Source organism: Pandoraea morbifera (assembly GCF_902459575.1).
GTDB lineage: Bacteria > Pseudomonadota > Gammaproteobacteria > Burkholderiales > Burkholderiaceae > Pandoraea > Pandoraea morbifera.
The window spans coordinates 56,614-113,228 of record NZ_CABPSD010000006.1 but is presented as its reverse complement, the minus strand read 5'-3'; the positions used below and the strand labels follow the sequence as shown (position 1 = coordinate 113,228).

Annotated in this window: 53 protein-coding genes, 1 tRNA gene and 1 other RNA gene (2 of these 55 only partly in view); 33 read left to right on the top strand and 22 right to left on the bottom strand. The window is 65.1% G+C overall.

Features of this window, described 5'->3' with window-relative positions:
- Together PMO31116_RS12010 and PMO31116_RS12005 are read left to right on the top strand one after the other, a co-directional pair.
- Positions 1-417: the end of a Rossmann-like and DUF2520 domain-containing protein gene (locus PMO31116_RS12010; RefSeq protein ID WP_150566918.1), read on the top strand. It extends 537 nt beyond the left edge of the window; 417 of the gene's 954 nt are visible here — the last part of the coding sequence; the start codon falls outside the window, past its left edge; the stop codon is at positions 415-417.
- A 238-nt stretch (positions 418-655) separates the two neighbouring features.
- Entirely contained in the window at positions 656-1,774 is a 1,119-nt protein-coding gene (locus PMO31116_RS12005) for a PA0069 family radical SAM protein (RefSeq protein WP_150566917.1), read from the top strand.
- A 10-nt stretch (positions 1,775-1,784) separates the two neighbouring features.
- Here the strand turns inward: PMO31116_RS12005 and PMO31116_RS12000 are convergent, their stop codons facing one another.
- Complete coding sequence (locus PMO31116_RS12000) at positions 1,785-2,273, bottom strand: Lrp/AsnC ligand binding domain-containing protein (protein WP_023596783.1); 489 nt, start codon at positions 2,271-2,273, stop codon at positions 1,785-1,787.
- Between the two features lie 104 nt (positions 2,274-2,377).
- Between PMO31116_RS12000 and PMO31116_RS11995 the strand changes: the two genes are divergently transcribed.
- From PMO31116_RS11995 to PMO31116_RS11965, 7 genes are all read left to right on the top strand, one after another.
- Positions 2,378-3,664 (top strand): D-amino acid dehydrogenase, encoded by a 1,287-nt coding sequence (locus PMO31116_RS11995; protein WP_150566916.1) that lies wholly within the window; start codon positions 2,378-2,380, stop codon positions 3,662-3,664.
- 98 nt (positions 3,665-3,762) lie between these two features.
- Positions 3,763-4,896, top strand: a complete 1,134-nt coding sequence (ald, locus tag PMO31116_RS11990) for an alanine dehydrogenase (protein ID WP_150566915.1) — start codon at positions 3,763-3,765, stop codon at positions 4,894-4,896.
- 322 nt (positions 4,897-5,218) lie between these two features.
- Positions 5,219-5,914 carry a bifunctional 2-polyprenyl-6-hydroxyphenol methylase/3-demethylubiquinol 3-O-methyltransferase UbiG gene (gene ubiG / locus PMO31116_RS11985; RefSeq protein WP_150566914.1) on the top strand — a complete coding sequence of 232 codons (696 nt, stop codon included), beginning with the start codon at positions 5,219-5,221 and terminating at the stop codon, positions 5,912-5,914.
- A 1-nt stretch (position 5,915) separates the two neighbouring features.
- Entirely contained in the window at positions 5,916-6,641 is a 726-nt protein-coding gene (locus tag PMO31116_RS11980) for an HAD-IA family hydrolase (protein ID WP_150566913.1), read from the top strand.
- 112 nt (positions 6,642-6,753) lie between these two features.
- A complete protein-coding gene (locus PMO31116_RS11975) occupies positions 6,754-10,740 on the top strand; it encodes a DUF748 domain-containing protein (RefSeq protein WP_174971232.1) in 3,987 nt (1,328 codons plus the stop codon).
- Between the two features lie 29 nt (positions 10,741-10,769).
- Positions 10,770-11,141: a transfer-messenger RNA gene (ssrA, locus tag PMO31116_RS11970) on the top strand.
- A gap of 194 nt (positions 11,142-11,335) precedes the next feature.
- On the top strand, positions 11,336-12,595 hold the full coding sequence (locus PMO31116_RS11965) for an MFS transporter (RefSeq protein ID WP_150566911.1): 1,260 nt from the start codon (positions 11,336-11,338) through the stop codon (positions 12,593-12,595).
- 79 nt (positions 12,596-12,674) lie between these two features.
- Here the strand turns inward: PMO31116_RS11965 and PMO31116_RS11960 are convergent, their stop codons facing one another.
- The 3 genes from PMO31116_RS11960 to PMO31116_RS11950 form a co-directional block, all read right to left on the bottom strand.
- On the bottom strand, positions 12,675-13,433 hold the full coding sequence (locus tag PMO31116_RS11960; RefSeq protein ID WP_150566910.1) for a COG4705 family protein: 759 nt from the start codon (positions 13,431-13,433) through the stop codon (positions 12,675-12,677).
- Between the two features lie 123 nt (positions 13,434-13,556).
- Positions 13,557-14,636, bottom strand: a complete 1,080-nt coding sequence (locus tag PMO31116_RS11955; RefSeq protein ID WP_150566909.1) for a linear amide C-N hydrolase — start codon at positions 14,634-14,636, stop codon at positions 13,557-13,559.
- Between the two features lie 130 nt (positions 14,637-14,766).
- Positions 14,767-15,366: a LysE family translocator gene (locus PMO31116_RS11950; RefSeq protein WP_150566908.1), complete on the bottom strand. Its 600-nt coding sequence runs from the start codon at positions 15,364-15,366 to the stop codon at positions 14,767-14,769.
- 265 nt (positions 15,367-15,631) lie between these two features.
- On the opposite strand from PMO31116_RS11950, the gene PMO31116_RS11945 reads away from it, so the two are divergent.
- Together PMO31116_RS11945 and PMO31116_RS11940 are read left to right on the top strand one after the other, a co-directional pair.
- A complete protein-coding gene (locus PMO31116_RS11945; protein WP_150566907.1) occupies positions 15,632-16,531 on the top strand; it encodes a LysR substrate-binding domain-containing protein in 900 nt (299 codons plus the stop codon).
- Positions 16,532-16,610: 79 nt separating this feature from the next.
- Positions 16,611-17,909, top strand: coding sequence for an MFS transporter (locus tag PMO31116_RS11940; protein WP_150566906.1), 1,299 nt, complete (start codon positions 16,611-16,613; stop codon positions 17,907-17,909).
- A 148-nt stretch (positions 17,910-18,057) separates the two neighbouring features.
- On the opposite strand, the gene PMO31116_RS11935 is transcribed toward PMO31116_RS11940, so the two are convergent.
- The 5 genes from PMO31116_RS11935 to PMO31116_RS11915 form a co-directional block, all read right to left on the bottom strand.
- Positions 18,058-19,461, bottom strand: a complete 1,404-nt coding sequence (locus tag PMO31116_RS11935; protein WP_246185262.1) for a c-type cytochrome — start codon at positions 19,459-19,461, stop codon at positions 18,058-18,060.
- A gap of 11 nt (positions 19,462-19,472) precedes the next feature.
- The gene (locus tag PMO31116_RS11930; RefSeq protein ID WP_150566905.1) at positions 19,473-21,248 is read right to left on the bottom strand and encodes a GMC family oxidoreductase; all 1,776 of its coding nucleotides are present in this window, start codon (positions 21,246-21,248) and stop codon (positions 19,473-19,475) included.
- Positions 21,249-21,251: 3 nt separating this feature from the next.
- Positions 21,252-21,974: a gluconate 2-dehydrogenase subunit 3 family protein gene (locus PMO31116_RS11925; RefSeq protein ID WP_023596797.1), complete on the bottom strand. Its 723-nt coding sequence runs from the start codon at positions 21,972-21,974 to the stop codon at positions 21,252-21,254.
- Between the two features lie 362 nt (positions 21,975-22,336).
- Positions 22,337-24,016: a hypothetical protein gene (locus PMO31116_RS11920; RefSeq protein WP_150566904.1), complete on the bottom strand. Its 1,680-nt coding sequence runs from the start codon at positions 24,014-24,016 to the stop codon at positions 22,337-22,339.
- Positions 24,017-24,317: 301 nt separating this feature from the next.
- Positions 24,318-25,160 (bottom strand): helix-turn-helix domain-containing protein, encoded by an 843-nt coding sequence (locus PMO31116_RS11915; protein WP_223272210.1) that lies wholly within the window; start codon positions 25,158-25,160, stop codon positions 24,318-24,320.
- 532 nt (positions 25,161-25,692) lie between these two features.
- On the opposite strand from PMO31116_RS11915, the gene PMO31116_RS11910 reads away from it, so the two are divergent.
- The 6 genes from PMO31116_RS11910 to PMO31116_RS11885 all read left to right on the top strand — a co-directional run bounded on the left by PMO31116_RS11910 (position 25,693) and on the right by PMO31116_RS11885 (position 31,842).
- Entirely contained in the window at positions 25,693-26,745 is a 1,053-nt protein-coding gene (locus PMO31116_RS11910; RefSeq protein ID WP_023596800.1) for a porin, read from the top strand.
- Between the two features lie 178 nt (positions 26,746-26,923).
- A complete protein-coding gene (locus tag PMO31116_RS11905) occupies positions 26,924-27,250 on the top strand; it encodes a hypothetical protein (RefSeq protein WP_246185261.1) in 327 nt (108 codons plus the stop codon).
- Between the two features lie 128 nt (positions 27,251-27,378).
- Positions 27,379-28,635, top strand: a complete 1,257-nt coding sequence (locus PMO31116_RS11900; protein WP_150566903.1) for an MFS transporter — start codon at positions 27,379-27,381, stop codon at positions 28,633-28,635.
- Positions 28,632-29,492, top strand: coding sequence for a dihydroorotate dehydrogenase electron transfer subunit (locus PMO31116_RS11895; protein ID WP_150566902.1), 861 nt, complete (start codon positions 28,632-28,634; stop codon positions 29,490-29,492). The genes PMO31116_RS11900 and PMO31116_RS11895 overlap by 4 nt, the downstream gene beginning before the upstream one ends.
- Positions 29,485-30,435, top strand: a complete 951-nt coding sequence (locus tag PMO31116_RS11890) for a dihydroorotate dehydrogenase (protein WP_150566901.1) — start codon at positions 29,485-29,487, stop codon at positions 30,433-30,435. Before PMO31116_RS11895 ends, PMO31116_RS11890 begins: the two co-directional genes overlap by 8 nt.
- 153 nt (positions 30,436-30,588) lie before the next feature.
- The gene (locus tag PMO31116_RS11885) at positions 30,589-31,842 is read left to right on the top strand and encodes a hydantoinase/carbamoylase family amidase (RefSeq protein ID WP_150566900.1); all 1,254 of its coding nucleotides are present in this window, start codon (positions 30,589-30,591) and stop codon (positions 31,840-31,842) included.
- Positions 31,843-31,885: 43 nt separating this feature from the next.
- Here PMO31116_RS11885 and PMO31116_RS11880 read toward each other — a convergent pair whose 3' ends face one another.
- From PMO31116_RS11880 to PMO31116_RS23680, 3 genes are all read right to left on the bottom strand, one after another.
- Positions 31,886-33,346, bottom strand: coding sequence for a M20 family metallopeptidase (locus PMO31116_RS11880; protein WP_150566899.1), 1,461 nt, complete (start codon positions 33,344-33,346; stop codon positions 31,886-31,888).
- Between the two features lie 223 nt (positions 33,347-33,569).
- Positions 33,570-33,935 carry a hypothetical protein gene (locus PMO31116_RS11875; RefSeq protein WP_150566898.1) on the bottom strand — a complete coding sequence of 122 codons (366 nt, stop codon included), beginning with the start codon at positions 33,933-33,935 and terminating at the stop codon, positions 33,570-33,572.
- Positions 33,935-34,102: a hypothetical protein gene (locus PMO31116_RS23680; RefSeq protein ID WP_174971228.1), complete on the bottom strand. Its 168-nt coding sequence runs from the start codon at positions 34,100-34,102 to the stop codon at positions 33,935-33,937. Before PMO31116_RS23680 ends, PMO31116_RS11875 begins: the two co-directional genes overlap by 1 nt.
- Positions 34,103-34,273: 171 nt before the next feature.
- Here PMO31116_RS23680 and PMO31116_RS23675 point away from each other — a divergent pair, with 171 nt between their 5' ends.
- Positions 34,274-34,411, top strand: a complete 138-nt coding sequence (locus tag PMO31116_RS23675; protein WP_174971225.1) for a hypothetical protein — start codon at positions 34,274-34,276, stop codon at positions 34,409-34,411.
- Between the two features lie 943 nt (positions 34,412-35,354).
- Here the strand turns inward: PMO31116_RS23675 and PMO31116_RS11870 are convergent.
- The 6 genes from PMO31116_RS11870 to PMO31116_RS11850 all read right to left on the bottom strand — a co-directional run bounded on the left by PMO31116_RS11870 (position 35,355) and on the right by PMO31116_RS11850 (position 40,165).
- Entirely contained in the window at positions 35,355-35,663 is a 309-nt protein-coding gene (locus tag PMO31116_RS11870) for a hypothetical protein (RefSeq protein WP_150566897.1), read from the bottom strand.
- A 94-nt stretch (positions 35,664-35,757) separates the two neighbouring features.
- Positions 35,758-36,681: a DNA/RNA non-specific endonuclease gene (locus PMO31116_RS11865; RefSeq protein WP_246185260.1), complete on the bottom strand. Its 924-nt coding sequence runs from the start codon at positions 36,679-36,681 to the stop codon at positions 35,758-35,760.
- A gap of 51 nt (positions 36,682-36,732) precedes the next feature.
- On the bottom strand, positions 36,733-36,891 hold the full coding sequence (locus PMO31116_RS23670) for a hypothetical protein (protein ID WP_174971222.1): 159 nt from the start codon (positions 36,889-36,891) through the stop codon (positions 36,733-36,735).
- A 146-nt stretch (positions 36,892-37,037) separates the two neighbouring features.
- Positions 37,038-37,682 carry an FMN-binding negative transcriptional regulator gene (locus PMO31116_RS11860; protein ID WP_150566896.1) on the bottom strand — a complete coding sequence of 215 codons (645 nt, stop codon included), beginning with the start codon at positions 37,680-37,682 and terminating at the stop codon, positions 37,038-37,040.
- 236 nt (positions 37,683-37,918) lie between these two features.
- Positions 37,919-38,434, bottom strand: coding sequence for a YjjA family protein (locus PMO31116_RS11855; RefSeq protein WP_425494789.1), 516 nt, complete (start codon positions 38,432-38,434; stop codon positions 37,919-37,921).
- Positions 38,435-38,542: 108 nt separating this feature from the next.
- The gene (locus tag PMO31116_RS11850; RefSeq protein WP_150566895.1) at positions 38,543-40,165 is read right to left on the bottom strand and encodes a restriction endonuclease; all 1,623 of its coding nucleotides are present in this window, start codon (positions 40,163-40,165) and stop codon (positions 38,543-38,545) included.
- A 355-nt stretch (positions 40,166-40,520) separates the two neighbouring features.
- Here PMO31116_RS11850 and PMO31116_RS11840 point away from each other — a divergent pair, with 355 nt between their 5' ends.
- From PMO31116_RS11840 to PMO31116_RS11820, 5 genes are all read left to right on the top strand, one after another.
- Entirely contained in the window at positions 40,521-41,303 is a 783-nt protein-coding gene (locus PMO31116_RS11840) for a phosphatase PAP2 family protein (protein ID WP_150566894.1), read from the top strand.
- 84 nt (positions 41,304-41,387) lie between these two features.
- Entirely contained in the window at positions 41,388-42,140 is a 753-nt protein-coding gene (locus PMO31116_RS11835) for a sulfite exporter TauE/SafE family protein (protein WP_150566893.1), read from the top strand.
- 248 nt (positions 42,141-42,388) lie between these two features.
- Entirely contained in the window at positions 42,389-43,060 is a 672-nt protein-coding gene (locus PMO31116_RS11830) for a phosphoribosyltransferase (protein ID WP_150566892.1), read from the top strand.
- Positions 43,061-43,343: 283 nt separating this feature from the next.
- On the top strand, positions 43,344-43,874 hold the full coding sequence (locus PMO31116_RS11825) for a glycine cleavage system transcriptional repressor (protein ID WP_150566891.1): 531 nt from the start codon (positions 43,344-43,346) through the stop codon (positions 43,872-43,874).
- A gap of 10 nt (positions 43,875-43,884) precedes the next feature.
- Entirely contained in the window at positions 43,885-44,469 is a 585-nt protein-coding gene (locus PMO31116_RS11820) for an SRPBCC family protein (protein ID WP_150566890.1), read from the top strand.
- 101 nt (positions 44,470-44,570) lie between these two features.
- Here PMO31116_RS11820 and PMO31116_RS11815 read toward each other — a convergent pair whose 3' ends face one another.
- Both PMO31116_RS11815 and PMO31116_RS11810 read right to left on the bottom strand, forming a co-directional pair.
- Positions 44,571-45,329: an IclR family transcriptional regulator gene (locus tag PMO31116_RS11815; protein WP_150566889.1), complete on the bottom strand. Its 759-nt coding sequence runs from the start codon at positions 45,327-45,329 to the stop codon at positions 44,571-44,573.
- 304 nt (positions 45,330-45,633) lie between these two features.
- Entirely contained in the window at positions 45,634-46,542 is a 909-nt protein-coding gene (locus PMO31116_RS11810; protein WP_281350152.1) for an NAD(P)-dependent oxidoreductase, read from the bottom strand.
- A gap of 290 nt (positions 46,543-46,832) precedes the next feature.
- Between PMO31116_RS11810 and ybgC the strand changes: the two genes are divergently transcribed.
- The 10 genes from ybgC (at position 46,833) to PMO31116_RS11760 (ending at position 54,160) form a co-directional block, all read left to right on the top strand.
- Positions 46,833-47,327 (top strand): tol-pal system-associated acyl-CoA thioesterase, encoded by a 495-nt coding sequence (gene ybgC, locus PMO31116_RS11805; protein WP_174971219.1) that lies wholly within the window; start codon positions 46,833-46,835, stop codon positions 47,325-47,327.
- A 39-nt stretch (positions 47,328-47,366) separates the two neighbouring features.
- Positions 47,367-48,041 carry a protein TolQ gene (tolQ, locus tag PMO31116_RS11800; RefSeq protein WP_023596825.1) on the top strand — a complete coding sequence of 225 codons (675 nt, stop codon included), beginning with the start codon at positions 47,367-47,369 and terminating at the stop codon, positions 48,039-48,041.
- A gap of 21 nt (positions 48,042-48,062) precedes the next feature.
- The gene (tolR, locus tag PMO31116_RS11795) at positions 48,063-48,497 is read left to right on the top strand and encodes a protein TolR (protein ID WP_023873635.1); all 435 of its coding nucleotides are present in this window, start codon (positions 48,063-48,065) and stop codon (positions 48,495-48,497) included.
- Positions 48,494-49,534: a cell envelope integrity protein TolA gene (tolA, locus tag PMO31116_RS11790; protein ID WP_150566887.1), complete on the top strand. Its 1,041-nt coding sequence runs from the start codon at positions 48,494-48,496 to the stop codon at positions 49,532-49,534. Before tolR ends, tolA begins: the two co-directional genes overlap by 4 nt.
- A 101-nt stretch (positions 49,535-49,635) precedes the next feature.
- Positions 49,636-50,928: a Tol-Pal system beta propeller repeat protein TolB gene (gene tolB / locus PMO31116_RS11785; RefSeq protein ID WP_025249408.1), complete on the top strand. Its 1,293-nt coding sequence runs from the start codon at positions 49,636-49,638 to the stop codon at positions 50,926-50,928.
- A gap of 30 nt (positions 50,929-50,958) precedes the next feature.
- Positions 50,959-51,459, top strand: a complete 501-nt coding sequence (locus PMO31116_RS11780) for an OmpA family protein (protein ID WP_023596829.1) — start codon at positions 50,959-50,961, stop codon at positions 51,457-51,459.
- Positions 51,460-51,469: 10 nt separating this feature from the next.
- Positions 51,470-52,213, top strand: a complete 744-nt coding sequence (gene ybgF / locus PMO31116_RS11775) for a tol-pal system protein YbgF (RefSeq protein ID WP_023596830.1) — start codon at positions 51,470-51,472, stop codon at positions 52,211-52,213.
- Positions 52,214-52,390: 177 nt separating this feature from the next.
- Positions 52,391-53,506: a YeeE/YedE family protein gene (locus PMO31116_RS11770; RefSeq protein WP_150566886.1), complete on the top strand. Its 1,116-nt coding sequence runs from the start codon at positions 52,391-52,393 to the stop codon at positions 53,504-53,506.
- Between the two features lie 106 nt (positions 53,507-53,612).
- Positions 53,613-53,688: transfer RNA gene (locus tag PMO31116_RS11765), tRNA-Lys, on the top strand.
- A 58-nt stretch (positions 53,689-53,746) separates the two neighbouring features.
- Positions 53,747-54,160: a GtrA family protein gene (locus PMO31116_RS11760; RefSeq protein WP_150566885.1), complete on the top strand. Its 414-nt coding sequence runs from the start codon at positions 53,747-53,749 to the stop codon at positions 54,158-54,160.
- 10 nt (positions 54,161-54,170) lie between these two features.
- Here PMO31116_RS11760 and PMO31116_RS11755 read toward each other — a convergent pair whose 3' ends face one another.
- Together PMO31116_RS11755 and PMO31116_RS11750 are read right to left on the bottom strand one after the other, a co-directional pair.
- Positions 54,171-55,736 carry a complex I subunit 4 family protein gene (locus PMO31116_RS11755; RefSeq protein ID WP_150566884.1) on the bottom strand — a complete coding sequence of 522 codons (1,566 nt, stop codon included), beginning with the start codon at positions 55,734-55,736 and terminating at the stop codon, positions 54,171-54,173.
- Between the two features lie 385 nt (positions 55,737-56,121).
- Positions 56,122-56,615, bottom strand: partial view of a flavin reductase family protein gene (locus PMO31116_RS11750; protein ID WP_150566883.1) — the 3' portion only. It continues 127 nt past the right edge of the window; only the last 494 of its 621 coding nucleotides appear in the window; its start codon lies off the right edge, out of view; its stop codon occupies positions 56,122-56,124.

Genomic DNA, 56,615 nt, shown 5'->3' with positions numbered 1-56,615 from the left:
GAACGCATGCGATATCACGCGGGCGCTAACTACGCTGCCAGTTTCCTGCTCTGTCTACTGGAAGAAGCCACGCAACTCTGGCACGCGGTCGGCATGCCGGAAGACGCGGCGCGCGACGCGATGTGGCCGCTTGTCATGGGAACGCTCAACGCCGCTCGCGAGCGGGGACTGTCTGGCGCGCTCGCCGGTCCGGTGTCGCGCGGTGATGCCGGCATCGTCACGCGACACACGGAAGCCCTGGCCACCATGGGCGGTAATCACGCCACCCTGTACTCGCTTCTCACACTGCGCGCCATCAGTCTCGCCCGCCGGCGCCCCGGTGCCGACGGCCCGGCGCTCGACGCCATTGCCCGCGCCATCGCACCGTACCTGCCCCCCACCGCCGCGACGTCGGCGCCACACGGCAGCAGCGAATAGTCGCCGCCAGGCACGCCAGCGCCGCCCAGTCCCGCAGTCCCGCAGTCCCGCAGTCCCGCGCCACCCGGCATACGGTCCCGGTCGCCGCCGAAGCCGGGCGCACCCGCTCCCCCCTCAACCCGCCATTTCTCGACACTGCCGCCCCGCTCAAATACTGTACAAAAACACAGTATAATGACAAGCATTGCTCGCGAATGACCCCCGTTCGCGTTCTGAACCGCCATCAAGGAGACGTGCCATGGCTTCCTCATTCGCGCCGCCCTCGTCGCGCAAGGGGCGAGGCGCCATCGCCAATCTGGAATCGCGTTTTTCTGAGTACAGCAGGGAAAGCGACGAAGCCCGTCATGAATCGGACGCCGCCCAGGAATGCGAAGTCAAGTTCGTCACGCAGGTCGCGCTCGAAAATGCGAGAACCATCATCTCGCGCAACACGTCGGCGGACATTCCCTTCGATCGCTCGATCAACCCTTATCGCGGCTGCGAACACGGGTGCACCTACTGCTTCGCGCGCCCCACCCACGCCTACCTCGGCCTGTCGCCGGGGCTTGACTTCGAAACCCGCCTGTACGCGAAGCACAACGCCGCCGAGCGGCTCGACGCCGAGCTGCGCAAGCGCGGCTATCAGCCCGCGATGCTGGCGCTCGGCGCCAACACCGATCCGTATCAACCGATCGAGCGCGAGTACCGCATCACGCGAAGCGTGCTCGAGGTGCTGGAGACGTTCGGCCATCCGGTGGGGATCACCACCAAATCGGCACTGGTCACGCGGGACATCGACATCCTGTCGCGCATGGCGCAACGCGGACTGGCCCGGGTGTTCATCTCGGTAGGAACGCTCGACGCTGACATCGCACGCCGGATGGAGCCGCGCGCCAACACGCCGGCGCGTCGGATCGAGGCCGTGCGAAAACTCACCGAAGCGGGCATCCCCACCGGGGTCATCGTGGCGCCGATCGTGCCGGCACTGACCGATTTCGATATCGAACGCGTGCTGACCACGGCGTCCGAGGCGGGCGCGACCTACGCCGGGTATGTGATGCTGCGACTGCCGCGCGAGGTGCACGACGTCTTCGTCGACTGGCTTCACGCGAATTACCCGATGCGGGCGCGTCACGTGATGAGCCTCATCGAGCAAGTGCGTGACGGCAAACACAACAGCGCCGAATTCGGCAAGCGCATGACGGGAACCGGCCTGCATGCCGAACTGATCCGCCAACGCTTTCACCTTGCCGCCCGCAAGCTGGGGCTCAATCAGGCCAGACCGCCGCTGCGCACCGATCAGTTCAGGGTGCCGCCAGCGGCGCCACCTGCCTTGCACGCCGAGCGCCATGCCAACCCGCAGATGCCGCTCTTCTAAGCACGCAAGCTCACTCTTCGACAGCGATCGTCAGCGTCTCCTTGATCTCTTCCATCACAACGTAGCTCTTCGACTGCACGGCACCGGGCAGTTGCAGGAGGATGTCGCCAAGCAGCTTGCGGTATTCCGACATCTCTCGAATACGCGCCTTGATCAGATAGTCGAAGTCCCCCGAGATGAGATGGCACTCCATCACTTCCGGAATGCGCAGCACCTCGCGGCGGAACTGGTCGAACATGTTGCCCGACTTGTGATCGAGCGTGATCTCGACGAACACCAGCAATGCCGCGCCAAGCGCCGCCGGATTCACGCGGGCGAAGTAGCCCATGATCACACCGTCGCGCTCCATTCGCTTGACCCGTTCGATGCACGGCGTGATCGACAGCCCGACCTGCTCGGAGAGGTCCTTCATGGACATCCGGCCATCCTGCTGGAGCAACGTCAGAATGCGCCGGTCGAGCCGGTCCAGCGTTCGGACCGATTGCTGCTGAACTCTCATTATTTTTTCCTGAATTCAGGCTATATAGATTAACTAAACCTACCAATCCAAGAATAGCATGCGAATTATTACTGGATAACCATGGTTTTACAGGAGTCAACGCAATGAAGGTCATCGTTCTCGGCAGCGGCGTCATCGGTGTCACCAGCGCGTACTACCTGGCCAAGGCCGGGCACGACGTCACGGTGCTCGATCGTCAGGCGGGTCCGGCGCTCGAGACCAGCTTCGGCAACGCCGGCCAGATTTCGCCGGGCTACGCGTCGCCGTGGGCCGCACCGGGGATTCCAACGAAGGCCATCAAGTGGTTGTTCCAGAAGCATGCTCCCCTCGCCATCCGTCCCGACGGCACGCTCACGCAGCTCAAGTGGCTTTACCAGATGCTGCGCAATTGCACACCCGAGCGTTACGCCACGAACAAGGAACGCATGGTGCGGATCGCCGAGTACAGCCGCGACTGCTTCCGCGCGTTGCGCGCCGAGACCGGCATTCCATACGAGGGCCGTCAGGCCGGCACGTTGCAGCTGTTCCGCACCGAGGCGCAACTGGCGAACGCTGCGCGCGACATTGCCGTGCTGGAAGAGGCCGGCGTGCCGTTCGAACTGCTGGACCGCTCGGCGCTCGCGGGGGCTGAACCGGCGCTGGCCGCCGTGTCGCACAAACTCACCGGCGGCCTGCGTCTGCCGAACGACGAAACCGGCGACTGCCAGTTGTTCACCACGCGTCTGGCGGCCATGGCCGAGGCGCTTGGCGTGAAGTTTCGCTATGACATGCCGATCGACAGCCTGCAAGTGGCGGGCGACAGGATCGAAGGCGTGGTGTGCGCCGGCATGATGCAGCGGGCGGACGCGTACGTGGTCGCCCTCGGCTCATACTCCACGCCATTCCTGCGCGGCATCGTCGAGATTCCGGTATATCCGCTCAAGGGCTACTCGATCACCGTGCCGATTGCGGACGCACAACGCGCGCCGGTCTCGACCGTGCTCGACGAGACATACAAGATTGCCGTGACCCGCTTCGACGACCGCATCCGCGTGGGCGGCATGGCCGAAGTGGTCGGCTACGACAAGACGCTCAATCCCGCGCGCCGCGCCACGCTGGAGATGGTCGTCAACGATCTGTATCCGGGCGCCGGCAACACCGCGGAAGCCTCGTTCTGGACGGGCCTGCGCCCGATGACGCCGGACGGCACGCCGATCGTCGGCGCCACCGCCCTGCGCAATCTGTTCCTGAACACTGGCCACGGCACGCTGGGCTGGACCATGTCGTGCGGCTCCGGCCAATTGCTGGCCGATCTGATGTCAGGTCGCCGCCCGGCCATTCTCGCCGACGACCTGTCGGTGGCGCGCTACAGCGGCGCGCCCGATGCGCAGGCCCAACCGGCCTTCGCCTGATGTCACGAACGGCACCTTAGGGTGCCGTTTTTGTTTGGGGCACGTGCGGTCGTGAAGGTGCTCATATTGCGGTCACATCACAACAATGGAGACGCATCATGAAAATCGGTGTACCGAAGGAGATCAAGAACCACGAATACCGCGTAGGCATGACGCCCGCAGCCGTGCGCGAAGTGGTGGCACGCGGGCACGAAGTGTGGATCGAGACGCAAGCCGGTGCGGGCATCGGCATGGACGATACCGTCTACGCTGCCGCCGGTGCACGCATTGCCGCCAACGCCGTCGACGTCTTCGACCGCGCCGAGCTGATCGTCAAAGTCAAGGAGCCCCAGGCCGTTGAACGGGCGCGGCTGCGTCCTCACCACACGCTCTTCACCTACCTTCACCTCGCTCCCGACCCGGAGCAGACTCGCGACCTCATCAAGAGTGGCGCAACGTGCATCGCATATGAAACGGTGACGTCCGCCAATGGCGGTCTACCCTTGCTCGCGCCCATGTCGGAAGTCGCGGGACGCATGTCGATCCAGGCCGGCGCCACGGCGCTGGAGAAGACCCACGGCGGGCTCGGTCTGTTGCTCTCAGGCGTGCCGGGCGTGGAAGCCGGCAAGGTTGTCATTCTCGGCGGCGGGGTGGTGGGGACCAATGCCGCGACGGTCGCCGTCGGAATCGGCGCGCAAGTCACGGTGATCGACAAATCGGTCGACGCACTGCGCCGCATCAGCGCGCAGTTCGGCGGGCGCGTCCAGACGGTCTATTCGACGCAGCACGCCATCGAAACGCACTTGCGCGACGCCGATCTCGTGGTTGGCGGCGTGCTTATCCCCGGCGCCGCCGCGCCCAAGCTCATCACACGCGCCATGCTCGGCTTGATGCGCAAGGGCGCCGTGATCGTCGACGTTGCCATCGATCAGGGCGGATGCTGCGAAACGTCGCATGCCACCACGCACGCCGATCCGGTCTATGTCGTGGAGGGCGTGGTCCATTATTGCGTGGCCAACATGCCTGGGGGCGTGCCGCGCACCTCGACCTTTGCCTTGAACAACGTCACGCTGCCGTTCATCCTGCAATTGGCCGATCATGGGCCGGTCGCCGCGATGCGCGCCGATCCCCACCTGCTGGCGGGCCTGAACGTGGCGCGCGGCCTGGTGACCAACCGCGGGGTCGCCGATGCGCTCGGCCTCGCCTATCACGAGCCCGGCGCGGTACTGGCGAACCTGCCTGCTGCCGCCTGAACGGCTCGCCGTTCGACGCCCTCGCCATCTTCACGGTATTCGGCGATGAGGCGTCGCGGTGCCGGTGAGCGTCCGACGGACGTTCGCCCGCTCGCTCGCGCGGCAAGGCATGCCGATGACACGCCACCGTTGCCGCCGTGCCCCCTGCCCGCGTGACACCGTCTTCCGACAAGCCGCGCCACGCCTTGCGCTTTGGACATGGGCGCACTCACTTCGTTATACTTCTCCCATCTCGACGGCGCGCCGGCGTCCCCGGCAACCGGGCACGCGCCACCGCGCGGCTCCCCGCCCGCCCGAAGCCGTCAATGTCCACGAGCAATTGATGAACGCCGACCCGCAAGAACTCAACAAATTCAGTGAACTGGCCCACCGCTGGTGGGATCCGCACAGCGAATTCAAGCCGCTGCACGAGATCAACCCGTTGCGCCTCGACTGGATCGAGCAACACGTGACGCTTCAGGGCAAACGCGTGCTGGATGTCGGTTGCGGCGGGGGCATCCTGACCGAATCGATGGCGCGTCAGGGCGCACGCGTCAAAGGCATCGACCTGTCGACGAAGGCGCTGGGCGTGGCTGATCTGCACAGTCTCGAAGCCGGACTTTCCATCGAGTACGAAGAAATTTCGGCCGAAGCCCTCGCCGCGCGCGATGCCGGCACCTACGACGTGGTGACCTGCATGGAGATGCTCGAACACGTGCCGTCGCCCGCGTCGATCGTGGCCGCATGCGCCACGCTCGTCAAACCGGGGGGGCATGTGTTCTTCTCCACGCTCAACCGCAACCCCAAAGCCTGGCTGCTGGCCGTGGTCGGCGCGGAGTACATCCTGCGCATGCTGCCCCGCGGCACGCACGATTACGCGAAATTCATCCGTCCGTCGGAGCTTGCGTCGTTTGCCCGCGCCAGTGGGCTCACGGTGCGCGATCTGCGCGGCTTGACCTACAATCCGATGAACAAGCGCTACGCGATCAATCGCGATACCGACGTCAATTACCTGGTCGCGTGCACACGTGACGCCTGATATGTTCGAGCCCCCCGTCCAAGTTTCCGCTTCGTCCTACGGCGCGTCGGCGCGACTGCTCGACGGCGACGTGCGCGCCGTGCTGTTCGACCTCGACGGCACGCTAGCCGACACGGCGCCCGATCTCGTTGCCGCCGTCAACAAGGTGCGCATCGACCGCGGCATGCCGCCTGGGCCTTACGAAACCCTGCGATTGCAAGCGTCCCACGGTGCGCGCGGATTGATTGGCAGTGCGTTCGGTGTCACCCCGGAAGATGCCGCCTTTGCGTCGCTGCGCGACGCGTTCCTTGCCAATTACGAAGCCGCCCTGTGCGTGCGCAGCCAACTGTTCGACGGCATTCCGGCATTGCTCGCCGCGCTGGCCGAGCGCGGGCTGCCGTGGGGGATCGTCACCAACAAGGCGGCACGCCTGACCGATCCGCTCGTGAAGCTGCTCGGCCTCGCCGACGGCGCTGCCTGCGTGGTGTCGGGCGATACCACGCCACACAGCAAGCCGCATCCCGCGCCCTTGTTGTACGCCGCCGAGTGCATCGGCATTACGCCTGCGCGGATCGTGTATGTTGGTGACGACCTGCGTGACATTCAGGCGGGCAAGGCGGCCGGCATGGCCACGGTCGCCGCAGCCTACGGTTACTGCGGCGACGCGCTCGCACCTGCCCAATGGCAGGCGGATGCCGTCGTCGAACGCGCGGGCGCGATCGCCCCGCTGGTGATGCCGCCGGCCTGACGGCCGCGTCATGCCTGCCGGGACCCGTCCGCTGCCGCGGCCGGTCCCGGGTCTGTCCCGCCGCGCGTCAGTGGCGCGGCGCGTGCTTCACTGGCTGCTTACGGGAGACCGCATGGCCGAGCAAGCGAACGATCGCAAACCCTCAACGAATTCCTCCGCGGGCGGCAACCGTCTGCAACAAGGTGTCGCCCGCGCGCAAGCGTTCGGCCGCAACCCCGACGTACGCCGACGCGCGCGCAAAGGCGGGCTGTGGGCCGCTGCGGTCATTGCGGTTTTCGGTGTCGTGGGCTATTTCACGGTGCCTGCGGTGCTCAAGCACTACGCCGTCGACAAGCTCTCGACGTACCTGCAACGGCCGGTGAGCGTGGGCGACGTGAGCTTCAACCCCTACACGTTGCGCCTGGACCTGCACCAGGTACACATCGGCGACAAGACACCGGGCCAGCCCTTCGTGGACGTCGGCATGCTGCGCGTGAACGCGTCGTGGGGTTCGCTGTTTCGCCTGGCCCCCGTGGTCGACGAGCTCTACGTCGATACGCCGGTGATCAATATCGTGCGCACCGCGCCCCAACGCTTCAACTTCTCTGACATCATCGACCGCGCGACGGCGGGTCCGCCCTCGCCCGAGCCGTCCAAGCCGGCGCGCTTTGCACTGAACAACCTCCAGATCAAGAACGGCACGGTGCGCTTCGACGACACCGTGCAGAACGAGAAGCACGTCGTCGACAATCTCCAGATCGGCGTGCCGTTCATCGCGAACCTGCCGGCCGACACCGACATCTTCGTGCAGCCGTTGCTGCAGGCATCCATCGACGGCTCGCCGCTGCACATTTCCGGGCAGACCAAACCGTTCGCCGACTCGCTCGAATCGACGGTCGACATCAAGCTCGACCGGCTCGACGTGCCAAAGTACCTGGGCTATTCGCCCATGACCGTGCCCGCGCAGATCAAGAGCGGCGCCATCAGCACCGATCTGAAGCTGCGCTTCACGCGAGACAAGGCAGGCAATCACGTTCTGCTCACGGGCACGGCGGGCTTGTCGGACGCCGTCGTGAAGGAAGCCGACGGTTCGCCGCTGGTCGCCGTCAAGCAGATCGATGTGAAGCTTGGCAAGGTCGAGCCGCTGAGCAACATTTATCACATCGACAGCGTCCGCATCGATGGGCTCGACCAGCAGGTCACCCTGGAAAAGGATGGCTCGATCAATGTCGCCAAGGCCCTCGCGCCACAGCGCCCCGTGATCAAGGCGGTGGGCAAGGCGGTCGATCAGGCGGCCGCGTCGCCGCAGGCGAGCGAAGCCGCCAAGTCGGCGCCCAAGGTGGCGGCGGAGCAAACGGCACGCCCGGCCACGCCCGCCTCGGCGGCCGAAGCCGCGCAGGCCAAGGCCATTGCCGCCGAGCAGCCCACGCCGCTCGACCTGCTCGTGGGCGAACTCTCGGTCGTGAACAGCAAGCTGCGCCTGACCGACGAGCGCGGCGCGAAACCCGCCAACCTCGCGCTCGAGAACATCCAGATCGGCGTGAAGCAGTTCTCGACGCTGGGCAAGGATCCGGCCACCTACGACGCGTCGCTCGGCCTCCAGAGCGGCGGCTCGCTGAAGGCGCACGGCCAGTTCAGCCTGCCGGCGTACAACGCCAGCGGTGAGCTCGACGCCGAGGCCATCGCCCTTGCTCCCTTGCTGCCCTTCGCGCAGGGCGCTCTGGCCGGCGACCTGAAGAGCGGCACCGTCGGCGCGCAGGCCAGGTTCACTGCGGCGTTCGCGCCCGACAAGCAGCCGAACGTCCAGATTTCGCCCGCCACGGCGACGCTCGAGAAGGTCGAATGGCTCACCGGCATCAAGGGCGACGCACCGTTGCGGTTGGCCAAGGCCCAGGCGAAGCTCTCCCATTTCGATCTCGGGGCGCGGCAGGCCGTGCTCGACGACGTCACGGTGAGCGGACTCGACGTGTCCGCTCGCCGCGACAAGGACGGCAAGATCAACCTGCTGGCGTTGACCGGCGACGGAAAGCCGAAGGCCGCCACGGGCACCGGCAAGGGTGTCGATGCCCGCGTCGGTACGGAGCGTGGGCGCAAGACGTCCGCCAAGGCGGGCGGCTCGGGCGCGCCAGCCGCGAGTGGCTGGCAGTGGAAGGTCGGCAAGGTGGTGCTGGACAACGCGAGCATCGGCTTCGAGGATCGCGCCGTCAAAGGCCGCCCGATCAATGCGCGGTTTGCGCCGCTCAATGTCACGGTGCAAGGCGCGTCGCAGGACATGGGCAAGCCCTTGCAGCTCGAAGTCACGGGCACCCTCAACAAGAAGGGCACGCTCAACGCCTCGGGCAACGTCACGCCACAGCCGCTCTCGGGCGATCTGCAGGTCAAAACGCAGCAGCTCGACCTCGCCGCGTTCGACTCGTACATGAGCGACGAGCTCAATGCCAGTATTGCCAGCGCCCTGCTCTCGAGCAATGGGCGTGCGACGTTCGCGATGAAGGGCGACACGCCGCAGGTGACCTATCGCGGCGATGCCACGCTAGGCAATGTGCGTCTGCTCGACAAGGTGACGACGGACGACTTCATGCGCTGGAACGCCCTGTCGGTGCAGCAGATCAATCTCGCGGTGGGCAGTGGCAAGCCGAACGTGAAGCTGGGCAGCATTGCGCTGTCGCGCTTCTATGCGCGGTTGATCATCAACGCCAACGGGCGCCTGAACCTGGCCGACGTGGTGGGCAACAAGCAAGCGGCGCCGCGCTCGCTTACCCGGGCGAACGAGGGCATTCCGCTCGACGGCGCATCGGCCAGGCCGCCGCTCGACGCCGCGGCGTCGGCGGTCGAGGCCGGGCAGCCGACCGAAGTCGAGAAGAAGGAACAGAAGCCGGGCGAGACGACCGTGCAGCGCGGCCCGGGTTACGGCACGGGCAAGGCGCTGCCGGCCGACGTCCATATCGGGCGTATCACGCTGCAGGGCGGCAACATCAACTTCACCGACAACTTCGTCAAGCCGAACTACACCGCCAACCTGACCGACATCGGCGGGCGCATCGGGGCGTTCGGCACCGCGACGACCGAGCCGGCCGAGGTTGCCCTGCAGGGCAAGGTCAATCGCAATGCGCCGATCGACATCAGCGGCAAGATCAATCCGCTCGCGCCGATGGCGTTCGTGGATCTGGGCGCCAAGGCCGACGGCATCGAGTTGACCAACCTGACCCCCTATTCCACCAAGTACGCCGGCTATCCGATCGAGAAGGGCAAGCTGACGGTGGACGTGCACTATCTGCTCGACCAGGCGAAGCTCACGGCGAACAACCATATCTTCATCGACCAGTTGACGTTCGGCGACCGCGTGGAGAGCCCGACGGCGACGAACCTGCCAGTGCGGCTGGCAGTATCGCTGTTGAAGAATTCGCGGGGCGAGATCGACGTGGACATTCCGATTTCCGGTTCGCTTGAGGATCCGCAGTTCAGTCTTGGCGGTGTGATTTTCCGGGCGTTCGTGAACCTGATCGTCAAGGCGGTCACGGCGCCGTTCAGCCTGTTGGCGTCGGCGTTCGGCGGCGGCGATCAGGAACTGGGCTACGTGGAGTTCGCGCCGGGCAGTGCCCGTCTCACGCCGGACAGCGAGAAACGGCTGGAAACGCTGGTCAAGGCGCTAAACGACCGCACGGCGCTGAAGCTGGACATCGAGGGCCGCGTGGATCCGGCCAAGGACACCGACGGACTGCGTCGCGTTGCCGTCGAGCGGGCCATCAAGGCGCAGAAGGTGAAGGCGATGGTCGGCAAGGGCGAGAGCATCGACGTGGACAGCGTGACGGTGAGTCCCGAGGAGCGCACCAAGTATCTGACGGCGGCCTACAAGGCGGCCGATTTCGCCAAGCCGCGCAACATGATCGGGTTCGCCAAGTCGCTGCCGGACGACGAGATGGAGAAGCTGATGGAGACGAACATCAAGGTGGGCGACGACGACCTGCGGGCGTTGGCGGAGCGCCGGGCGCAGCGGGTGAGATCGTGGCTGGACGGCAAGATTGCGTCCGACCGGTTGTTCGTGGTGGCGCCGAAACTGAACGCTGACGGCATCAAGGACAAGGGGGCGACGACGCGGGTCGACTTTGCACTGAAGTGAGCCATTTGTGTCATAATTGGTCACTCCACGGGGCCGACATGGTTTCGACGTGGGTAGCGAAGCGATTCAGGGCATACCGAGGACCCGTCACCTCGTTAATCAATGGGAAAAAACGTAACTGCAAACGACGAAACGTTCGCACTGGCAGCCTAAGGGCCGCCGTCCTCTGCCTAGTTCACTGACGGACTAGCGTCGCAAGACCGGTAGCAATACCGCCAGAGGTCATACACGTCAGTTAAGCCTTGGCGGCGCCACGACGCCGAGGTCGAAAACTTAGTGGATCGCTGTTGCGTAGCGTGTTCGTCCGCGACAATACGGTTAAATCAAAAGACAGAACTAAGTATGTAGAACTGATCGTGGAGTACTTGCGGACGCGGGTTCGATCCCCGCCGGCTCCACCAAACACCTGGCCGTCAGACGAAAGACGGTTGTAAATCGCGATTGAAAACGGGCCTTCGGGCCCGTTTTCATTTCAGCGCCGGGCCCGTCAACACTCGACGCGAAGGTCCGCATTCACGGCGCTCGACGTCGCCAGCGCTTGTCGATGGCGAGCCAGGTGGCCCCCCGTGCGCTCATGGCTTCACGTCGTGGCAGAATGGGGAACACCGCGCCCCTGCCCGCCATCGGAGTCGACCCGATCGTGAATCCGGCCCCGCCCACCCCACGTCCTGCCATTCCCCGCACCGTCTGGGCGCTCGGCTTCGTCAGTCTGTTCATGGACTTGTCGTCCGAGCTCATCCATGCGCTTTTGCCGATCTATCTGGTGACCACTATGGGCATGAGCGTGGCCGCGCTCGGTGTCCTGGAAGGCGCCGCGGAAGCCACCGCGATGATCGTCAAAGTCTTCTCGGGCGCGATCAGCGATTGGCTGGGCCGCCGAAAGGGGCTGCTGCTCCTCGGCTACGGCCTCGCCGCCGTTTCCAAGCCCCTCTTCCCCCTCGCCGGAACGCCAGCCATCGTCGTCACCGCGCGCTTGCTCGACCGCGTCGGCAAAGGCATCCGTGGTGCGCCGCGCGACGCCCTGGTCGCGGACGTCGCCCCCGCCGAGATCCGCGGCGCCTGCTTCGGACTGCGCCAGTCCATGGACACCGTCGGCGCCTTTCTCGGCCCGCTCCTGGCGATCGGACTGATGGTCTGGTTCGCCGATCACATCCGCGCCGTCCTGTGGTTCGCCGTGATCCCGGCATTCATCGCCGTCGCCCTCATCCTGTTCGGCGTCAGCGAACACGACCACGCGCCGGAGACGCGCCGATTTCGCTCCCCGCTTCGCTGGCAGGCGCTTGGCGAATTTTCCGCACATTACTGGTTCGTCGTGGCAATCGGGGCCATCTTCACGCTCGCGCGCTTCAGCGAGGCATTTCTTATCCTGCGCGCCCAGCAGACCGGACTCGACCTCGCGCTGATCCCGTCGGTCATGGTCGTGATGAGCCTCGCCTACGCCGCCTCCGCCTATCCGGTCGGCATCCTCTCCGACAGGATCGACCGACGGGGCCTGCTTGCCTGTGGCCTCATGCTGCTCATCGTGGCGGATCTGCTGCTCGGGGCGTCCACATCAATCGCGGCCATGTTCGTCGGCGTCGCGGTGTGGGGCCTTCATATGGGATTCACGCAAGGCATTCTGGCGGCAATGGTCGCGCAGACGTCGCCTGCCTCACTGCGCGGCACGGCATTTGGCGTCTTCAATCTGGCAAGCGGCGTGTGCATGCTGCTGGCGAGCGCGATCGCCGGTGTGTTGTGGGATCGATTCGGCGCGCCGACGATGTTCTTCACCGGCGCGGGCCTTGTCATTTTGCCCCTCGTCATGTGCTGGTTCGTTCCTCGCGAACCCGTGCCGACCGCAGAGGCGCAACCGTAGGCGCGCGGCGCCGTGGCGGATGCGACCGACGCCCCCGAACCCAGCGCCCGGCCCGTCCGGAAATCTTGGACCGTGCGGTTCAGTGCGCCTTTGCTGCCGCCCGCTGACGAAACACCAGCAAGCTGGTCAGGATGAATGCCAGCAAGGTGAGCGAGGCCGAATAACGGCTCAACTCGAGTCCGCCGGCGCTGACCGGTTTGTCGAGAAAATCCCCCACCACGGCCCCCAGCGGACGCGTAAGAATGAATGCCGCCCAGAACAGGAAGGTGCGCGACAGACGCGTCCAGAAGTATGCGGCCACCAGCATCAGCAGCAACGCGCCGAACACCATCGCCGCCCCCGTATATCCCAGCCCGGCCGTGTCCGCCGTCCAGTCGCCCAGCGCCGTGCCCAGCGTCTGGGAGAACATGATCGTCACCCAGTAGAACGCCTCCGCCCGCGGCGTGGTGATCGAACTCACCGACACGGAACCCGTCGTCCGGTACCAGAGCCAAAGCGACGCCCCCAGCAACGCCAGGAGAATCGTCGATCCCCCCGCGTAACCGACGCCCAACGACCGGTCGGCAAAGTCCGCCAGTGTCGTCCCCACCGTCGTCGTCGCAATGATCGTGGCCCAGTACAGCAGTGGATGAAACGCCCTCGCCCGGATCTGCGCGGTCACGGCAACCGCGAATATCACCGCGAAGATCGCGGTCCCCACCAGATAACCCAGATTCATCGACATGGAGACGGCGTCGCCGCCCGTCTCCCCCAGGGTGGTCGCAGCAATCTTGATCACCCAGAAGACGAGCGTTACCTCGGGCACCTTGCTCAGCGCGTGCTGGTTGCTTTCACTCATGACGACACTCTTCCCGTTGCTGTGACGCATGCCAGGTGCATGCGCAAATGGATAACAGGTTAAGTTTCGCGCGGAAAAGTTAGTTGCCCCATAGCCCGCCGACGACGCGTCGAGTGGTCCGTATTAGCTCGACTTGGCGTCCTGCAGCCCGAGGAACGGGAACGGCGGCGCCACCTTGAACTGGCCGGAGACCTCGCCGCTGAACGTATTGCGCTGGTCCTTGCCCAGGTCCAGCCGCTTGACGGGTGCGCCCGCGGCGAAGTCCAGCTTCTTCACATCGACCCAGAATGTGTTGGGGGTCAGCGCGGACTCGAAAAAGTACAGCATGCGCTTGTGATCGACGACCGTGCGCCAGCGCGTGGACGAAATGTTAGGCTGGTCCGGCGTGGTGATGCCGAACGGCACCGACGCATTGCGAATCACGCTGAACACACTCGCCAGCGCCTCGACCGGATCCTCGCTCTTCGGAATCGCATTGACGTAGAACGACGCGCGGGCAAACCGGTCCGACGCGCGATTCGTGCCCGGCAGAAACGTCGTGCCGCCAATCTGCTTCCAATAGGTGTTAAGCGCGAGCTGCTCGTCGAACGTCGGCGAATTGGTCATCACCTGATACTGCCGCCCGTGGTGAATCACCTGCCGGCCGTTGATGTATTCGACGATCGCGCTGTCGCCCGTCTTGTCCGACATCGACAGATGCAGCGTCGTGAGACGATCCTCGCCAGGCACGTTGGCCGTCACCACGGTGAACGGCTCCTTCTCGAGCGCCTTGACCGCCTCGTCCACCGTGGCGAAGTTGTCGAGCACGTACTGCGCCCATGCGGCGATGGTCAGCCCCGGCTTCGCGTTGCGGTCGAACTTCGGATATTGCGACTCCACCAGCCAGAGCAACTGCGCGGACAGGCCTTTCTCATTGACGCCATCGGTCGTCGACACGTCGTAGCCGGTCGCGACCACACTGCCGTACTTCGCGGTCCAGCGAATCGAGTTGGGGCCGGCCTCGCCGTTGCGCGCGATGCCGCGAGGCAGCACGTAGAGATTGGTCGCGACATCGAGCTTCCAGTCCATGGAGCGCGCGGTGATCACGTCGTCGTTCGCGCCGAGATACACCACGCGGGTGCAGGCAAGTGCGGAAAGCGGGGAAAGGGCAAGCGTCGCGGCGGCGACAAGACATGGCAGGGTTCTGGCGAGCGTGCGGGGCATGGCGATACCTCACATTGGGGGAGAAGCCGCAAGAATCGTCAGTATAACGATGGAGTGCCCGTATGCAACCGTGATACGCGGCGCCCCGTGTCGCGCGTTCTCGCGCCCTCATCCGCGTCGGCCCGTCGGCTCACTCGAACAAGATCGGGTAGAGCGACGCCACGAGCAAGGCGGCGGCGAAGCCGTTGAAAATCCGTACCGAGCGCGCATCGGTGAGCACCCGGCGCATCGCCACGCCGAACCCGGCCCACACACCGATACATGGCGCGCCGAGCACGCCGTAAATCAAGGCGAGCGCCGCCACGTCGGGCAAGTGCGACGCATTCGGCAAATAGGTGCTGATCGCCCCCACGGCCATGACCCAGGCCTTCGGGTTGACCCACTGGAAAGCCGCGGCGCCGACGAACCCCATCGGACGCTCGCGGGCGCGCCTCGCATCGTCCATCGGACCGGAGCGCGCAAGGTGCCAGGCCAGCCACAGCAGGTACGCGGCACCCACATATTTCAGCACCGTGTGAATCAGGGGGAACTGCACGAAGACCGAGCGCAGCCCGGCGCCGGTGAGGAACACCATCAGCGCAAAGCCGAAGGCGATGCCGGCCAGATGCGGCAACGTGCGCACGAAGCCGTAATTCAGCCCCGACGCAAGAATCATCATGTTGTTGGGCCCCGGTGTCACCAGCGTGATCACCGCGAAGGCGCAGAAGGCCAGCAGTTGTTCGGTCGTCATGGTCGAATGCAATGAATGCGCTCGCCGGTGCGGCCTCGGTCGAGGACGTCAGCGTTCGCGGAGTCACAGCATAGGCAAGCGCGCCCCCGCGCGCCCGGTACAGTTCGCCGATTCCGGACGGGCCTGTACCGGCCCCCGGCCATGACAGTTGCCACCTGCCTTCCCGAGGCGCCACGCCCCTCCCCGTCGAGCATGCCGCCGCGCGTCGTGCGAGAATCGAGACCATTCGAACAACGCGCGCGCCGCGCCGCCGCCCGCTCCGCCGATGCCGCCTCGCCTGCCACCGCTGTCCGCCCTGCGCCTGTTTGAAGCCGCGGGACGTCACCAGAGCTTCAAGCGCGCCGCCGCCGAACTGCACCTCACGCCGAGTGCGGTGAGCCACGGCATCGTCGGACTGGAGCAGACGCTGGGCGTCGCGCTATTCACGCGCTCGCCGCAGGGGCTGACGCTCACCCCCGAAGGCGTCGACTATCTCGCGTATGTCACCGAAGCGTTCTCGCTATTGCTGACGGGCACGCGGCGCCTGCCGACGCCCGACGCGTCTCGCGCCATCGCGATCACGTGCGCGCCCACGCTGGCCTCGCGATGGCTGTTGCCGCGCCTGACCGGCTTCCTGCAGAGAATGCCCGGCGTGGACATTACGGTCGACACCTCGCGTCGCCAGGTCGGTTTCCCTGCCGACGGCTTCGACTTCGCCATTCGCCTCTCACGCGCACCGGTAGCCAGCGATGCATGGCACCGGCTGTTCGGCGAACGGTTCGTGCCTGTGTGCAGCCCGGCGTATCTGGCCAGACACGCGAGCGCCGATGGCAAACTCGACTTGCGCAGCGCCTCGCGCATTCACGTGAGCAGCGCCAGCGAAGACTGGCAAGTCTGGGTCGAAGGCGCCGGAATCGACGATTTCGACACCCGGGGCGGCCTGAGCTTCGACAGCATTCAAATGGCCTTCGATGCCGCCAAGTCGGATCTGGGCGTGGTGATCGGTCGCCGCCCGCTCGTCGACGACTATCTCGCCAGCGGTGCTCTGGTCCCTGCCCACGGCGTGACCACGCCTTCGCAGGGCGCCTATTGGCTCATCTGCGCGCCCGAGATCGAAGCGCACCCCGAATGCGTGGCGTTTCGCGATTGGATGATCGAACAGGCCAACCTGCACCGAGATGAATGAAATTCACCCGGCCGCACACACAACTCCTTTGCCACATGGGAATTTCATTGCGAGACTATGGTGAGGAGGACTCTTCACCATGTCTAACACTGCCATTCCCGCATCGCCCTCGCTACAAGGGCGCGTCACCCTGATCATCCTGGCCGGCGCGCTCGTGCTGAGTGCCGCGATGGGCACTCGCCAGACCTTCGGGCTGTTCATCAATCCGTTTTCCTACGATCGCGGCGTGCCGGTCACGCTCGTCGCTTTCGCCATCGCGCTGCACAACCTGGTCTGGGGATTTGCGCAGCCGTTCGCGGGTGCGATGGCGGATCGCCTCGGGCCGGCACCCGTGGTCGCGTTCGGCGCCGTGGCCTTCGCCGCCGGGCTCGGCATGGCCGCACTCGCGCCGTCGGGTCTTTGGCTGGTCATTGGCCTGGGCGTGCTCGTCGGGCTGGGTATCAGTTGCACGACGTTCGGTGTGGTGCTGCCCGCCGTGAGCCGCGCGGTCACGCCCGAGAAGCGCACCATGGCCATGGGACTCGTGAGCGCGGGCGGCTCGCTTGGCCAGGTCGCGCTCGTGCCGATAGCGCAAGGGCTGCGTCAGACCTACGGCGTATCGACGTCGCTTTTCGTGCTCGCACTGATCCTGTGCTGCGCCGCGCCGCTGGGCCTGCTCATGACGCTGCACCGACGCAACGCGCGAATGGACGCGGCAGGCGCCAGTGCCGTACCGGCGCCGCCGACCGCCGCCGCGCACCAGGACGGCGAGCATGTGTCGTTACGTGAGGTGCTCGGTCAGGCGCGCACGCATCGCGGCTTTCAGTTGCTCACGCTCGGCTTTTTCACCTGCGGCTTTCAGCTGGCTTTCATCGCCACGCATTTGCCGGGCTATCTGGTGATGTGCCACATGCCGATCGGATTGGGCGCCACGGCGCTTGCACTTATCGGCCTGTTCAACATGCTCGGGAGCTGGGCGTGCGGCTGGCTCGGCGGACGCTATCGCCAGCACCATGTGCTCGGCTGGCTGTATCTGCTGCGCGGCGCGGCCATCGCATTGTTCTTCCTGCTGCCGAAGACGGACGCGAGCGTGGTGATCTTTGCCGCGGTCATGGGGCTCACCTGGCTGGGCACGGTGCCGCTGACGAGCGGGCTCGTGGCCAAGGTGTTCGGGACCCGGCATCTCGGCACGCTCTTCGGCGTGTGCTTCATGAGCCATCAGGTCGGCTCCTTTCTCGGCGCGTGGCTGGGTGGCTACGTGCTCGACGTCACCGGTTCCTACAACCTCATCTGGGCAGTGACCGCGATCCTCGGCGCGGCGGCGGCCGCCCTGCACTTCCCTATCGACGACGCGAGCGTCGTGCCACCGGTGCGCCAGGCCGTCCCGGCGAGCGCCTGAGTCGCATACGACGACGTCGGCGCGCGACCGGTGGCGCCGCCATCGGCGCGATGAAGAAAAAGCCCCGCCGGCGTTGCTTCCGGGCGGGGCTTCATTTCAGCACAGGCCGATCCTGCGCGCCGCCGATCACCGCCGGCGCGGCCCGGCGTCAACGCTGCGGCTGCGCGGCGGCGCCGACGTCCTTGCGCACCTTGGCCACCTGTGCCGCGGTCACGGCCGGCGCCTTGTTACCCCAACTCGAGCGCACGAAGGTCAGCACGTCCGCCACGTCCTGATCGGTCAGGCGGTCGTCGAAGCCCGGCATCGCGTATTGCGTCGGCGCCGATTTCGTCCACGGCATCTGGCCACCGCGCAACACGATGTGGATGAGCGAGGTCGGGTCGGCCGAATTCACCGTCGAGCTCAAGGCAAGCGTTGGGAACGTTTGCGTGTACCCCTTGCCCGTGCTGCGGTGGCACGCCGCACAGTTATCGAGGAACGTCAACGCACCGTTGCTCTTGTCGGTCCCGGTGCGCAAGGCCTTGGCCACGGTATCGTCGTAGGCGAGCGTCTTGGCGTTGGGGTCGACAGGCTTGAGCGTCTTCAGGTACTTGGCGATGGCCGTGAGGTCGTCGTCGTTCATGTACTGAGTGCTGTGCTGCACGACGTCCGTCATGCCACCGAACGCGGCCGAGTGATCGTTGCGCCCGCCCTTGAGGAACGCCGTGATGTCGCCCTCGGACCAGTTGCCCAGCCCGTCGGTCACATCGCCGCGAAGGTTCTTCGCGAGGAAGTTGTCGACCACGCCGCCCGAGAGGAATGCGGTGCTGTCGTCGGTCAACGCCTTTTCCTGCAACGCGAAGCCGCGCGGCGTGTGGCAAGCACTGCAGTGGCCCAGCCCCTCCACGAGATACCGGCCGCGCGAAATCGGGTCGTTATCGGTCGAGGCGGCGTCGGCAACGACGGCCGGCGCGAACATCTTGCGCCAGATCGACAGCGGCCAGCGCATGGACATCGGCCAGGGAATGTCCGCTGCCTTGTTGGCCTGCGCAACCGGCTGCACGCCGCTCATGAAATACGCATAAAGCGCTTTGACGTCCGCCGGGCGCACCTTCGCGTACGAGGTGTAAGGCATGGCCGGATACAGCGTGTCGCCGTTCTTCGCAACGCCGTGGCGCACGGCCTTGTCGAAGTCTTCGAGGCTGTAATTGCCGATACCGGTGTCCTTGTCCGGCGTGATGTTCGTCGAGTAGATCGTGCCGATGGGCGAGGCAATCGGCAGACCGCCCGCGAACGGCTTGCCCTTGGGCGCCGTGTGGCACGCTGCGCAGTCGGCCGCGCGCGCGAGGTATTCGCCCTGCTTGACGAGCTGCGCCTGCGGATCGTTGGCCGCGGGCACTTGCGTACCCGCGGCGGTCACGGCCGAGGCGCCGACCGACGGCGTCGGCACCGGCGACACACTCGGCGACGCCGGTGGCGCGGCATTCTGTGCCCACACGGCCGTGGCGGCGAAGGCAAGCACGCCGAGCGTGAGCGCGCCAACCGAGCGTTTCATCATCGTTTTGCGGATCATGGTTGCGCTCCTCAGGCCTGCACCAGCGGGCCGGCGTTCTTGAGATACTGCTCGCGAATCGCCTTCGCGGACCAGTACGCCAGCGCCGCCACCACGCCCGTGGGGTTGTAACCCATGTTCTGCGGGAACGCCGAAGCCCCCATCACGAACACGTTCGACACGTCCCAGCTCTGCAGATACTTGTTGACCACGCTGTTCGACGGATTCGTGCCCATGATGGCGCCGCCCGTCGTGTGCGTGCTCTGGTAGATCCGCGTGTCGTAATGCGAGCCCTTCTTGCGAATCGCGCGGAAGACCTTCTCGGGATTCATGGCCTTGCCGACTTCCTCCATCCGATCGCCCATGTAGCCGAGCATGGCGTACTCGTTGTCGTGCCAGTCGAAGGTCATGCGCAGCAGCGGCACGCCGTAGGCGTCCTTGTACGTCGGATCGAGATCGAGACAGGCGTCGCGATACGACATGACAGACCCGGAAATGCCGATGGTCATGTAGCGCTGGTATGCGTCGGCGATGCCGGCCTTCCACTTGCTGCCCCACGCGGGCGTGCCCGGCACGGTCGGCGTCATCTTGATGGGACGGCCACCGTACCGCACGTGGCGAATGCTCGCACCGCCGATGAAGCCGAGCGGACCGTGATCGAACTGGTCGCCGTTGAGGTCGTCCATCGACACGCCGCCCGCGCCGGTGCCGATGAACGGATTGAGCTGCGTGCCCTTGGGCAGCAGCACGTTCACGGCGCCGTTCATCTGGTAGGCGTAGTTCTTGCCGACGACGCCCTCCCCCGTCTTCGGGTCGTAGGGTTTGCCGATGCCCGAAAGCAGCAGCAGCCGCACGTTGTGCAACTGGTACGCGGCCATGATGACGATGTCCGCGGGTTGCTCGACCTCGCGGCCCTGCGCATCGATGTACGTCACCCCCGTGGCCTTCTTGCCCTCACTGTCGAGATTGACCTTCACGACATACGAATGCGGGCGCAATTCGAAGTTGGGCTTCTTGAGCAGCACCGGCATGATGGTCGTCTGCGGCGAGGCCTTCGAATACATGTAGCAGCCGTAGTTCTCGCAGAATCCGCAGAAATTGCACGGCCCGAGTCGCACGCCGTACGGGTTCGTGTAGGGCTGGGAGGTATTGGCCGCGGGTGCGGGATAGGGGTTGAAGCCGACCTCGCGTGCTGCCTTCTCGAACAGCGTGGCGCCATAGGTATTCTGCAGCGGCGGCGTCGGATATTCGCTCGAGCGAGCCCCTTCGCGCGGGTTGCCGCCCGGGACGATCTTGCCGTTCAGGTTGCCGGCCTTGCCCGAGGTACCGAACACTTTCTCGGCAAAGTCGAAATGCGGCTCGAGTTCCTCGTAGGTCACACCGAAGTCCTGAATCGTCATGCCTTCGGGGATGAACTTCTTCCCGTAGCGCTCTTCGTAGTGGCTGCGCAGCTTGAGCTCTTCGGGCAGGATCCGGTAGTGCATGCCGTTCCAGTGAAAGCCTGCCCCACCCACGCCGTTGCCCAGCAGGAACGAGCCGTTCTGACGGTACGGCACGGCCAGGTCATCCGGCGTATGACGGATCGTGACCGTCTCGCGTGCCAGTTCCTGGAACAGCTTGCCACGCACGGAGTATTCGAGTTCGTCGATCACCTTCGGATATTGCGCGTCGGTCGGCGTGTCGCGCATCGCGCCGCGTTCGAGCGCCACCACGTTCAGCCCCGCATCGGTGAGCTCCTGGCCGAGGATCGCCCCGGTCCAGCCGAAGCCCACGATGACGGCGTCGACCTTTTCTTTCTTGATTGCCATGGTTTAGCCCCGCTTTCCGGAAATCGACACAGGCCCGTACGGGTACTTGACGTTGGGTTGATCCACCCAGTCCATGAAGTCGGCGCGCGCGCCGGGAAAGCCCACCAGCTTCCAGCCGACCATGTCCTTGTTGCCGCCATGGATCGGGTCCGAGAGGAAGCCCTCCTTGGTGTTGGCCAGCAGATACGAGAAGAACGTGCGCGCGGGCACGCTTTCGAATTCGATCTTCGCGTGCTCCATGTCGCCGAGCACGGCCTCCTGCGTGGCGTGATCGAGATCGGCGAACGCCTTGTTGAACTGCTTCTTGCAGTAGGCGTCGCATGCCGCGATGCCGTGGCGGTAGATGTCGCGCGGCACGAGACTCAGCTGGTAACCCATCTCGGGCGGCTGATCGGTATGGAACGGCCCCTGCATGTACCAGAGCTTGCCGTGACCGAACGGGGTCTCCATCTGGCGATCGATGAACTGCGGCACGTCGGCCTGCAGCGCGCCCGGGCCGAGCTCGTCGGCGGGAATGAGTCGATCGACGGCCGCGTTCACGAAACGCCATTCGTCGGCGGTGAAGTACTTGGGCTCGTAGGATGCATTGGAAGCGGCGGGGGCAGCAGGTTTGTCGCTGCTACAGGCGGACTGCGTAAGCGTCGCACCGGTGGCGAGAGTCGTGGCAGGCACGATCGCCAGCACCTGGCGCAAAAAGCGCCGGCGCGGTTCCTTGTCCTGTGACATGGAGTTCTCCGTTTTTGGGGGGACGAATCACGCATGACAGTCAAGCGATGGCTCGCCATGCGTGAGGAAAACCTGACAGGCTATTCACCTCGCGTAGCGCATTAACGCGGCCATTCTACTGACAAGTTCCCTACATGGCAAAGCCAGAGATCGTTGCGTAAATTGCGCAACGCGTTGATTAAAAAGGCTTGCAGATAATTAAAATATTTACTATTGCGCGCGCACGAAGCGTTTTGAAAGGCGAAACGTGCGGGGTCATGTTCGCGACGGAAAGTCAGGAGTGCCGGCCACCGACTTGCGAACGGAAATCGGGCCGTCCCCACCCCCCGGCGGGAGACGACCCGGCGCCCGGCGAATATCGGTCAGACGTCGGACGGCTCGCTGGATTTGCCAGCGGAACTCAGTGAATTCGGTGAATCCGGCGGCGGCGATTTCGGCAACGGCGGCGGGGTCGACCCGCGCCGCGAGAGCACGACGGGCAGCGCTACCGACGGCCTCGGGCTGGTGCGCGGGTGCGCGCTGGCGCGATGCCACGCCATCACTTGTTCCACCGGCTCGTTAAATCGATCCAGGCGCCCGCTGTAGACCCCGTCATGCGACAGCGACGCGCCCGCATCCACCGTATCGAACCCGAAGCGCGTGCTTGACGCGGGACGAGACCCCGGCGATTTGGAATAGACCGACGTCACGCCCGATCGCAACGAGAGACGGGACATCGACGATACGTCGTCGCCCTCCTCCCGGAGCTCCGGGATGACATCGACCGGCGCGCGCCGGTACAGGCGCGTCGCACGGTCCGGCCCAAACACCGGCTGCGGCGACGCCACGGGCTTGCGCTCTCGCGCCTCAGGCCGGCGCTCGCTCCGATGCCCGGCCCCGCGCCGTTCCGACGCCGCATCGTCCACGCTCGGACTGCGCCGATACGAGGCATCGTCCGGCGCCGCACTCGCCCGCCCTACCTTCGCCAGATCGGCATGCCACTCGGAAGCGCGCACCGACATCGACGGCACGCGCTGCACGTCGCCGTCGACCACGCCTTCGACGATCCCCTTGGGCACGGTGTATGCGGGTGGTAACGCCGACGTCGCTGTGCTTCGCATCTGCGAGAGCACCTCGTTCGCCTGCTGCCGGCTCCGCTCCATCTCCCGGATGCGGTTGAAAAACCATGAAGTGTGATCGCCCGCCGAGGCGTACGCCGATTTCGCATCGTTGAGCACGACGGTGTTTTCGTGGCATCCGAAACCGCGGGCACGCAGCGTATTGAGCGTGACGGGGGCGCCCGTCGGCAGACCGATCAGCATCGCCAGATTGCCGGCTTCGCGTTTCGCGCGATGCGTCCCGCTTGCCAGCCAGGCACGCGACTTCGCCGGCTTCAATACGCATCGGTCACCGCGAAACGCCAGGCGCAGCGGCACATCGGCGCCGCCGCGGGCGCGCTCCTTTTCCGCCTCGCGGGCCATCTCGTTGAGCAGGAACAGATCCCGGCGATCGTACGCGATTTGAGTGAGCTTATTGTTCAGCGATTTCGTGGTGAAGGCGGCCATTTCGTCGCGCAGCCTGGCCAGGTCTTCGCGCACGAGGGTCAAGCGTGGCGCCAGCGGATGGTTCACCGCGTCGCCCAGCGCCGCATCGAGTTCGGCGATCAGTTGCCCGATGCCCGCCACCGATGCCGCCTGCACGCCGTAAGCCGCCATGTCGAAGCGTCGTAGTCGAGGCAAGTCCTCGAGCACCTCCCCGCGCGCGATGCCGCTGAGCGCCTCGTATCTCGCCGTCTCGAATGCCCGATCGACGTCGGCGGCCGCAAGATACGAAGTGCGCCACGCCTTGAGGTGACTGCGCGCATCGCGCGATGCGCCCGCCAGATTGCGCACCGCCTGAATGTCGCGAGACGAGTCGAGCAGCCACGCGTTGAACGTCACCTGTGACGTTCCGGCGATCTCGACGCGCGCGCGCGACGGACAGGTGCGCCATGCCCGCGCGTTGCCGGTCACGCCCGGCACCCCGCCAAGCCGTTGAAAATCACTGCCGAAGCTGTCGTGCACCTCCGGCGACTTCGAATGAAAAGCTTGTAATACGACGGGCGCGCACGCGCGCGGTGAAAACAACCGAGCCAATCCCATATGAGTGATCTCCTTGTCGCCAGACCGAATGGTCTTCAGGCGCAGGGAGACTAGAGGGCATGGCGCACGCGGTATGTCGATTGTGTCGGGAGATTTCGCTTTGTGGCACAGGCTCATCCCTTTCCCGCACGCTGGGCGCGTGGCTGGCCGCGCACCGGCCGCATCGCGCGGCCCACAAGGGAATCAAGACGGGGATGACAATGACAGCGGCACCGACCGTATATCAGAACCGTGCGAGCAATTGGCCGAGCAACGCGGCACCCTCCTTGCCCTTGGCCGAATCGGCCCAAAGCCGATCGATCATCGCGCGGTACATGCCAACGCCGTCGGGCGACGTCGTGATCGTGGCGATGCCGGTGCGCAGATTCGGCAGCTCGCCGAGACGGAACGGCGAGACCGCCACATAGGCTTCGCCCTGGGCTTCGAAAATCTGGAATGTCTCGTTGGGCATGTTGTCGCTCACGATGCCGATCTGCACGCCCGTGGTATCGGCCTCGAGAAACTCGACGATTCGCGCGACTTCACGCCGCGCCGCCATCTTGCGCTCAAGCTGCACGCCCGGCGGCAGCCCCAGTCGCCCCACCAGGCCATGATGCAGGAACTGCTCGATTTGACGCAGGCCGATGAGACTGGTCACGGCCAGCCGCTGACGCGAAAAACTCGACTTGCGCTCCTGCAGAATGCCAAGCACACGATCGATGGTGTTGCTCCAGTGCTTGTCTGCGAGCGTGGGCGGAATACTCTCGTCGAGCATGTGCCGCAGCCAGACGTCGTAGTCGTCGGAGGTCAGCAGAAACGAAATCGGGTCGAAGTGCGCGACGATCCGATCAGAGCGGCTCTCGAGCTGGCGCATGCGCTCGAAGTAGCTCACGGCAGAGTCGTGATATTCGACCTCCACGCCCAGCAGATTCGCCAGCGACACACCCAGCAGCGCCGCGAGCCGCTCGAGCGTGTCGATTTTCACGATCTCGCCGCGCTCCAGCTTGTAGATGGCCGCGCGCGAGATATCGAGCTGCTCCGCCACATCCTCACTGCGTAACTCCGCCGCCAGCCGGTACGCGCGCAGGCGCTCGCCGATGGCCCGGAAATTGAAACGCGCGCCTCTCGGCGCCCGCGATGCATGAGTTGTTGCCGCTGCTCGATTCAAATCGCCCCCTGTCAGTTGCCGACGCGAGACCCGGCCAATCATGCCGCGCCCGCTTTGCAGTGCCGGGATTATACCGGTGGCCAACAGCCCTTCGGCACTCGCTCGACCGTCGTCTTGCCGTCGTGCGCCGCACATTGGACGAGCGCTCGACGGACGCCTGACCGCCATTCGACACGCACGGGATGGTACGCCGTCCCCTTCGTCGCGGCCCCACCCGCGCGCCGTTGCGCGACGCCTGACGACCGTGTGGATTTCGGCACGCGGAATATTTTTCCGGTTGTCTATTTTTTTAGACATTGGCACGATCCGATGCACGCGCCCCCCCCGGTGGGATGCGTCTGACTGTCTCGTGGGCATGCGCCCGCCCCGTAATGGGTGGCCAACGGGTGACCGCAAGCGCCGACAGTGATAGTCTGCGCGCCGTCCACAAATTTATACAAACAAAGAGGGAATGATGAACACCTGGCACAAACTGGCTGGCGCCGCGGCGCTGAGCGCTGCGGTACTCGCGCCTGCCGCGCACGCCCAATCGAGTGTGAATTTCTACGGCCTGGCCGACGCTTACGTCGGCTCTGTCAAGAATCCGGGCGGCAATGCGGCCGTGGTGCAGCAAGGCGGCGGCATGACCACGTCGTTCTGGGGTCTGTCGGGCAATGAGGATCTGGGCGGCGGCAACCACGCGCTCTTCGTGATCGAGAGCTACTTCCAGCCGAACAATGGCACTTACGGCCGCTTCGCGGGAGACAGTTTCTTCTCGCGCAACGCCTACGTCGGTCTGTCGAACGGCGCCGGCACGCTTCGCCTTGGCCGCATCACCACGCCGCTCTACCTCGCGACCATCCAGTTCAACCCGTTCAACAACTCGTACACGTTCTCGCCGATGATCTTCCACACCTACAAGGGTCTGGGGACGCAAGGCGTGGTGGGGGACTCGGCCTGGAACAACGCGATTGCGTACACCTCGCCGGCATTCGCGGGCCTGACCGGCACGCTGCTGTATGCCACCGGCAATAGTGCGGCCGACCACAGCGCGAAGAAATGGGGCGCCGCGCTCAACTACAGCAACGGGCCGTTCGCCGCCGCATTCAACTATCAGTACGTCAACTTCAGCGCCACGCCGGGCGACTTCGGCTCGCAGTTGCCGGGCGTGACCGGGCTGACGAACCAGAACACGGCGCAACTCGGCCTGTCGTACGACTTCGCCGTGGTGAAGGTGTTCGCCCAGTACATGCTCGTGGCGAGCCAGGCCGCCAGCGGCAACTTCCACGCCAATACGGGGCAGTTGGGCGCATCGGTGCCGCTCGGGCGCGGCAGCGTGCTGGCGTCGGTTGCGTACACGGGATCGAACGGTTCGGGCGACAACCAGCGCCGCACTACGTGGGCGCTCGGCTATGACTATCCGCTGTCCAAGCGCACCGACATCTATGCCGCCTACAAGTACGACCACATGAGCGACATGTCGACCGGGCAGACCTACGGCGCCGGCCTGCGCATGAAGTTCTAAGTCACCGCGCCCGGGCGACGCCGCTCGCCCGGAGCGCTTGCCGCACCCGCGCCGGCGGCGCATTCGCGCCCGAAACGACGGCCGCCGCCGCACCTCGCCATCAGGGTATGACCCGATAATTTTCGTCTTGCCTGCCCTGCCCGGTTCGTTTAGTCTAAATATTTAGACAAAGGAGAGCATGATGGATCTGCAACTCGCCTGCGCCTGGCTACAGCGCGACACCGTCGGTTTGTCCGACATCGAAGACTTCGCCGCGCGTTGCCTGACTGCCTCACGCACCGCCACGCGCGAATCCGCCGCCCTGCTGTTGCTCGCCCAGGCCGCGCAAACGTTTGCGGAACGTCAATCGGGTGTTGCCGTCAACAGCGAGACATTCCAGGCATTCCTGACGGGTACCAAGGCACACGCCACAACGCTTCGCGACGCCGCATCGGCGTCCGACGCCCGCTTCCTCGAAGCGCTCAACGACTTTGCCGCCCAGTCGACGGCCGACGTCTACGCCTGACGTACGATGCGGCCGACACACTGATCCGGGTATTTTTTTATCTCGACAGTCTAAAAATTTAGACAACCGGACGAAACTCGCGGGGCTACGGGCGCTGCGTTGATTCGCCGCCCCCACAGGAACCGACCATGGAAGCCAACCTGAACACACCGAGGGCGCAACGTGCGGTTGCCGCGTCCGACGACACCGTCACCCCTTATGCATGGAAGGCGCTCGCCGGCTCCGCCATCGGCTACGCGATGGACGGCTTCGATTTGCTGATCCTGGGTTTCATGCTGCCCGCCATCACGGCCGGACTTCAGTTGTCGCCCGGTCAGGCCGGCGCCCTCGTGACGTGGACGCTCATCGGCGCCGTCGTGGGCGGCATCCTGTTCGGTGCGCTGTCGGACCGTTACGGACGCGTGCGCATGCTGACCTGGACGATACTGCTGTTCGCGGTATTCACGGGACTGTGCGCGCTCGCGCAGGGTTTCTGGGACCTGCTGGCGTACCGCACGATCGCGGGCATCGGGCTCGGAGGGGAATTCGGCATCGGCATGGCGCTGGCGGCAGAAGCCTGGCCGGCAGCCAGGCGTGCGCGCGTCTCGTCGTACGTGGCACTCGGCTGGCAAACCGGTGTGCTCGCGGCCGCGCTGCTCACGCCGTTGCTGCTCATGCATATCGGCTGGCGCGGCATGTTCGTCGTGGGAGTGCTGCCCGCGCTCGTGGCCTGGGTGTTGCGCAACAAGCTGCACGAGCCGGAAGTCTTCGTGCGACGCGACAAGGCACCGAAGACCGGCGGGTCGAACGCTTTTCGTCTGCTCGTGAAAGACGCGCGCACCACGCGCGTGAGCCTTGGCATCGTGATTCTGTGCTCGGTTCAGAACTTCGGCTACTACGGCATCATGATCTGGCTGCCGACGTTCCTCTCGCAGAAGCTCGGCTTCTCGCTCACGAAGTCCGGTCTTTGGACGGCCGTCACGGTCCTCGGGATGATGTTCGGCGTATGGGCATTCGGGCAGTTGGCCGATCGCATCGGGCGCCGACCGACCTTCCTGCTCTATCAGGCGGGCGCCGTGGTGATGGTCATCGCCTACTCGCAGCTGACCGACCCGACGGTCATGCTCTTCGCCGGCGCACTCATGGGCATGTTCGTCAACGGTATGGTCGGCGGCTACGGCACGCTCATGTCCGAGGCCTACCCCACCGCCGCGCGGGCCACGGCACAGAACGTGCTGTGGAACATCGGTCGTGCGATCGGCGGTCTGGGTCCCGTGGTCGTCGGCGCCCTTGCCGCACGCTACTCCTTTCAGATCGCCATCGCGCTGCTCGCGAGCCTCTATGTGCTCGACATGCTCGCCACGCGCTTTCTCATTCCCGAACTCAAAGGCGTCGAACTCGAATGAACGTCATGCATGATGCGGCTTGCCGCACGCCCACGGTCGCGACACATCGTTGCCGCGTGCTGAGTCATCGCGCCGTGAATGCCCGCTATCGCTATTTGCGCCTGCAGGCCGATGCCCCCGTCGCCCTGACCACGCAGCCAGGACAGTTCTACCAGCTCAAGTGCCCGGTGACCGACAGCGACGCGCCGTTCCTGCTGCGCCCCATGAGCGTGTACGGCACGGGCCCGGAACCGGACACCATTGAGTTCCTGTACAACGTGACCGGCGTGGGCACGCGCGCGCTCGCCACACTCGCCGAGGGCGCCACGCTCGATATCGTCGGCTCGCTCGGCAACACCTTCTCGCTCGACACCGCGTGGCAACGCGTGATGTTCGTCGCACGCGGCGTGGGGCTCGCCACGATGGCGCCGCTCGTGCAGCGCGCCGCGGCGGCCGGACTCCGGCTCACCGTCGTAATGTCGGCGCGCAGCGAAGCCGATCTGATGCGCGACGAATTCCTGCGCTCGCCGCAGGCTCGCGAACTGGCCGACGTCCACTGCGTCTTCGACAGTGACGGTTCGTCCAGCGTAGAAGCGCTCGAGCCCCGCGTGCGCGCCCTGCTCGACGCGGCACCGCACGACGCCGTCTACACCTGCGGCTCGCATCGCCTGCTGATGCTGCTTCAGCGCGTACTCGCCACGCATCCGCATATCACGGGCGAGGTCGCCATGGAGCAACGCATGGCGTGCGGCATGGGCGTATGCCTGTCGTGCGTGCGCCTGTTCGATTGCGACGGCGAAAAGCAATTCCTTCGCGTGTGCCGCGAAGGCCCCGTGTTTCCCATTCGCGACGTGGTCGGGGAGGTGGACTTTGGCTGATCTTTCCGTTCGTATCGGCGCGCTGACACTGCGCAATCCCGTGATGCCCGCATCGGGCTGCTTCGCGGTCGAATACGCCGAAGCGCTTGATCTCGATCGCCTCGGCGCGCTCGTGATCAAGAGTGTCTCGCCCGCCACGCGAGCCGGCAATCCCACGCCCCGCGTGGCCGAGACCGCCAGCGGCATGCTCAACTCCATCGGCATTCCGAGCAAGGGGCTCGACGTCTACCGGCGCGACGTGCTGCCCGCCTACACCCGCTTCGATACCCCCGTTGTGGTGTCCGTCTCCGCCGACACGGCGGAATCGTTCGGGCTGGCGTGCGCAACGTTGTCGCTGCCGGAAGTGGCGGCCATCGAAGCGAACATCTCTTGCCCGAATCTCGAGGCCGACGGGATGGCCTTCGCCATGCAGCCGGAGACGACGTACAAGGCGGTGAGCGCGATTCGTCGACGCACCGCGCACCCGCTTTGGGTCAAGCTCACGCCGAACGCCGGTCAGATCGCGCTCATCGCACGCGCCGCGGAAGATGCCGGTGCCGACGCCATCGTCATGGGCAACACCGTGCTCGGCATGGCGATCGACGTGCGCACTCGCAAGCCCAAGCTCGGCAACGTGATGGGCGGCCTGTCCGGACCGGCCATCAAGCCGCTCGCGATACGACTCGTGCACCAATGCCACCGAGCGGTGCGGATTCCGATCATCGGGTGCGGCGGCATCGAAACGGCGGACGATGCCATCGAGTTCATGCTCGCCGGCGCCACGGCCGTGCAAGTGGGCACCGCCTCGTTTCGCGATCCGGCCGTGATGGGCCGCATCGTCGACGGTCTCGACGCGTACTGCGACGCGCAGGGCGTCGAGACCATCGCCTCGCTCACCGGCGCCGTGGCGCTGGACGCACAACTGACCGATCGCTGGCTGCGCTTCGCGCAACAGTCGGGCTGAAACGAAGGGCCCGCGTGCTGCTCGACGCGCAGCACGCAGCACGCAGCACGCAGCACGCAGCACGCAACGGAAGAACGCGGAGCGCCATGCGCAATGACATCCGCAACGACATACGCAACCCCAGCGGCTACGGTCGCGAAAAGAAGCACTCTCATGGAACTCAACGCGCTGGCCCCCATGGCCGAGCAACTCTTCGACGACCTTCGCCGCCTGGGCGACGACGGCGTCGGCATCACTCGCGACAGCTACGGCGAAGGCGAGACGGCGGCGGCTTCCTACCTGACGGAGTGGGCGGGCCGTCAGGGGCTGACGGTCACGCGCGACCGGGGCGCCAACCTCGTGTTCACGCTTCCCGACGACGATGGCCAGGCACCGGCCACCTGGATCGGCTCACACCTCGATTCCGTGCCCCAGGGCGGCAATTACGACGGTCTGGCCGGCATCGTCGCCGGCCTGCTTTGTCTCGTGGATCAACGACAGGCGCAGCGCCCCACGTCCACGCCGGTACGCGTGCTCGCCTTGCGCGGCGAGGAAAGCGCGTGGTTCGGGCGGGCCTACATGGGATCGAGCGCGCTCTTCGGCAAGCTGAGCGAGGCGGATCTCGCCATGCCCCATCGCTCGCACGGACGCACGCTCGGCCAATGCATGGCCGAAGCGGGGGCCGACGTGCAGGCCATTCGCGAGGGGCAGGCGCTGTTCGATGCATCGCGCGCGCGGGCATGGCTCGAACTGCACATCGAACAGGGGCCTGTGATGGTCGCGCGCGACATGCCGGTGGCGATCGTGCCCGGCATTCGAGGCAATGTGCGGCACAACCGCGTGACGTGTGTCGGTGAGGCGGGACACTCGGGTGCGGTGCCGCGTTGGCTGCGGCATGACGCCATGTTCGCCGTGGCCGATCTCATCACGCGACTCGACGAGCACTGGCGGGCCCTGCTCGAACGCGGCATCGATCTCGTGGTCACCACCGGGATCGTCGGCACCGACCCCGCCGAGCATGCCATCTCGCGCATTCCCGGCAAGGTCGATTTCAGTCTGGAGGTGCGCAGCCAGAGTCCCGACACGCTCGACGTGTTCTACGAACTGATGCGCACCGAATGCCGTGCCATCGAGCGCGACCGCGGTGTGCGATTCGTGTTCGACCGCCGGTTGTCGTCGGCCCCGGCGATCATGGACGCGCAAGTGTCGTCGCTGCTGGTCGACGCGTGCCGTGCGCTGGACCTGCCGCAGGAGCGCGTGCCCAGCGGCGCGGGCCACGACGCCGCCATCTTCGCCAACGCCGGCATTCCCAGCGGCATGGTGTTCGTGCGCAATGCCAACGGCTCCCACAATCCCCACGAGAGCATGGCGATCGACGACTTCATGCGCGGCGTGCAAGTCATGGCCGACACCACCTACCGGCTCTGATCGCGTCGGATCGTCGCATTCTGCCACGTGCGAGGACGAGGCCTCAGGGTGCCAGCGCGATGACCTCCGCCACGGCTGCCGTGAGCTTCTTCGCATACGGCACGTGCAGGAACTCGTTCGGCCCGTGCGCATTCGACTTCGGTCCGAGCACGCCGCACACCATGAACTGCGCGCTCGGGAAGCCGGCTTGCAGCGTGTTCATCAGCGGAATCGTGCCGCCCTGCCCGATGAAGGCGACGTCGGCGCCGTAATGGCGTTGCGACGCGACGTTCAGCGCGGACGACAACCAGGGCGCCACTTCCGGCGCGTTCCAGCCGGAGGCCGCGCCGGCGTCGGGCTTGAACGTCACTTTGGCGTTGTATGGCGGATCCACTTCGAGCAGCGACTTGAGCTCGGTCACCGCCTGCACCGCGTCGACCAGCGGCGGCAGCCGCAGCGAGAGCTTGAACGCCGTGCGCGGGCGCAGGACGTTGCCCGCATCGGCCAGCGCCGGCATGCCGGCCGCGCCGGTGACCGACAGCGACGGGCGCCAGGTCGAGTTGAGCAGCGCTTCGGTGGGATCGGTCGTGGTGGGCAGCACGGACAGACCGTCCTGGCCGCAGGCCCAGGGCAGCTTCTTCCAAACGTCGTCGCCAAGAATGCGCGCCGTCGCCTCGGCCTCGTCCAGGCGCTGCAGCGGAATTGCGGTATGAAAGCCCTTGGGCAGCACCGTGCCACTGCCCGCGTCCTCAAGACGCTCGAACAGCTGGCGCATGATGCGGAAGCTCGACGGCGCGATGCCGCCATAGCCGCCGGAGTGAATCCCCTCGTCGAGCACCTGCACCTCCAGACTGCCCGAGATCAGGCCACGCAATGACGTGGTCAACCACAACTGATCGTAGTTGCCGGCGCCAGAATCGAGGCACACGACCAGTCCCACGCGCCCGAGCCGGTCGCGCAGCGCGTCGACGTATGGCAGCAGATCGTAGCTGCCTGACTCTTCGCACGTCTCGATGAGACCGACACAGCGCGGGCGCGCCACGCCCTGGGCGTCGAGGGCGGCCAGCGCGGTAATGCTCGAATAGATGGCGTAGCCGTCGTCGGCGCCGCCACGGCCGTAGAGCTTGCCGTCTTCGAACTTGGGCGTCCACGGGCCGAGATCCTTGCGCCAGCCGTCGAATTCCGGTTGCTTGTCGAGGTGCCCGTAGAGCACGATCGTCTCGCTGCTGCCCGAGCGCGTTGCCGGTGCCTCGAAGAAGATGACCGGCGTACGACCTTCGAGACGGATCACTTCGAGCTTTAGTCCCTTGACCGGCTGGCGTTCCGTCCACTGCGCGGCGTCACGCACCACCCGGTCGATGTAGCCGTTGCGCGCCCAGTCCGCATCGAAGCCGGGGCTCTTGGCGGGCACGGCAATGTAGTCGGTCAGTGCGTGGAGGATTTCATCGTTCCATTTGCGCTCGACGAATTCGCGCAATGCCGCCGTGTCGAGCGACGGCTGGGTCGGGGTGACGATATCGTTCATGGGGGGCGTGTCCTTGGGGAGGGTCCGGCGCGCTTGCCGGGACGAATGCCGGCACGCCGCATGGCGTCATGATAGCGATTCCGACGCCCGCTGGCGACCGGCCGATAAACGCTCACGTGGCCTCTGCAGCACCGCGTCACGGCGTTGGCAGACCGAGGGGATCACGCCGGCAGAACGGCGGGAACGGATCGAAGCCAGTGTCCGCAGGGCCGTGCCGCCGCGCTCAGTTTCCGGTGCCCGGTGGGTCGAACCGGAAGACGATTTCACCGGCGGCGCCGTCGGCCTTCACACACTGCGCCGCTCGCTGGCCCTGGGCCGGCACGTCGAGCGAGTGTTCGGTGTCCGTCGCATTGCAGCGCCAGAAGAAGGTCACTTGCCGCGCGCAACGGTTCGTCACCTCGTAGCGATAGTGCGTTACGTCGGCGGGCAGCGCACGCAGTGCGCCACAGGGCTGGCCCGAGGCGTCGAGCGGTTCCGTGGGCATCGCCGGCGCGGACGCGGCCTGCGCGCGCGCCGCCCCGCTCGCGACAAGCGCGAGTACGAGCAGACCACCTGATATCCCCGAGCGGTACGTTCCGACGCGATCCATTAGATCCAGCGCCAGGCGATCGCCACGGCACCGATGGCCACGCCGATTCCGATGACCACGCCGAACCACGCCAACTGCGCGCGCCGCGCCCGTCGGCGGCTCGATTCCGAAGTGTCGTAGAAACGACCCAATCCGCCCGAGTACAGCTTTTCCCAGCGAATTTCCATGACGCACCTCACAAAGCAATCAAACCGGCCCGCACAATCTGTTCTTTTCTTCTTTATCGAAAGTTTTGAGGCGCAAGACAATACGGGCAAATTCCGATAGGTGAAATACCCAAAATTCCGACATTGCGCCTTCGCCTCAAGATCGCACTATTCTTTCGGAATTGCAATAGCGTGAACTTGCAGGATGCGGCCATCAAACCACGACAAACCTTTTCAATGGCGATGTTTATCGTCGTGCTTAACGCCGCTTTAGACAACCGCGCTACGATTCTTTCAGGCGATGTGGCGTCTGTTGTGCTGGATATTTAATTCCCGTCGCCTGGGGATACGCTCCCGAATTCAATCGCACCGGCATTTCCGAAACGCAATGCAGATGTAACCAAACGTTTCGACAGCGCGGGGCCGCTCGTTCGAATCGGGTGATTGAGGGTGCGCGACGATGCAGCCACGCGGCTCAGCATTGGAGGGCGTCGGCAAGCATGTCCGGCAAGGGGAAGGCGTGATTTCAGGGGGAGCAACGATGCGCGGCAACCCGCCGTAGGCGGGGCCGCGCACGAAAAAGAAGATCGGGAAGATCGGTGACTTTAGCGTCCCAGGAAGGCCGCGCCGACAGACAAAATAACGAAACCGCCGACGCTGCAAGCGATCGCGATCGCCAAAAGGCGTTGAAAGAGCTGCTCGCGCTCAGTGGCGCTGCGATGGGAACGGGGCACTTCGTGATGAATCGTTCCCCAACCACTCGAATACACTTTTTTCCAACGGATGTGCATAAGTTACCTCGCGTTGATTAGTGTTCGTAGCCTTGCCGGTCATCGATTCTCGCTATCGGAATCGACGAGACGCAGGGTTAGTATGCGCTTTGCCGGGCAGCCGTAAACCCCTCATCCGTGGTGCGTCGCGGCATGGGGGATCACACATTCGTGGCGATTGCGAGACAAGTCGCCGGCACGAGGAAAACCGACAAGGTGACGCGATTCGCGAATTTTGTCCGAGCGTGTCAATGCGACAGAATGTCGCAGGTGCGACAAGTTGTCGCGCAACCCGCATGGACGCTCGCATCGGCGATTTTTCGGGGTGCGACAGCGGGACCGTTGCCGTGGGTGCGACCGGGCGAGACCATGCGAGTGCGCGGCACGGGGAAACGATGGCGCGAAGCGGCAGCGATCGCTTCGTGCGGCGCAACATCGATTTTTTTGTTTTGCGACAAATCTGGGGTAAATCCGGGGGCCGCGATGCCCCCTGACCCTTCCGATCAGGATTCGAACGGGTTCTTGACCTGTCGCGCCGTCGTGCCGGCCGTGGCCGGCGTCGACGCCCCCGGCTCGGCGGTGGCGAGCGCTGCCACGACGGCGTCGAACACGGCCTTGAGCGCCTGGGCCTGGCGCAGGCCTTCGGCGTCGCGACGGATCTCCAGGTTGCCGAAAAGGGCAATGTGGTCCGTGTGGTTTTCGACGTTCAGTTCGCCGAGCGTGAGCGCGTCGGACTCGTTGGCGAATGGGACGAAGGCACCATCGGAGACTGGCTGCGTGGACGACGGGTCGGCGGGGGACGATGCGGACATTGGGGGGCTCCTGAATCGTTGGGAGAAAGGTTATCGAGCTGCCCGGAACCCGACCCGAGACGGGCCGGCGTTGGGGAGTCGGCCACGGCAGTGCTTAGCGGATGATCGTACGCAGGAAATCGAGCACCGTCTGCACTTCGCGGTACGACGGCACCTCCGGATCGCGCTTGCGCTTGCCGCCGACGGCCTTCGGCCTGGGCAACGTCATGGCAGTCGCCTTTACGTCTGCCGCCATGCCCGGGAAAAAGTCGATACCGGCAATCTTCTCGAGTTCGGCCACGCTCACGACCGAATAGTCGCCTGTCGCCTCGTTCGCGACAAGATAGGCTCCCGCCTGCTTTCGCTTCGGATCGTAGACGACCTTGTACAACTGCGTGGGCACCATCACGCGATCACCGACTTGCGTGATCGTCTTTCCCTTGAAGAGGGGCCCGGTGATCACGTAAAGCTCACCGCGATCCTGCGCCAGCTTGCGCACGCTCGATTCGATGCCGGCCCAAAGGTAGCGATTGTTCTCGCTGTTCTGCGGCACCATGTTCGCCAGGGAGAAGCTCTCGGACTGCGTCTGCGCGTCCGGCATGTCCGCCGACGGCGCCATGTGGCCCCGGTCATAGCCTGAGCGCACGTAATCGCGCAGCTCGGCGCGCTCGCTCGCGGGCAGGCGCGATTCGGCGTGGAAGTTGTTCACTCGCGAAATTTGGCGTGCGTCGCTCAGTCCCGCGCGCGTGAGGTGCTCGGCCGACCAGAGCGGCGTGCGCGTTACGCCCGAGTGCATGACCCCGAAGGCCCCGAAGCACACTTCGCGCGCACCGCGCGCCAGCGCGGCCTGGGTGATGTCGGGCGCGGCGCCCGACCAGTAATGATCGCTGCAAGCCGAGGGGGCCGCGAGCGCCGACATGGGTGTCACCGCGACGGCGGCGACGCAGAAAAGCGTGGCAAGGGACACTGCCAACTGCCCGGCCATCGCGCGCAGTTCGCCTGCGCGCACTGCGGTGACCGTCCAACGAGACTGCTTCATCGCACTGCTTGGGGTATGACTTGAGGGGGTGCGATTGTAGCGGATGAACGGCTATTCGGGGGCCACACTTCCCGCACCATAGGCAGCGCATTGCAGGGTCTGGGTGGGGCCGAGGTTGCCACACTCGTCCGCTTGCGCGCTAGGCAGCCAGGCCTGTTCGAGAAAAAGCAGGCACAGCGTCAGGGCGAGCATGAGAAGCAGCGTTTTCATGGCGGCATCCGGGTCGGGTTGCCGCATTGTATGCGCTCGCTTCATCAGGCAGACTGTCGCGCGCACCGCGAAATTGTTTCGTTTCGTTACCGCCGATGCGCAGCGAGCCTTCGCGCGAGAGGCTCGCGCCGCATCGTCGATCGGCGTCAGGCGTCGGGGACGTCGCCACGTAAGGCGACGAGCGCCGCGAGCGGTTCGTTCGGCACGGTCTCGGCGCGCAGGCCCCGAACCACGCCGACACGATCGGGCATCGCACGATTCTGCGACATCTTGAATTTGCCCTCGATGCGGCGAATCGGAATCTCCACACCGATGATGGCGCGCAGCATGCCGTCGATGAAATCGGCCGGCGCGTCATCGACCGCCCATGGCGCCGCGCGCCCATGCTCCTGCAACTGCGTGAGATCGCCCACGAGGTTTCGCAACCAGGCAGTGTCGTCGATCACGCGCGGCGGCCCCTGAATGTGTACGGCCGCATAGTTCCAGGTGGGTACCACCTTGCCGTGCTCGGCCTTGGCCGCATACCACGACGGCGTGATGTACCCCTGTGGTCCGGTGAAGGCAACCAGACAGTCGCTCGCCTCGCGCAGTGCGGCCACGTGCGGATTCGCGCGCGCCAGGTGAGCGCGCAAGACACCTGCCTCGCCTTCATCCGGATACACCAGAAACGGGATCGAATCGGCCATCAGTCCGTGCGAACCGGCACTCGCCAGCAAGCCGAGCGGATATTGACGAATGAGTTCGTACAGGACCTCGGGGCGATCCTCGTTGAAGGCGGCGGGCTGGTACATCGATGACTCCGGACAAGACGGCGGGGAAGGAATGCCGGATAGCGTACGGCCGTGCGTGGCCCGTGGCAAAGACCCAATATCGATGATTTTTTTGATGCCACGAAAATGTCCGGCGGCATCGCGGCGCGAAAACAAGGCGCCGCGCCGCAGGGCACGACGGATGCCGGCCGGCGCGCCTGCGCCACTGCGCCACTGCGGCGCGAGCCGCTCGAGCGACGGGAGCGGCGTGGGAGGTGTTAGAGGAACGACTTCGCCTGGCTCAGGATCTTGTCGCACACCTGACGCGTGAGTTGCTCTTTGAGGCCGCCGCCGTTCAGGTCGACCGTCTTGCCGTCGGGCGACGACAACAGGCCTTTCGCGCCGTCGAGGTAACCTGGACTCGCCTCGGGCGAGCCCGACTGCGTGCCGATCTTGCCGAGGAGCTTGTCTTTCACGTCGGTGGCCGAACCGAGGTTCGCGCCGCTGAGATAATTGTTCTTGATACAGAACTGCAGCACGCCGGTCGCGTTGCCGATGCTGCCCGAGGTCAGCGACCCGGGCGATGCCAGGCCGCCAAGGCCACCGGCAAGACCACTGGTGTTGCCTCCGCCCGAGTTGCCGCCGCCCACGGCGTTCCTGAGCATGTCGAGCTGGGCCCGCGCCTGCATCGGCGCCCCGAGGGTCAACGCCAGTGCGACGCCCGCGCTCACCGCGCCGAGCTTCGACCATCCCTTGAAGCTTGCATTTGCCGAACGTTTCGTGCTTCGCGACATACGCTCCTCCGTGAGGTGAATGACGTGGGGTCAGGTCGACTCACTATAGCAGGCCGTCGGCCGGGCGCCTCGCCCGCCGGCGCGAATATCACGCGCCGCGGCTCGCGACTATGCCAGCGCGGCGAACGTGTCGGCGGTCTGCGGCAAGCTCACGCTGGCGTCAACGCCGGCGTACTCCTTGAGCAGGAAGACCAGGTGATGGCCCGCCAGCAACTCGATGCGACGATCGCGTGCAAACTCCTCAACGCCCTCGTCGAAGTTGCCGGTCGTGATCAGCATGCCGCGCGCGGCACCGATCTGCTGCATTTCGGCGAGGATGGCCCGCGCAGCCGCCAGCGTCAGGCGCGCCGCCGGGTCCATCTCCCGGTAGATGCGAACGACGACATCGCCGCCGAAAATCGGATGCGGGTCCCACGCACGGCAAGTGAGCATGCCTGGCTCCTCGCCCGGCAGCAGCGGCGGCCCTTCGAACCCGTGCGAGCGCAGCAGGTGGAACATCACCTGGGTGAAGTCCTTGTCCGGGAGCGTCATCAGATTGAAGCGCCGGTCCACCGCGACATCTTCGTCGGTGACGACCTGCGTCATGTCGACGCCCGCGACCGGCGCGACAGCCTCCAACGCTTCCGGGCGCGCCGACACACGCGCCCCCAGTTTGGCCAGATGCGTTGCCGCGTCGCCTTCGCCCAGCGCGAGTGCCGCGAAATCGTTACGCGCCGCATGCACGCTCGCCAGGCATACGCGGTTCTCGCCATCGCTGGCGTAGGCATTGAAAACGATCGCGTTTACAGTGCGCAGCGGATCGGCCGAGAAGAGCTCGTGCAGCGAGCGCAGCACGATCTGGCGCAACGCCTCGCCATACGCCTTGGCGCGAATCGCTTCGCCGGCGGGCAAACCGTGTATGACCGCCTCGGCGACGTTGTACCGATATTCGAGGGCGACGGGCACGGCCTCGTCGAGTGAAGGCACGTCGTAACCGATGGCGAGCAGCTTGTGGTTCTCGACGAAATGCGCCGCCAGCGTTTGACGAAAGGCTTCGGGATACGGGCTTCGGCTGAGCACGATGCGCGCGTAACGGGTGACCGCCGCTGCTTCGCCGCGCAGCAGCGCGCCTTCGAAGTCGGCCACCGCCGCGTTGTGACGCGCGCTCTCCACGCGCGCCGCTTCGGTCGCTTTCTGCTGCGCGATCTGGAGAATCATCGAGCCCTGGGTGCGACGGATTTTCGACGCCTCGTACTCGCGCTCCGCGTGCACGAATTCGCTGCGCGCCTTGGCGACGGCCTGCTCGTACCGACTCGCTGCGCCGGGCATGGCCAACGCGAGACGCCCTGGCTTCTCGGGCGCGAACGTTTCCCACTCGGGCTTGGCCAGAATCTTGGGAAGGTGCCGCGTATCGAGGACCGGCGGCGTATTGCGGGCGCGCAGGTCAGCAGGCGGGATGCGCAAATCCCGCGCAAGGCCATCGGCAAGCAGTCGCTCCAGTCGCGCGATTTCAAATTTTGCGCGCGCGCCCAATGCCGCCGCTTCGGCCTGCCGCAGGGCAACCTGCAATTTCTCGCGGGCGGCCGGATCGGTCGTCGGCGCGTCGTCGGCGGCGCGCTGGGCCTGTTCCAGGGCGCGGACCTCCGCCAGCGAGCGTGCCTGCGACTGCGCATACTGTTGCTCACGCGTGTGTGCGGCGCGCCAGAATTCCCGCGCCAGACGATCGATGTTGCTCTCGAATCCCCGGTTCACTACTGCCCCCGCATGCGATATAGGTATTGTTCTATCCGGCCAAGTGCCACGCCCCGAACGGTGGATTTTTATGTCGGGGCCTTGTGCCGGCGTTCCTTCCCGACCGGCAAAATCTGATATTTACGTAGGGGACGATTGTAGGACGATGCCCCCTGAACTCGCAAAGAAATCTTTCCGGGATTTTCCGCCAGCCCCAATGCACCCGATGCCCCCGATGCAACCGATGCAACCGATGCAACCGATGCAACCGATGCAACCGACACAACATGACACAGCGGCAACAGACACGCTCTGATCGTCATCAAATCGCCACGGCCATCGCGCAAGCTCACCGCCTCTCCCGGTCCATCGCAACATGAACGAACCTCATTCCGCCCATCGGCCGGCAACGCCACCATTGCGCGCGGCCAATCCCGCTCCCGGCATGCCCGACACGCCCGACATGCCCGATACGCCCGATACGCCCGACGTCCCCGACATGACCGGGACGCCCGGGGCGATCGATGCGGCCATGCGCCGTGCGGCATGGGTCATCGCGCTGGCATGCCTCGCACTTGCGATGGCGGCCATCGCCTGGATCGACCGGCCGGTCGTGGATTTCGCGCATCTCCATACCCAGGGCACACCGTGGATCCAGCACGTCGCCGAACTGCCCTCGATCCTGTTCGTGCTCGCCTGGCCGACGTTCGCCATCCTGGGGGCGATGCAGATGTGGCGCGGCCCCCTGCCCGCGTGGGCAACCACCGTCTGGCTCGCCGGCGGCGCGGTGGGCGTCGCCAGTCTGCTCAAGCAGGCACTGAAATTCGTGTTTGGCAGGACTTGGCCGGCCACCTGGATTCACGACAATCCCTCGTATCTTCACGACGGCGTGTTTGCCTTTCGATTCTTCGCCGGCGACGGTTCGGCTTACGCATCGTTCCCGTCGGGCCATCTGAGCGTGATGCTCGCATTCGCGACGGTACTCTCCCTGCGCCATCGTGCACTGCGCTGGCCCTGCGCGATCGCCGTCGCGCTCACCGCATTCGGACAGATCGCCGCCGCTTATCACTGGACCAGCGACGCGCTCGCCGGCGCAGCGCTGGGGATCGCGGTTGGTACCGCGTTCGTGACGGCGTGGGAGCGATGGACGGCGCGGTGAGGGAAACTCGCTTTCGTGAATCGACGGCGCCCCCGCATAATGACGGATTGTCCTTGCGCACCGGTATGGCGCGCTGCCCGATTCATGACTGCCGATCTGTTGCTTCCCCTTGTCGCCGGCGCCTGCGTGGCCGGCTTCGTCCAAGGCCTGTCCGGCTTTGCGTTCAGCCTCGTCGCGCTCTCCTTCTGGGCGTGGGCGCTTCCTCCGACGGTCGCCGGCCCGCTTGCCGCCTTCTGTTCGCTCGTGGGTCAGTTGCTGGGGCTTCGCGCCGTGCGTCGCGCCGTGCCGCTCGAGCGGCTCGCGCCGTTCGTTCTGTGCGGACTCGTGGGCGTGCCGGTCGGCGTGTGGATTCTGCGCTACCTCGACCCGGTCTGGTTTCGCGCGGGCATCGGCACCGTGCTCGTCATCTATTGCTCGATTCTGTTGCTGGCGGCACGTCTGCCTCGCCTTCGGCACGGTGGGCGAGCCGCGGATGGCGTCGTGGGCTTCATCGGCGGCGTGATGGGCGGCATTGGCGGACTGGTGGGGGTGGTGCCCACGCTGTGGTGTACATTGCGCGGCTGGGACAAGGACATGCAGCGCGCGGTCATGCAGCTCTTCTTTATCGCCATGCACACGCTCACCATCACTCTGTACGTCGCGCAAGGCGTGATCACGACGCAAACGCTGCATGTGTTCGCCATCGCCGTACCGTCGATGATCCTGCCGACGCTCGCAGGCGCCTGGGCCTACCGGTTTCTCTCCGACCACGCCTTCAGGCGCATGGTGCTCGCGCTGCTTGCCTGCTCCGGTGTCACGCTGCTCGTGGGCACCGTGCCGGAGCTGCTCGCCCGGTAGTCGTGCGTCGCATGACGGCCGCTCACCCTCGCACCACATAGCCGCCGATCACCGTCGATGGCGCGCTGACAGCGCACCGCCGTCGCGCGGCAACCACGCCCCGCATGTGTCCGACCGGCATGGCTGGAGCATGACAGACTCATGGCAAGCGCGCACCGCGGTACACGCGCCAAACGAGCGTGCATGTCCGGCGTTACGATGCTGAAATCGCCCGTCGCCCCGCACCGGGTTAGCGCCCGTCATCCGCCATGACCTCCTTGTCCGCCGCTGCCGCGTTCCCTGATCGTGCCGCCCCAGGCAACGCGCTGGCCGAAGTCCTCGCCTCGCATGCGTTGCTCGCGCGCTGCGCCCCGCCGCTGGTGCTCGCCATTCCCCGCGGCGGCGTGCCCGTGGCCCTGCCCATTGCCCGTCAACTGAACGGCACGCTCGATGTGCTGCTCGCGCACAAGCTTCGCGCGCCCCATCAGGCGGAGCTTGCCGTGGGCGCCGTCGACGAGTTCGGCGGCATCTTCCTTGCCGAGCACGCCCTCGCCCTGGGGGCTACCGGCACGTATCTCTCGCACGAAACCGCGCGTCAACGCGCGCGCATCCAGCAGCGGCGACAGGCTTACACCCCCGGGCGCGGCGCGCCGCATGTGCAGGATCGGCCGGTCGTGGTGGTCGACGACGGCATTGCCACCGGTGCGACGATGATCGCCGCGCTGCGTGCAGTGCGGCGTCTTGGCGCCACGCCGCTGATCGCCTGCGCACCCGTCGCGGCGCGCGACGCCATCGCACGTCTGTCGACGCTGGCCGATGCCGTCGTGTGTCTCGAGACACCGCACCCCTTCCACACCGTGAGCGCGGCGTACAACGACTTCGTCGAGACCGACGATGCAACCGTCATCGCCCTGCTGGCGATGGCAGCCGATCGCCCCTAGGCGTTGGCGAAATGCCCTCCCGAGGCACGGCAGCGCCGAGGCGCCTGTGCTCCGGCGCGCGCACTTGCGCGCCAGCCCCGCTGACGCCCGGGCGTAGCGGCATCCCCCGCGATTGCACTACACTTGAGCCTGCCGTGCGACGTCGGCGCCAGGCGATACCCCGGTACCTCGGTGGACGGCCGGCATGCTGTCTGCGCCGCCCGCCGACCGCCTCATTCTGCTTCTTGCTGCTTCTTGCCGCTTCTTGCCGCTTCCTGCCGCCTCAGTTTCGACGGAGCCTGTGATGACGACGTCCCTGATTCTCAACGTAATCGGCCCCGACCGCCCGGGTCTGGTCAATGCCATCGCCGATCGCGCCACCGCCGCCGGCGCCAACTGGCTCGATAGCCGCCTCGCCAATCTGGCGGGCCAGTTCGCCGGCATCATCCACCTGCAAGTCCCCGACGACAACATCGCCTCGCTCACGCACGCACTGCACGCGCTGGAAACACATGGCCTGAAGATTTCCGTCACGCCGGCGCAAAGCGCCGCCGCCGACCCGGCCGCGCGCACGCTCCAGCTCGACCTCGTGGGCCAGGACCATCCGGGTATCGTGAAGGAGATTTCGCACGTGCTTTTCGCGCGGGGGGTGAGCATCGACGAACTCGTCACCGAGTGCGTCGAGGGATCGATGTCGGGTGGCACCCTGTTTCGCGCAACCGCCCGGCTGCATGTGCCGGCCTCGGTCAGTACGGCATCGCTGCGCGAGACACTGGAGAGCCTTGCCGACGACCTGATGGTCGACGTCGAACTCGATTCACCTGCCGGTGCGTGAGCGCGCGCCGATGAAGCGAGCCTTCCTGTTCGTCCTCGCGGCCGTTGCCATCCTCGCGCTGCTTTCGCTGCTGCCCCTGCCCTTCGAGCGCCAGACGCATGTCACGAACACCGTGACGCTGCGCGCCCCGCCGCAGGTCGTCTACGACTTCGCGACCACCCCCGCCAACTGGCCGAAATGGCATCCGGCATCGCTCGCCGTGCAAGGCACCACGGATCATCCGCTCAAACTGGGCGAAAAAGTCGCCGAGGAGTTTCGGCTTGCAGGTCGCCACGGCATCCTGCACTGGACGGTCGTCGATGCCAGACCGCCGTACACGTGGCGCATCGAAGGTGAGGTCAACCGGCGCCCCGCGGGAGAGGTTCGCTACACGCTCACCCCCGACGGTACGGGCACGCGCTTCGAACGCGACTTCGTCTATCGCACGCCGAACCTGCTGTTCCTGATCCTCGACCCTATCTTCATCGGCCCGCGCGTGCGCGCCGAGTCGAAGCAAGGCGCCCGCCAACTCGAGCAGATCTTCGCCACGCTCGCGCCGGCCATTCCGGCGGCAGCGTCGATGCCCGTAGCCGCAAGCGGCGTACCCGCGCAATAGCACCAAGGGCCCCGCTTCAGCGACGGCAATGGCTGGCGGCGGCGTGAGACCGGAGACGCCGTCCGGCGCGCGAGGCGTAGTTGGCGTGGTCTAGTGCGCGACTACTCGTTGAACGTCGCCGACATTTTGTCCGCCGCCGCCTGAAGATCGGGCAGGAACGTCATCAACTTTTCCAGTGTGCAGTGCTGCGCGCTGGCCTGTACGGCGATGGCCGCACAGGCGCGGTTACGGTCGAGCATCACCGGCACGGCCACCGCGATCATGCCCGGCACATGCTCCTCGTTGTTGGTGCCCACGCGACGCTTTCGCGTCTCGGTCAACTCCTCGCGCAGGTCTTCCAGGTCGGTGATGGTGTTTTCCGCCCGCGGGCGCAACGGCAGGTGCGCGATGAGCTTCTCGCGACGCGCGCGCGGCAAGAACGCAAGCAGCAACTTGCCGCTCGCGGTGCAATGCAGCGGCACGCGCGAGCCCGGCGAGAGTTTGAGCTGACGCGACCAGTCCGTCTCGATCCGGTCGAGGTACACCAGGTCGTCGCCCGAGAGCATCGACAGGTTGCAGGTCTCGCCGAATTTGTCGACCAGCTGTTGCAGAATACCGTGGCGCGCCGCCGCCGGCCCCACATGCATGAGCGCGTTGACGGCCATTGCCCGCACGCGCGACGATGGCTCGTAATGACGGCTGCCGGCCTCGCGGGTCACGAGCCATGCGGCTTCGAGCTGTTTGAGAATGCGGTGCACCGTCTGTTTCGGCAGACCAATGGCGGCAACGATCTCCGCCAGGGTCATCGGCGCACCGGAGGCACTGAGAATTTCAAGAATGCGAAATGCGCGGACGGCCGCGGCGTTCGACTGATTGCTCATGTCGGTACTTGGCTCTCGGGGTCGAGTTGTGTTTTAGGTCGTTATCGCTCGCGGCGGTCTCCCCCTTCTGCCCTGGCGCGACACGCCGTCGTGCAACCCGTTGCCAACCGCATCAGGCTGTCGCGCCGTCGTGCCGTCGCACCGCGACGTCCCGTTTTCCGCATTCTAGTGCCATTCTTCCAAGCTGACGATTCGAGACAAACCCGGAGATATTCGGAATACAAGATACAAAACAAGAGGACCGGAATGCCATCGGGCGTTCCGGTCCTCGCAACCGCATCCGGCGGCGTCCGCCGGCCGTCTGTCAGGGCTTGCCGGCGAGCACGCGCAGCCGGTGGATCAGGCTCGACGTATCCCAGCGCGAGCCGCCCAGCGCCTGCACATCCCCGTAGAACTGGTCGACGAGCGCCGTAACCGGCAGCGACACGCCGGCGCGTTGCGCCTCGGCCAGACACAACCCGAGATCCTTGCGCATCCAGTCGACGGCAAAGCCGTAATCGAACTTGCCGTCGATCATCGTCTGGCCGCGATTGTCCATCTGCCAACTGGCCGCGGCGCCCTTGTTGATGACGTCGAGCACGAGCGGCATGTCGAGCCCGGCGCGCTGACCGAAGTGGATCGCCTCGGACAATCCTTGCACGAGGCCGGCAATACAGATCTGGTTGACCATCTTCGCCAGTTGGCCCGCGCCGGCGTCGCCGATGCGCGTGACGGCACGGCCATACGCGGAAAGCGTACCCGCGACACGATCGAAGGCGGCCACGTCGCCACCGCACATGATCGTGAGCACGCCGTTCTTCGCGCCGGCCTCGCCGCCCGAGACGGGCGCATCGACAAAGTGCAGGCCCTGCTCGCGCGCCACGGCATGGAGTTCGCGCGCCACGTCGGCCGACGCCGTGGTGTGGTCGACGAAGACCGCATCGGCCTTCATGCCGGCAAACGCCCCGTGCTCGCCGAGCACGATGCTGCGCAAGTCGTCGTCGTTGCCGACACAGGCGGCCACGATGTCGGCATTGCGAGCCGCCTCGGCCGGCGTTGCCGCGTGAGCGCCGCCATATTCCTTGGCCCATTGCTGCGCCTTGGCGGCCGTGCGGTTATAGACCGTGACCTGATGCCCCGCGCGTTGCAGGTGACCGGCCATGGGGTAACCCATCACGCCCAGACCGAGAAACGCGATGCGCAGGGAGGATGCTTGCGATGAGGGGGAAGTCAATTCGAGGGCCTCGCAGGTGGAATCTTGATGAGAGACCGAACGGGGTGCCGATGGCGCCTGGCACACCCAGGGGGTCCCGTCTGAAATACAGGGGGCTTGCGAGACATCATTATAGAGACGGGCCGGGTTCGGGCGCCAGCGCAATCCCCCGCCACACGGGGCATTCGCGCGAATTCGCCCCATAGTGGTGCGCCGGCTGTCTTCCAATAATCATTCGTAAACAATGCCCGATCGTTTCCGTTTGAAAAATTCTGTTTCCGTGACTGGCGTTGGTGCCCGGTTCCGATACAATGCGCGGCATGGCTGATTTTGATACTTGTTGGTCAATTCGCGTTTACTACGAGGACGCGGACGCCGGCGGCGTCGTCTTCTACGCCAACTATCTGAAATTCTTTGAACGGGCCCGCACCGAGTGGCTCCGTTCGCTTGGTATCGAGCAACTCGAACTGGCCCGCAATACCGGCATGATGTTCATTGTGCGCGCCACGGCACTCGACTACCTGAGCCCCGCCCGACTCGACGATCTCGTCGTCATCAAAAGCCGCATCGAACGCCTCGGAGGCGCCTCGGTCGACTTCCTTCAGGAAGCCTGGCGCGACGCCCCCGACGGCGGCAGCGAACTGTTGGCGCGCGGCAGCATCAAAATTGGCTGCGTGCGCGCGGACACCCTGCGTCCGGGCAAGATTCCGGCGCACGTGCGGGTCGCCATGCAAGCGGCCGCCAACGCGGCGCAGGCCGAGGCCGCCCAGGAGCCAGGCGACGCCCCGCGGCCGGCAGCCGCCTGACGTCAATGACAAGAATTCCGGTCATTCAATAACCACACCATGCCCGATCAAGACCTTTCCATCATTTCGCTGGTCATGCATGCCAGCGTGCTCGCCCAGGCTGTCATGGGCCTGCTGCTGTTACTCTCGCTGCTCTCGTGGACGCACATCTTCCGCAAGATCTTCGCGATCCGCCGCGCACGCACCCAGACCGAACGCTTCGAGCGCGATTTCTGGTCGGGCGGCGATCTGCAGGCCCTCTACCAGAGCGCGCTGAACAATCGCCACCAGACGGGCGCCCTCGAGCGCATCTTCGAATCGGGCATGCGCGAATACATCAAGGCGAGCGAGAAAGGCCTCAACGATCCGCACGCAATTCTGGACGGCGCGCGCCGTGCCATGCGCGCCTGCTATCAACGTGAAATGGACTCGCTCGAAGCCAACCTGCCGTTCCTCGCCTCGGTCGGTTCGGTGAGCCCATACATTGGTTTGTTCGGTACCGTGTGGGGTATCATGAACGCTTTCCGCGGCCTGTCGAACGTGCAACAAGCCACGCTCGCCAATGTGGCGCCGGGCATTGCGGAAGCGCTGGTGGCCACGGCCATCGGTCTGTTCGCCGCTATCCCTGCCGTGGTTGCCTACAACCGCTTCGCCACCGACATCGACCGGCTGTCGATCCGCTTCGAAAGCTTCATCGAAGAGTTCTCCAACATCCTGCAACGGCAGATTCACTAAGCACTCCGGGAGCGCCGAGACATGGCAGGTTCTATGCGCAACGCTCGCCGCGGCCGTCGCGCCATGGCGGACATCAACGTCGTGCCTTACATCGACGTGATGTTGGTGCTGCTCGTCATCTTCATGGTGGCCGCCCCGCTGGTGGCGCCATCGATCGTCAATCTGCCGAGCGTCGCCAACGCGAGCCCGCAGCAGCAGACGCCGCCGGTCGTCGTCAATATCGAAGCCGACAACCGCATGCTGGTGCGCTACAAGGATGGCGAGAACACCATCGAGCAGCGCATGAGCGGGGGCGATCTGACCGGTTTCCTGCAAGGCCGTCAGGCCGCGAACCCGGATCAGCCGGTCGTCATCGCCGCCGACAAGTCGGTGCGCTATGAAATCGTCATGAACGTGATGTCCGATCTCAAGGCCCAGGGCGTCAAGCGCGTGGGCCTGCTCGTCAAGCAGAAATGAGCCGCACCGTAGCCCGTTCCGACCGTCCCATTGGCCCGCGCAAGGATGAGCGCGGCACGGGTCGGGCATTCCTCCTTGCGCTGCTCATGCACGCGCTGCTGTTCGCGCTGCTCTTCTATGGCATGCGCTGGCAGAACAGTTCCCCGGCCGGGTCCGAAGCCGAACTTTGGACGCCCGCCGAAGTGGCTGAGCCCACACCGCCCGTCGTGACGCCCGCTCCCACGCCCGCGCCGCCGGCCGTGGCCGCGCCCACGCCACCGGCCGAAGACGCCGATATCGCCCTGCAGCAGAAGAAACGCAAGCAGGAGCAGCAGGCTGCGGAACAAGCTCGCCTGCTCGAAGCCCAGCAGGAAAAGGCGCGTCAGAAAGCGCTCAAGCAAAAGCAGCTCGCCGAGCAACAGGCGGCTGCGGAACTCGCGCGCAAGAAGGCCGCCGCCGACGAAGCGGCGCGTCAGCAGAAGCTGGCCGACCAGAAAAAGGCCGATGAGTTGAAGCGCCAGAAGGAAGAAGATGCGAAGAAGGCGGAACAACTGAAGCAACAGCAGTTGGCGGAAGCGCAGAAAAAGGCGGATGCCGAGAAGAAGGCCGCGGAAGACAAGGCCGCCAAGGCCAAGGCCGCGAAGGAAGCGGCGGCCCAGAAGGCAGCCGATGCGGCACGCGCCGAACGTCTGGCTTCGCTTCGCGGCATGGCTGGCGGCACGCCGGGCGCGCACGGCAACGGGCTGGGCTCGCAGGCCGGCGGCACCGGCTCCGGGGCCGGTGGCACGGCATCCGCCGGGTACGCCGACCGGGTACGGGCCAAGGTCAAGCCGAACATCGCTTATGGCGGCGACACCGAGGGCAATCCCACGGCCGTCGTTGCAGTACGCCTCGCTCCGGACGGCAGCGTACTTTCGATGCAGTTGGTCAAGTCGAGCGGCAACCCGGCCTGGGATGCCGCCGTGCAGGCCGCCATCACCAAGTCCGACCCTCTGCCGCGCGACACCAACGGCAAAGCGCCCCCGAGCGTCAACCTGCGCTTTAGTCCAAAAGGCTAAGGCTGTTGTCAAACGGGAACGAAAACCGAGCGATGCAAGTCCATTTTCATCCGAATGTGGTAAAAATGGCGCTTGCACCGCGTAACTGATCAATCGAACGCATGCGAATTTCCAGTCAATATGCATGGCGTGCGCTGGTGGCCACCTGGCTCACCGCGGCTTGCACGATCGCCCATGCGCAGACACCGCTTACCGTCGACATCACTGGCGTCGGAACCAACCGGTATCCGATTGCCGTGTCGAACTTCAAGGGCAGCGCGCCGACGGACATCGTGTCCGTCGTCAAGGCCGACCTGAGCAACAGCGGTCGTTTCAATCAGATCGACACCGGTGGCGCAGCCGTCGGCGTCGACGATTCGGTCGATCTCGGTACCTGGCGCGCCAAGGGCGCCAACGCCTTCGTCTCCGGCACCATCGTTCCGCAAGGCAATGGCAACTATCAGGTCAGCTTCCGTCTGTACGACGCAGTGAACGGTCAACCGCTAGGCGGCCTGGCCCTCACGTCGTCGCAGGCGAACCTGCGCCTGACCGCGCACAAGATCGCCGACTACATCTACCAGAAGCTGCTGGGCGATCGGGGCGTCTTTGCCACACGTCTGTCGTATGTGCTGCACAACGGCCCGAACTACCAGTTGCAGATTTCGGATTCCGACGGTCAGGACGCCCGCGTGGCGCTCAACAGCCGTGAGCCGATCATCTCGCCGGCGTGGTCGCCGGACGGCACGAAGGTCGCCTACGTGTCGTTCGAGAAGCGCAAGCCGGTCGTGTACATCCACGATCTGCCGACAGGTCGTCGTGCGGTGCTCGCCAACGAGAAGGGCAACAACTCGGCACCGGCATGGTCGCCGGATGGCACCAAGCTCGCCGTGGCCCTCTCGCGCGACGGCAACACGCAGATCTATCAGGTCAACGCCAATGGCGGCGGCCTCAAGCGTCTTTCGCGCAGCAGCGCGATCGACACCGAACCGCAGTATTCCCCGGACGGCAAATGGATCTACTTCACGAGCGATCGTGGCGGTGGTCCGCAAATCTACAAGATGCCGGCCGGCGGCGAAAGTGCAGGCGGCGCGCAGCGCGTCACCTTCAAGGGGAGTTACAACGTCAGCCCGCGAATCAGTCCCGACGGCAAGTTGCTCGCGTTCATCGCGCGTCAGGGCGGCGCATTCAAGCTGTGCGTGCAGGATATGAGTACTGGCGATGTTACGGCTCTGACCGACACCAGCCACGACGAGTCACCGAGTTTTGCCGCGAACGGCAAGTACATTCTTTATGCAACGCAGTCAGGGGGCCGCAAGGTCCTCGCAGCAGTCTCGGTGGACGGGCAAACCCGGCAGATTCTTCAGGTCCGGGGAGGGGAAGTTCGCGAACCCTCCTGGGGCCCCTTTATGCAATAACATCAACAGCAACATCAATTGGAGGCTCATATGAGTTCCCTGCTTCGTAACATCCTCGCCATCTCTTCGCTGGCCGCTCTGGCCGCTTGCTCGTCGGGCGTGAAACTCGACGACCAGGCTAACGCCAACAAGGGTCAGACCACGACCGACGCCCGCGCTGTCGCCCCCGTCGACGCATCGGCTGACGAACTGAACAACCCGAACGGCCCGCTCGCCAAGCGCAGCGTGTACTTCGGCTTCGATTCGTACACTGTCGATCCGCAATACACCCCGCTGCTCCAGGCGCACGCACAGTTCCTGGCCAAGTACTCGCAACGTCACGTGCTGCTCCAGGGCAACACCGACCCGCGCGGCACGAGCGAGTACAACCTGGCCCTCGGCCAGCGTCGTGCCGAAGCGGTGCTGAAGTCGATGTCGGCACTGGGCGCCAACACGAGCCAGATGGAAGCCGTGTCGCTGGGCAAGGAAAAGGCGACGGGTACGGACGAGGCCACCTGGGCCCAGGATCGTCGCGTCGACCTGGCTTATTGATTGAATCGTCATGACGTCTCGTTTGCTTAAAAACATCATCTGCGCGGCGACGCTCGGCACTGCGGTGCTGAGCCCGCTGGCGCATGCCGGATTGTTCGATGACGACGAGGCGCGCAAAGCGATCCTCGATATCCGCAGCCGTCTGGATTCGGACAAGCAGCGGATCGATGGTCTCACGCGCAACGTGCTGGATTTGAACAATCAGATCCAGCAGTTGCAGCGTGATCTGGCCGACCAGCGCGGTCAGAACGAAGATCTGAAAAACCAGCTTGCTAACCTGCAACAGAGTCAAAAGGATTTCTACACCGACCTCGACGGTCGCCTGAAGAAATTCGAACCGCAGCAGATGACCGTCGGCGGCGTTACCGGCACCGTCCAACCGGGCGAGAAGGATGTATTCGACGCCGCCCTGACGAAATTCCGCAATGGTGACTACAAGGGTGCGCAAACGGCATTCCGGACCTTCTCGGCGAAGTATCCTGACAGCCCGTATCAACCCGAAGCCCTGTTCTGGCTTGGCAATGCGCAGTACGCCAACAAGGATCTGAAGGGTTCGACCGCGACGCTGCAAGGGATCGTGACGAAGTACCCGACGAGCCCGAAGGCCGCCGAGGCCATGCTGGCGATCGCCAGCAACCAGGCGGAATCCGGGCAGACTGCGGCAGCGAAAAAGACGCTGGCGGAATTGGTGGCCAAGTACCCGGACACCGAATCGGCAGCGGAGGCCAAGAAGCGCGCGGCCAAGCTGAAGTAGAACGCCCCGCGGAAGGCTGCGCGAACCAGCCGTCCGTGTGAGGTCACTCGTCAAACGCACAACGCCGCCTTTGGGCGGCGTTGTCGTTTTCCGCGATTGCGGGAGACCTGCGCACCTCGCGTAGAATACGGACTTTCCAAGAACGGCCGGTCACGGCCGCTATCGTCCTCTCGCCTCATGACCGACGTTGATCTCACCGCCCTCTCCCACACGGTTGTGTGGCTCACCTTTGGCCTTGCCTTCATCTTCGGTGCCGTGTTGCAGCGCACGCACTTCTGCACGATGGGCGCGCTCTCCGACATCGTCAACATCGGCGACTGGAATCGCATGCGCATGTGGTGGCTGGCCATTGGCGTGGCGACCATTGGCACCGGCGTGCTTGCTTCGCAAGGCATCGTCGATCCGATCAAGGCGATCTACACCACGCCGCGCTTCACCTGGCTTTCGTATCTGGTCGGTGGGTGGTTGTTCGGTTTTGGCATGGTGCTGGCCTCGGGCTGCGGCAGCAAGACGCTGGTGCGCATTGGCGGCGGCAATCTCAAATCGTTGCTCGTATTCGTGATGATCGGCTTGTCCGCCTACATGACCCTGAAGGGCTTGTTCGCCGTTTTTCGTGTCGCCGCGCTCGACAGTGTGCAAACGACGTTCGCCAATTCGCAGGATCTGCCGACCTTGCTCGGCGGCCTGTTCGGTGGCGACCTGCATCTCGCGCAGTTGGTGCTGGGCCTGGCAATCGGCGGCGCGTTCGTGATCGCTGCCCTGGCGCGACGCGACTTCTGGACCGTGGACAATCTGCTTGGCGGCGTGGTCGTCGGTGCGATCATCGTGGCGCTCTGGTATGTCTCGGGAAAGATCGGCTATGTGGCCGAGAATCCGAACACGCTCGAAGAGAGCTTCGTGGCGACCAACTCAGGCAAGATGGAAGCGCTGTCGTTCGTCTCGCCGCTGGCGTACACCATGTATTGGCTGATGCTGTGGAGCGACACGAGCAACGTGATCACGCTGGGCATCGCCAGCGTGCTTGGCGTGATTGCGGGGTCGTTCGCTTACGCCGTGGTCTCGCGCAATTTCCGCTGGGAAGGATTTCAGGGCACCGAGGACACGGCGAATCACATGGTGGGCGGCGTGCTGATGGGTTTCGGAGGCGTGACGGCGCTGGGCTGCACGGTGGGCCAGGGATTGTCGGGCGTATCGACGTTGGCGCTGGGCTCGTTTATCGCCATGGCGGCGATTCTGGCGGGCGGCGTCTGCGCGTTCAAGTACCAGATGTGGCGAATTGAGCGCAGCGTTTGAGCGAAATTCGCGCATGCACGCGGGAAATGGCGGCGAAACGGACATATTCGCGTCACACCGCTATTGACACTATAAAACCCGCAACGCTATAATCTTTTTCTTCGTTGGGTCGTTAGCTCAGTTGGTAGAGCAGCGGACTTTTAATCCGTTGGTCGCAGGTTCGAATCCTGCACGGCCTACCAGAATACGAAAGGGGTTGCGAGACATCGCAACCCCTTTTTTGTTCAGCAGGCCAATCTGATGAAATCGGCAAGCCGACACGATTCCTGGTGGCAGAAGCTCATTGGACGCGAGTTCGTCCGCTTCCTGCTCGTCGGCGCGTCCAATACCGCGTTCTTCTACGCTGCGTATGCGCTATCCCTCAGACTTATCGAGTACCGGCTGGCCTACACCACCGCGTTTGCGCTAAGCGTCATATTTTCGTATTGGCTGAACGCACAATTCGTCTTCCGCGTGAAGATGTCGCTGACCGGCCTGCTCCGCTTTCCCTTCGTGTACCTCGTCCAGTATGTGATGGGAATCGTGATGATGTACGTCCTCGTCGATCACTTGAACGTGTCGGCCTATGTCGCCCCCATCCTCGTTGTCTGCCTGACCATTCCCATCACTTTCGCCCTCTCCCGACACCTGCTTCGCGGCGGACGTTCGCACTGAACAGCGCGTCTCAACCGGCCTGAGTTGCTGTCTTCACGGCGAACGCGGCATGCCCTGACGTCTCACCCTGGCGACGCCCCGCCATGTCCGGGCTCGCCGGATCGCTCGCGGGAAGCCGGTGCTGCTCGATGTCCTGGACCACCTGGATGGCCGTGGCATCGATGCCGTCGGTGAGGGGCTTGGGGTCGAGGCCGATCGCCAGCACCATCGCCGCCATGGCGGCCAGCAGCGCGAACTCGCGGCGGCTCACGTCTCCGAGCGACGCCACCCGCGCGTTACCCACGCGACCGAAAATCACGCGCTTGTACATCCCGAGCGTGTAGGCGGCACTCAACACCAAGGTCAGCGAGGCTAGCGCACCGATCCAGAAATTGGCCTTGACCGCGCCCATCAATACGAGGAATTCGCCCACGAAGCCTGACGTGCCCGGCATCCCGACATTCGCCATCGAGAACAGCATCGCGAACGCGGCAAATCGCGGCATCGTGGCTGCCACTCCCCCATACGCGTCGATCGAGGCGCTTCCCGTGCGGTCGTACAACATGCCGGTGCACAACAGCATGGCCCCCGAGACGATGCCATACGAAATCATCTGCATGACGGCGCCATCGGTGCCCATCTCCGAAAACAGGAACAGACCGAGCGTGACCAAGCCCATGTGTGCGACCGCCGAATACGCGAGCAGCTTGCGCAGATCGGTTTGCACCAGCGCCACCAGGCTCGCATAGATGACGGCAATGAGCGACAGCACGACCATGACCGGCGCGAGGAAATGACTCGCGTCGGGCAGCAGCGGCAGATTGAAGCGCAGCAGGCCGTAACCACCCAGCTTCAGCATGCCCAGCATGACAGCCGCACCGGTGGGCCCGTCCAGATGCACCTCGGGCAGCCAGGTGTGCACCGGCCACATCGGCATCTTGACGGAAAACGCACCGAGAAAGCCGATGAATAGCAGCACCTGCACCGCCAGCGGCAACTGCAGGGTCTGCCATCGCGCGATGTCGAAACTCTGCGTGCGCATGTACAGATAGAGCATCGAGAGCAGCATCATCAACGAGCCGGTCAGCGAGAAAAAGAAGAACTTCACGGCGGCGCGCGTACGATTGGCGCGCCCATACACACCGATGAGCAGATACATCGGCAGCAGCGTGGCTTCGAAGAAGACGAAGAACAGCATGCCATCCTGCGCGGCGAACACACCCTGCATCAACCCGGAGAGCACGAGAAAGCTACCAAAGTACGCGCTCATGCGCGTGGTCACCGCGCGCCACGACGCGAGCACCACGATCACGGTCGTCACGCCGGTCAGCGCCACCATCCAAAGCGAGATCCCATCGACCCCGACGTGCCAGGACGCATCGAACGAGTCGATCCAGCGAAAACGTTCGACAAACTGAAGGCTCGACACACCGGTACGGAATCCATGGACCAGCGGCAGAATGGGGGCTGCCGACGCCACGGCAGCAGCGAGCGACGCCCAGCGCACGACATCGGGATGACGATCTCGTCCCAGCAGCATGACGAGGGCGCCGGCCGCAATGGGAAGCCAGATGAGAAGCGACAGAATGGGAAACATTGGGGAGACCTGATGGACTGCAACAAATACCGGATGCCAAGGGGCAAAACCGTCGCAGCCAGGCGCGAACCTCCCCCGCACGCCGTGCCGGCGGCAAGGCGCGCAAATCAAGGCAAATCAATGCCGGCGGGAGGGGACGCCAGGCGCGGCGGCGTCAACGAAGGTCGCCAGCATACGCGCCTCAAATAGATTTTGCACCGCAGCAAATTTTACAAATGATTGCGCTCCGTTCGGCCGACCGGACGGTCGGCGACGGCGAACCACGCAACGTACCCGCGTGCCAGCGCATGGCGACGCACGCGCCCGCGCCGACGACGGCGTCGCTTTGACGACGCATCGGATGCGTCAACGACACATTGCGGAATTCGACGACAATGCTGCCGCGTCAGGCCTTCGGTCGGCGCAGATCGAACATCGGGCCGATCTCGGCATAGTCGCCGAGATAGCCCGCGCGCATGACCGGATGCGCCTTCGCGGTATCGAACGTGCCGTCCTCGCGCAGGAACTCGCGCCGGATGTGCACACCGACCACCTGCCCGAGGGCGAGCCAGTTGTCCATCGGCTTGCCGTCGAGTCCCTGCAGCCGCACGATCTGCAACAGTTTGCATTCGAGCGATGCCGGCGACTCGGCTACGTGCGGCACGCCGACGTTCACGCCGGGCGCCTTGGTCAGCCCGGCCAGCTCGAACTCGTCGACGTCATGCGGCACCGGTGCGGACGTACGATTCATCTGTGCGACGAGCGACTTGCTGGTGAAATTCCAGACGAACTCGCGCGTCGCCTCGATATTGGCGATGGAGTCCTTGAAGCCTTCGCTGCAAAAGCCGATGATCGGCGGGAAGGTCGCGAACGCGCCGAAGAAGCTGTACGGCGCGAGGT

What these genes read in the sequence shown, in the direction of transcription:
- tolA (WP_150566887.1), top strand. Translation starts at nt 48,494, where the DNA reads ATGAGCCGCACCGTAGCCCGTTCCGACCGTCCCATTGGCCCGCGCAAG.
- PMO31116_RS11870 (WP_150566897.1), bottom strand. Translation starts at nt 35,663, where the DNA reads ATGTCCGCATCGTCCCCCGCCGACCCGTCGTCCACGCAGCCAGTCTCC.
- PMO31116_RS23680 (WP_174971228.1), bottom strand. Translation starts at nt 34,102, where the DNA reads ATGGAAATTCGCTGGGAAAAGCTGTACTCGGGCGGATTGGGTCGTTTC.
- ybgF (WP_023596830.1), top strand. Translation starts at nt 51,470, where the DNA reads ATGACGTCTCGTTTGCTTAAAAACATCATCTGCGCGGCGACGCTCGGC.
- PMO31116_RS11905 (WP_246185261.1), top strand. Translation starts at nt 26,924, where the DNA reads ATGATGGATCTGCAACTCGCCTGCGCCTGGCTACAGCGCGACACCGTC.
- PMO31116_RS11865 (WP_246185260.1), bottom strand. Translation starts at nt 36,681, where the DNA reads ATGAAGCAGTCTCGTTGGACGGTCACCGCAGTGCGCGCAGGCGAACTG.
- PMO31116_RS11840 (WP_150566894.1), top strand. Translation starts at nt 40,521, where the DNA reads ATGAACGAACCTCATTCCGCCCATCGGCCGGCAACGCCACCATTGCGC.
- PMO31116_RS11930 (WP_150566905.1), bottom strand. Translation starts at nt 21,248, where the DNA reads ATGGCAATCAAGAAAGAAAAGGTCGACGCCGTCATCGTGGGCTTCGGC.
- PMO31116_RS11755 (WP_150566884.1), bottom strand. Translation starts at nt 55,736, where the DNA reads ATGTTTCCCATTCTGTCGCTTCTCATCTGGCTTCCCATTGCGGCCGGC.
- PMO31116_RS11910 (WP_023596800.1), top strand. Translation starts at nt 25,693, where the DNA reads ATGATGAACACCTGGCACAAACTGGCTGGCGCCGCGGCGCTGAGCGCT.
- PMO31116_RS11860 (WP_150566896.1), bottom strand. Translation starts at nt 37,682, where the DNA reads ATGTACCAGCCCGCCGCCTTCAACGAGGATCGCCCCGAGGTCCTGTAC.
- PMO31116_RS11880 (WP_150566899.1), bottom strand. Translation starts at nt 33,346, where the DNA reads ATGAACGATATCGTCACCCCGACCCAGCCGTCGCTCGACACGGCGGCA.
- tolR (WP_023873635.1), top strand. Translation starts at nt 48,063, where the DNA reads ATGGCAGGTTCTATGCGCAACGCTCGCCGCGGCCGTCGCGCCATGGCG.
- PMO31116_RS11955 (WP_150566909.1), bottom strand. Translation starts at nt 14,636, where the DNA reads ATGCCCCGCACGCTCGCCAGAACCCTGCCATGTCTTGTCGCCGCCGCG.
- PMO31116_RS12000 (WP_023596783.1), bottom strand. Translation starts at nt 2,273, where the DNA reads ATGAGAGTTCAGCAGCAATCGGTCCGAACGCTGGACCGGCTCGACCGG.
- PMO31116_RS11770 (WP_150566886.1), top strand. Translation starts at nt 52,391, where the DNA reads ATGACCGACGTTGATCTCACCGCCCTCTCCCACACGGTTGTGTGGCTC.
- PMO31116_RS11760 (WP_150566885.1), top strand. Translation starts at nt 53,747, where the DNA reads ATGAAATCGGCAAGCCGACACGATTCCTGGTGGCAGAAGCTCATTGGA.
- PMO31116_RS11900 (WP_150566903.1), top strand. Translation starts at nt 27,379, where the DNA reads ATGGAAGCCAACCTGAACACACCGAGGGCGCAACGTGCGGTTGCCGCG.
- ald (WP_150566915.1), top strand. Translation starts at nt 3,763, where the DNA reads ATGAAAATCGGTGTACCGAAGGAGATCAAGAACCACGAATACCGCGTA.
- PMO31116_RS11950 (WP_150566908.1), bottom strand. Translation starts at nt 15,366, where the DNA reads ATGACGACCGAACAACTGCTGGCCTTCTGCGCCTTCGCGGTGATCACG.
- PMO31116_RS23670 (WP_174971222.1), bottom strand. Translation starts at nt 36,891, where the DNA reads ATGAAAACGCTGCTTCTCATGCTCGCCCTGACGCTGTGCCTGCTTTTT.
- PMO31116_RS11975 (WP_174971232.1), top strand. Translation starts at nt 6,754, where the DNA reads ATGGCCGAGCAAGCGAACGATCGCAAACCCTCAACGAATTCCTCCGCG.
- PMO31116_RS11820 (WP_150566890.1), top strand. Translation starts at nt 43,885, where the DNA reads ATGAAGCGAGCCTTCCTGTTCGTCCTCGCGGCCGTTGCCATCCTCGCG.
- PMO31116_RS12005 (WP_150566917.1), top strand. Translation starts at nt 656, where the DNA reads ATGGCTTCCTCATTCGCGCCGCCCTCGTCGCGCAAGGGGCGAGGCGCC.
- PMO31116_RS11885 (WP_150566900.1), top strand. Translation starts at nt 30,589, where the DNA reads ATGGAACTCAACGCGCTGGCCCCCATGGCCGAGCAACTCTTCGACGAC.
- PMO31116_RS11875 (WP_150566898.1), bottom strand. Translation starts at nt 33,935, where the DNA reads ATGGATCGCGTCGGAACGTACCGCTCGGGGATATCAGGTGGTCTGCTC.
- PMO31116_RS11835 (WP_150566893.1), top strand. Translation starts at nt 41,388, where the DNA reads ATGACTGCCGATCTGTTGCTTCCCCTTGTCGCCGGCGCCTGCGTGGCC.
- PMO31116_RS11945 (WP_150566907.1), top strand. Translation starts at nt 15,632, where the DNA reads ATGCCGCCTCGCCTGCCACCGCTGTCCGCCCTGCGCCTGTTTGAAGCC.
- ybgC (WP_174971219.1), top strand. Translation starts at nt 46,833, where the DNA reads ATGCGCGGCATGGCTGATTTTGATACTTGTTGGTCAATTCGCGTTTAC.
- PMO31116_RS11995 (WP_150566916.1), top strand. Translation starts at nt 2,378, where the DNA reads ATGAAGGTCATCGTTCTCGGCAGCGGCGTCATCGGTGTCACCAGCGCG.
- PMO31116_RS11965 (WP_150566911.1), top strand. Translation starts at nt 11,336, where the DNA reads ATGGGGAACACCGCGCCCCTGCCCGCCATCGGAGTCGACCCGATCGTG.
- PMO31116_RS11960 (WP_150566910.1), bottom strand. Translation starts at nt 13,433, where the DNA reads ATGAGTGAAAGCAACCAGCACGCGCTGAGCAAGGTGCCCGAGGTAACG.
- PMO31116_RS11815 (WP_150566889.1), bottom strand. Translation starts at nt 45,329, where the DNA reads ATGAGCAATCAGTCGAACGCCGCGGCCGTCCGCGCATTTCGCATTCTT.
- PMO31116_RS11925 (WP_023596797.1), bottom strand. Translation starts at nt 21,974, where the DNA reads ATGTCACAGGACAAGGAACCGCGCCGGCGCTTTTTGCGCCAGGTGCTG.
- PMO31116_RS11780 (WP_023596829.1), top strand. Translation starts at nt 50,959, where the DNA reads ATGAGTTCCCTGCTTCGTAACATCCTCGCCATCTCTTCGCTGGCCGCT.
- PMO31116_RS11830 (WP_150566892.1), top strand. Translation starts at nt 42,389, where the DNA reads ATGACCTCCTTGTCCGCCGCTGCCGCGTTCCCTGATCGTGCCGCCCCA.
- PMO31116_RS11935 (WP_246185262.1), bottom strand. Translation starts at nt 19,461, where the DNA reads ATGATCCGCAAAACGATGATGAAACGCTCGGTTGGCGCGCTCACGCTC.
- PMO31116_RS11855 (WP_425494789.1), bottom strand. Translation starts at nt 38,434, where the DNA reads ATGTCGCGAAGCACGAAACGTTCGGCAAATGCAAGCTTCAAGGGATGG.
- tolB (WP_025249408.1), top strand. Translation starts at nt 49,636, where the DNA reads ATGCGAATTTCCAGTCAATATGCATGGCGTGCGCTGGTGGCCACCTGG.
- PMO31116_RS11825 (WP_150566891.1), top strand. Translation starts at nt 43,344, where the DNA reads ATGACGACGTCCCTGATTCTCAACGTAATCGGCCCCGACCGCCCGGGT.
- PMO31116_RS11895 (WP_150566902.1), top strand. Translation starts at nt 28,632, where the DNA reads ATGAACGTCATGCATGATGCGGCTTGCCGCACGCCCACGGTCGCGACA.
- tolQ (WP_023596825.1), top strand. Translation starts at nt 47,367, where the DNA reads ATGCCCGATCAAGACCTTTCCATCATTTCGCTGGTCATGCATGCCAGC.
- ubiG (WP_150566914.1), top strand. Translation starts at nt 5,219, where the DNA reads ATGAACGCCGACCCGCAAGAACTCAACAAATTCAGTGAACTGGCCCAC.
- PMO31116_RS11980 (WP_150566913.1), top strand. Translation starts at nt 5,916, where the DNA reads ATGTTCGAGCCCCCCGTCCAAGTTTCCGCTTCGTCCTACGGCGCGTCG.
- PMO31116_RS11940 (WP_150566906.1), top strand. Translation starts at nt 16,611, where the DNA reads ATGTCTAACACTGCCATTCCCGCATCGCCCTCGCTACAAGGGCGCGTC.